The organism is Burkholderia sp. Bp8991 (assembly GCF_003853795.1).
Lineage (GTDB): Bacteria > Pseudomonadota > Gammaproteobacteria > Burkholderiales > Burkholderiaceae > Burkholderia.
Genome location: NZ_QTQJ01000003.1, coordinates 288,358 through 345,340, shown reverse-complemented (window position 1 = coordinate 345,340; position 56,983 = coordinate 288,358). Strand labels below are relative to the sequence as shown.

General features: G+C 69.5%; 49 protein-coding genes and 2 pseudogenes (1 of these 51 cut by a window edge). 30 read left to right on the top strand and 21 right to left on the bottom strand.

From position 1 onward, the window contains the following. Positions 1-131 precede the first annotated feature (131 nt). Positions 132-572, top strand: a complete 441-nt coding sequence (locus DIE02_RS05280) for a MarR family winged helix-turn-helix transcriptional regulator (protein WP_124485029.1) — start codon at positions 132-134, stop codon at positions 570-572. A gap of 133 nt (positions 573-705) precedes the next feature. Further along, positions 706-1,131 carry a helix-turn-helix domain-containing protein gene (locus DIE02_RS05275; protein WP_044843992.1) on the top strand — a complete coding sequence of 142 codons (426 nt, stop codon included), beginning with the start codon at positions 706-708 and terminating at the stop codon, positions 1,129-1,131. 74 nt (positions 1,132-1,205) lie between these two features. Here the strand turns inward: DIE02_RS05275 and DIE02_RS05270 are convergent, their stop codons facing one another. Together DIE02_RS05270 and DIE02_RS05265 are read right to left on the bottom strand one after the other, a co-directional pair. Beyond that, positions 1,206-2,084 (bottom strand): helix-hairpin-helix domain-containing protein, encoded by an 879-nt coding sequence (locus DIE02_RS05270; RefSeq protein ID WP_124485028.1) that lies wholly within the window; start codon positions 2,082-2,084, stop codon positions 1,206-1,208. Positions 2,085-2,273: 189 nt separating this feature from the next. After that, the gene (locus tag DIE02_RS05265; RefSeq protein WP_124485027.1) at positions 2,274-3,836 is read right to left on the bottom strand and encodes a sigma-70 family RNA polymerase sigma factor; all 1,563 of its coding nucleotides are present in this window, start codon (positions 3,834-3,836) and stop codon (positions 2,274-2,276) included. A gap of 307 nt (positions 3,837-4,143) precedes the next feature. Between DIE02_RS05265 and DIE02_RS05260 the strand changes: the two genes are divergently transcribed. After that, positions 4,144-4,578 (top strand): hypothetical protein, encoded by a 435-nt coding sequence (locus DIE02_RS05260; RefSeq protein WP_124485026.1) that lies wholly within the window; start codon positions 4,144-4,146, stop codon positions 4,576-4,578. 33 nt (positions 4,579-4,611) lie between these two features. After that, positions 4,612-5,412, top strand: coding sequence for an SH3 domain-containing protein (locus DIE02_RS05255; protein ID WP_124485025.1), 801 nt, complete (start codon positions 4,612-4,614; stop codon positions 5,410-5,412). A 211-nt stretch (positions 5,413-5,623) separates the two neighbouring features. Here DIE02_RS05255 and ilvD read toward each other — a convergent pair whose 3' ends face one another. The 4 genes from ilvD to DIE02_RS05235 form a co-directional block, all read right to left on the bottom strand. After that, positions 5,624-7,483, bottom strand: coding sequence for a dihydroxy-acid dehydratase (gene ilvD, locus DIE02_RS05250; RefSeq protein ID WP_124485024.1), 1,860 nt, complete (start codon positions 7,481-7,483; stop codon positions 5,624-5,626). A gap of 319 nt (positions 7,484-7,802) precedes the next feature. After that, positions 7,803-8,825: an Ldh family oxidoreductase gene (locus DIE02_RS05245; protein WP_124485023.1), complete on the bottom strand. Its 1,023-nt coding sequence runs from the start codon at positions 8,823-8,825 to the stop codon at positions 7,803-7,805. Next, positions 8,818-10,410: an aldehyde dehydrogenase (NADP(+)) gene (locus DIE02_RS05240; protein WP_044842882.1), complete on the bottom strand. Its 1,593-nt coding sequence runs from the start codon at positions 10,408-10,410 to the stop codon at positions 8,818-8,820. Before DIE02_RS05240 ends, DIE02_RS05245 begins: the two co-directional genes overlap by 8 nt. Before the next feature lie 71 nt (positions 10,411-10,481). Beyond that, entirely contained in the window at positions 10,482-12,107 is a 1,626-nt protein-coding gene (locus tag DIE02_RS05235; RefSeq protein ID WP_044842883.1) for an APC family permease, read from the bottom strand. 613 nt (positions 12,108-12,720) lie between these two features. On the opposite strand from DIE02_RS05235, the gene DIE02_RS05230 reads away from it, so the two are divergent. The 4 genes from DIE02_RS05230 to DIE02_RS05215 all read left to right on the top strand — a co-directional run bounded on the left by DIE02_RS05230 (position 12,721) and on the right by DIE02_RS05215 (position 16,406). Further along, entirely contained in the window at positions 12,721-13,653 is a 933-nt protein-coding gene (locus DIE02_RS05230; protein ID WP_124485087.1) for a 4-hydroxyproline epimerase, read from the top strand. Then, on the top strand, positions 13,650-14,777 hold the full coding sequence (locus DIE02_RS05225) for an FAD-binding oxidoreductase (protein WP_124485022.1): 1,128 nt from the start codon (positions 13,650-13,652) through the stop codon (positions 14,775-14,777). The genes DIE02_RS05230 and DIE02_RS05225 overlap by 4 nt, the downstream gene beginning before the upstream one ends. 109 nt (positions 14,778-14,886) lie before the next feature. Continuing rightward, on the top strand, positions 14,887-15,120 hold the full coding sequence (locus DIE02_RS05220) for a 2Fe-2S iron-sulfur cluster-binding protein (RefSeq protein ID WP_011658575.1): 234 nt from the start codon (positions 14,887-14,889) through the stop codon (positions 15,118-15,120). Then, positions 15,117-16,406, top strand: coding sequence for an FAD/NAD(P)-binding oxidoreductase (locus DIE02_RS05215; RefSeq protein ID WP_124485021.1), 1,290 nt, complete (start codon positions 15,117-15,119; stop codon positions 16,404-16,406). The genes DIE02_RS05220 and DIE02_RS05215 overlap by 4 nt, the downstream gene beginning before the upstream one ends. A 45-nt stretch (positions 16,407-16,451) precedes the next feature. On the opposite strand, the gene DIE02_RS05210 is transcribed toward DIE02_RS05215, so the two are convergent. Further along, entirely contained in the window at positions 16,452-17,396 is a 945-nt protein-coding gene (locus DIE02_RS05210; protein ID WP_124485020.1) for a LysR family transcriptional regulator, read from the bottom strand. Between the two features lie 164 nt (positions 17,397-17,560). Between DIE02_RS05210 and gtdA the strand changes: the two genes are divergently transcribed. From gtdA to DIE02_RS05170, 8 genes are all read left to right on the top strand, one after another. Then, a complete protein-coding gene (gtdA, locus tag DIE02_RS05205) occupies positions 17,561-18,607 on the top strand; it encodes a gentisate 1,2-dioxygenase (RefSeq protein WP_124485019.1) in 1,047 nt (348 codons plus the stop codon). A gap of 79 nt (positions 18,608-18,686) precedes the next feature. After that, positions 18,687-19,385 (top strand): fumarylacetoacetate hydrolase family protein, encoded by a 699-nt coding sequence (locus tag DIE02_RS05200; protein WP_124485018.1) that lies wholly within the window; start codon positions 18,687-18,689, stop codon positions 19,383-19,385. 32 nt (positions 19,386-19,417) lie between these two features. Further along, positions 19,418-20,059: a maleylacetoacetate isomerase gene (maiA, locus tag DIE02_RS05195; RefSeq protein ID WP_124485017.1), complete on the top strand. Its 642-nt coding sequence runs from the start codon at positions 19,418-19,420 to the stop codon at positions 20,057-20,059. Between the two features lie 19 nt (positions 20,060-20,078). Beyond that, positions 20,079-21,287, top strand: coding sequence for a 3-hydroxybenzoate 6-monooxygenase (locus DIE02_RS05190; protein WP_124485016.1), 1,209 nt, complete (start codon positions 20,079-20,081; stop codon positions 21,285-21,287). A gap of 76 nt (positions 21,288-21,363) precedes the next feature. Then, positions 21,364-22,725: an aromatic acid/H+ symport family MFS transporter gene (locus DIE02_RS05185; protein WP_124485015.1), complete on the top strand. Its 1,362-nt coding sequence runs from the start codon at positions 21,364-21,366 to the stop codon at positions 22,723-22,725. 126 nt (positions 22,726-22,851) lie between these two features. After that, a complete protein-coding gene (locus DIE02_RS05180; RefSeq protein ID WP_044842893.1) occupies positions 22,852-23,202 on the top strand; it encodes a helix-turn-helix transcriptional regulator in 351 nt (116 codons plus the stop codon). Beyond that, positions 23,192-23,626, top strand: coding sequence for a YeeE/YedE family protein (locus tag DIE02_RS05175; protein ID WP_124485014.1), 435 nt, complete (start codon positions 23,192-23,194; stop codon positions 23,624-23,626). Before DIE02_RS05180 ends, DIE02_RS05175 begins: the two co-directional genes overlap by 11 nt. Position 23,627: 1 nt before the next feature. Next, entirely contained in the window at positions 23,628-24,050 is a 423-nt protein-coding gene (locus tag DIE02_RS05170) for a DUF6691 family protein (RefSeq protein WP_124485013.1), read from the top strand. A 298-nt stretch (positions 24,051-24,348) separates the two neighbouring features. Here DIE02_RS05170 and DIE02_RS05165 read toward each other — a convergent pair whose 3' ends face one another. Then, positions 24,349-24,699: a hypothetical protein gene (locus tag DIE02_RS05165; RefSeq protein ID WP_124485012.1), complete on the bottom strand. Its 351-nt coding sequence runs from the start codon at positions 24,697-24,699 to the stop codon at positions 24,349-24,351. Between the two features lie 203 nt (positions 24,700-24,902). Here DIE02_RS05165 and DIE02_RS05160 point away from each other — a divergent pair, with 203 nt between their 5' ends. Next, the gene (locus DIE02_RS05160) at positions 24,903-26,387 is read left to right on the top strand and encodes a PLP-dependent aminotransferase family protein (RefSeq protein ID WP_185702587.1); all 1,485 of its coding nucleotides are present in this window, start codon (positions 24,903-24,905) and stop codon (positions 26,385-26,387) included. A 144-nt stretch (positions 26,388-26,531) separates the two neighbouring features. On the opposite strand, the gene DIE02_RS05155 is transcribed toward DIE02_RS05160, so the two are convergent. The 3 genes from DIE02_RS05155 to DIE02_RS05145 form a co-directional block, all read right to left on the bottom strand. Beyond that, positions 26,532-26,807, bottom strand: a complete 276-nt coding sequence (locus tag DIE02_RS05155; RefSeq protein WP_044842898.1) for a hypothetical protein — start codon at positions 26,805-26,807, stop codon at positions 26,532-26,534. 97 nt (positions 26,808-26,904) lie between these two features. After that, on the bottom strand, positions 26,905-28,209 hold the full coding sequence (locus DIE02_RS05150) for a cytochrome-c peroxidase (protein WP_124519664.1): 1,305 nt from the start codon (positions 28,207-28,209) through the stop codon (positions 26,905-26,907). Between the two features lie 266 nt (positions 28,210-28,475). Beyond that, complete coding sequence (locus DIE02_RS05145; RefSeq protein WP_124485010.1) at positions 28,476-29,939, bottom strand: metallophosphoesterase; 1,464 nt, start codon at positions 29,937-29,939, stop codon at positions 28,476-28,478. 143 nt (positions 29,940-30,082) lie between these two features. Here DIE02_RS05145 and DIE02_RS05140 point away from each other — a divergent pair, with 143 nt between their 5' ends. Continuing rightward, positions 30,083-30,970, top strand: coding sequence for a class I SAM-dependent methyltransferase (locus tag DIE02_RS05140; RefSeq protein ID WP_124485009.1), 888 nt, complete (start codon positions 30,083-30,085; stop codon positions 30,968-30,970). Positions 30,971-31,063: 93 nt separating this feature from the next. Here DIE02_RS05140 and DIE02_RS05135 read toward each other — a convergent pair whose 3' ends face one another. The 5 genes and pseudogenes from DIE02_RS05135 to DIE02_RS05115 all read right to left on the bottom strand — a co-directional run bounded on the left by DIE02_RS05135 (position 31,064) and on the right by DIE02_RS05115 (position 36,997). Continuing rightward, entirely contained in the window at positions 31,064-31,375 is a 312-nt protein-coding gene (locus tag DIE02_RS05135) for a hypothetical protein (RefSeq protein WP_044843140.1), read from the bottom strand. Between the two features lie 5 nt (positions 31,376-31,380). Continuing rightward, positions 31,381-31,644 (bottom strand): annotated as a pseudogene (locus tag DIE02_RS05130) (BCCT family transporter); the annotation flags it as partial. A 326-nt stretch (positions 31,645-31,970) separates the two neighbouring features. After that, positions 31,971-33,158 carry a porin gene (locus DIE02_RS05125; RefSeq protein WP_124485008.1) on the bottom strand — a complete coding sequence of 396 codons (1,188 nt, stop codon included), beginning with the start codon at positions 33,156-33,158 and terminating at the stop codon, positions 31,971-31,973. Positions 33,159-33,277: 119 nt separating this feature from the next. Beyond that, entirely contained in the window at positions 33,278-35,698 is a 2,421-nt protein-coding gene (locus tag DIE02_RS05120; protein ID WP_124485007.1) for a glycoside hydrolase family 31 protein, read from the bottom strand. Positions 35,699-35,725: 27 nt separating this feature from the next. Continuing rightward, on the bottom strand, positions 35,726-36,997 hold the full coding sequence (locus tag DIE02_RS05115) for an MFS transporter (protein ID WP_124485006.1): 1,272 nt from the start codon (positions 36,995-36,997) through the stop codon (positions 35,726-35,728). A gap of 449 nt (positions 36,998-37,446) precedes the next feature. Here DIE02_RS05115 and DIE02_RS05110 point away from each other — a divergent pair, with 449 nt between their 5' ends. The 8 genes from DIE02_RS05110 (at position 37,447) to DIE02_RS05075 (ending at position 46,868) form a co-directional block, all read left to right on the top strand. Next, complete coding sequence (locus DIE02_RS05110; protein WP_124485005.1) at positions 37,447-38,397, top strand: MurR/RpiR family transcriptional regulator; 951 nt, start codon at positions 37,447-37,449, stop codon at positions 38,395-38,397. Beyond that, positions 38,394-39,380: an isoaspartyl peptidase/L-asparaginase family protein gene (locus DIE02_RS05105; protein ID WP_124485004.1), complete on the top strand. Its 987-nt coding sequence runs from the start codon at positions 38,394-38,396 to the stop codon at positions 39,378-39,380. The genes DIE02_RS05110 and DIE02_RS05105 overlap by 4 nt, the downstream gene beginning before the upstream one ends. Positions 39,381-39,407: 27 nt before the next feature. Continuing rightward, positions 39,408-41,366 carry a dipeptide ABC transporter ATP-binding protein gene (locus tag DIE02_RS05100; protein ID WP_124485003.1) on the top strand — a complete coding sequence of 653 codons (1,959 nt, stop codon included), beginning with the start codon at positions 39,408-39,410 and terminating at the stop codon, positions 41,364-41,366. 129 nt (positions 41,367-41,495) lie between these two features. After that, a complete protein-coding gene (gene gsiB, locus DIE02_RS05095; RefSeq protein ID WP_124485002.1) occupies positions 41,496-43,058 on the top strand; it encodes a glutathione ABC transporter substrate-binding protein GsiB in 1,563 nt (520 codons plus the stop codon). Between the two features lie 67 nt (positions 43,059-43,125). Further along, the gene (gsiC, locus tag DIE02_RS05090; protein ID WP_124485001.1) at positions 43,126-44,046 is read left to right on the top strand and encodes a glutathione ABC transporter permease GsiC; all 921 of its coding nucleotides are present in this window, start codon (positions 43,126-43,128) and stop codon (positions 44,044-44,046) included. A 13-nt stretch (positions 44,047-44,059) separates the two neighbouring features. Beyond that, positions 44,060-44,953, top strand: a complete 894-nt coding sequence (gene gsiD, locus DIE02_RS05085) for a glutathione ABC transporter permease GsiD (protein WP_124485000.1) — start codon at positions 44,060-44,062, stop codon at positions 44,951-44,953. Then, positions 44,953-46,044: a P1 family peptidase gene (locus DIE02_RS05080; RefSeq protein WP_124484999.1), complete on the top strand. Its 1,092-nt coding sequence runs from the start codon at positions 44,953-44,955 to the stop codon at positions 46,042-46,044. Before gsiD ends, DIE02_RS05080 begins: the two co-directional genes overlap by 1 nt. Beyond that, positions 46,041-46,868: a M55 family metallopeptidase gene (locus DIE02_RS05075; RefSeq protein WP_124484998.1), complete on the top strand. Its 828-nt coding sequence runs from the start codon at positions 46,041-46,043 to the stop codon at positions 46,866-46,868. Before DIE02_RS05080 ends, DIE02_RS05075 begins: the two co-directional genes overlap by 4 nt. A 35-nt stretch (positions 46,869-46,903) precedes the next feature. On the opposite strand, the gene DIE02_RS05070 is transcribed toward DIE02_RS05075, so the two are convergent. After that, positions 46,904-47,683 (bottom strand): alpha/beta fold hydrolase, encoded by a 780-nt coding sequence (locus tag DIE02_RS05070; protein ID WP_124484997.1) that lies wholly within the window; start codon positions 47,681-47,683, stop codon positions 46,904-46,906. A 142-nt stretch (positions 47,684-47,825) separates the two neighbouring features. On the opposite strand from DIE02_RS05070, the gene DIE02_RS05065 reads away from it, so the two are divergent. After that, positions 47,826-48,605, top strand: a complete 780-nt coding sequence (locus DIE02_RS05065; RefSeq protein ID WP_044842914.1) for a helix-turn-helix domain-containing protein — start codon at positions 47,826-47,828, stop codon at positions 48,603-48,605. Positions 48,606-49,065: 460 nt separating this feature from the next. On the opposite strand, the gene pcaG is transcribed toward DIE02_RS05065, so the two are convergent. Together pcaG and pcaH are read right to left on the bottom strand one after the other, a co-directional pair. Further along, positions 49,066-49,659, bottom strand: coding sequence for a protocatechuate 3,4-dioxygenase subunit alpha (pcaG, locus tag DIE02_RS05060; RefSeq protein WP_124484996.1), 594 nt, complete (start codon positions 49,657-49,659; stop codon positions 49,066-49,068). 3 nt (positions 49,660-49,662) lie between these two features. Next, complete coding sequence (pcaH, locus tag DIE02_RS05055; protein WP_124484995.1) at positions 49,663-50,370, bottom strand: protocatechuate 3,4-dioxygenase subunit beta; 708 nt, start codon at positions 50,368-50,370, stop codon at positions 49,663-49,665. Positions 50,371-50,647: 277 nt separating this feature from the next. Here pcaH and pcaQ point away from each other — a divergent pair, with 277 nt between their 5' ends. The 3 genes and pseudogenes from pcaQ (at position 50,648) to DIE02_RS05040 (ending at position 52,493) form a co-directional block, all read left to right on the top strand. Continuing rightward, positions 50,648-51,661 (top strand): pca operon transcription factor PcaQ, encoded by a 1,014-nt coding sequence (pcaQ, locus tag DIE02_RS05050; RefSeq protein ID WP_124484994.1) that lies wholly within the window; start codon positions 50,648-50,650, stop codon positions 51,659-51,661. A 107-nt stretch (positions 51,662-51,768) separates the two neighbouring features. Continuing rightward, positions 51,769-52,126 (top strand): annotated as a pseudogene (locus tag DIE02_RS05045) (type II toxin-antitoxin system RelE/ParE family toxin). 70 nt (positions 52,127-52,196) lie between these two features. Further along, positions 52,197-52,493 (top strand): XRE family transcriptional regulator, encoded by a 297-nt coding sequence (locus DIE02_RS05040; protein ID WP_044842919.1) that lies wholly within the window; start codon positions 52,197-52,199, stop codon positions 52,491-52,493. Positions 52,494-52,589: 96 nt separating this feature from the next. Here DIE02_RS05040 and DIE02_RS05035 read toward each other — a convergent pair whose 3' ends face one another. Continuing rightward, positions 52,590-53,864 carry an APC family permease gene (locus DIE02_RS05035; RefSeq protein WP_124484993.1) on the bottom strand — a complete coding sequence of 425 codons (1,275 nt, stop codon included), beginning with the start codon at positions 53,862-53,864 and terminating at the stop codon, positions 52,590-52,592. Between the two features lie 138 nt (positions 53,865-54,002). Next, positions 54,003-56,983: the 3' portion of a DEAD/DEAH box helicase gene (locus DIE02_RS05030; protein ID WP_124484992.1), read on the bottom strand. 1,525 nt of this gene lie beyond the right edge of the window; the window shows 2,981 of its 4,506 coding nt (coding positions 1,526-4,506); its start codon lies off the right edge, out of view; the stop codon is at positions 54,003-54,005.

Genomic DNA, 56,983 nt, shown 5'->3' with positions numbered 1-56,983 from the left:
GGTGTCTCCGTGGGGCGGTCGCCGTGGGCGGCGATCCGGTACGGCTCGAATTATAAGCATGCTTATTATGTTTGTGCTCATCGCTTGGTCGGGGCCGCGGGTCATTCGCGGCCTGCCCCTATAATCGCCGCATGGACAAGACCTACGAGAACCGGATCGGTTACCTGATTTCCGACGTGGCCCGCCTGCAAGGACGCCTGTTCGACCGGCGCGCGAAGCGCATCGGGCTGACGCGCGCGCAAAGCCGCGTGCTCGCGTACCTGACATGGAAGGGCGAGATGAATCAGGCGCGGCTCGCGGAATGGCTCGAGATCACGCCGATCTCGTTGACGCGGCTGCTCGACCGGATGGAAAGCTGCGGGTGGATCGAACGCATCGCGAACGACGACGATCGCCGCGCGTTCGTGATCCGGCTGACCGACAAGTCGCGCGAGATCTTTCCGCAGATGCTGGAAGTGGGCGACACCGTCACCGACGACGGGCTGCGCGGCTTCACGCGCGACGAGCGCGACACGCTCGTGCGCCTGCTCGGGCGCGTGCGTCACAACCTGATCGACAGCGGCGGCGAATGACGCGGGCGCGGGCGCGGCGCAGTTGAATCGGCCGGCAACGGCGGGGCGGCTGCGGCAACGGCGGGGCGGTCCGGGCTTGTGTCGGAGGAGTCGGGCCGCTATCTTGCAACCTCAAGTTCACTTGAGATCAAGCATGAGCCGTCTGGACATCGCCGATGTCGCGCGCCGCTCGGGATTGCCCGCGTCGACGCTGCGCTACTACGAGGAAAAGGGATTGATCGTGCCGACCGGCCGTCACGGGCTGCGGCGCCAGTATGACGAATCGGTGCTGGAGCGCCTGGCGCTGATCGCGCTCGGCCGCGAGGCCGGTTTTTCGCTGGACGACATCGTCGCGATGTTCGGCGCGGACGGCCGGCTCGCGCTCGATCGCGCGAAACTCGACGACAAGGCCGACGAGCTCGACCGCACGATCCGCCGTCTCGGCGCGGTGCGCGATGCGTTGCGACATGCGGCCGTGTGCCCGGCGCCGAGTCATCTCGAGTGTCCGTCGTTCCGCAAGCTGCTGCGCATCGCCGCGCATCGTCATCCGGTGCGCCGCACGAAGACGGACGGCACGTAAGCGGTCAAGCGGTCCGGTTTGCCGGAACGGCGCGCGCGGGCGGGCGGCGGGGGCGGCCGGCGCCCCCGAGCGGATCATCCCGCGTAATACACACGACACTCCATCTCGCGTCCGCGCACGATGCGCTTGCCGACGAGCGAGCCGAGCGTTTCGGTGACGACCGTCCTCTGGTACTCGCATTGCAGCGCGTCGTAGAAGTAGAGCGCGACCCAGTCGGCGGTGCGGGTGGACTCCTGCGGGCGAACGGGATACGGGCACAGCGCGGTGAAATGCCAGCCGCCTTTCGTCATGTGCATCACGGGCGGCTGAACGCTCAGGTCCGCGTTCAGCCGACGCGACACGAGCGTGGGCAGGATGCCGGCGGCGGCCTTGTTGCGGTACAGGCGGTCGATATACAGCAGCAGCTCGACCGGCGGCTCCGTGCCGAGATCGGCGTTGCGCGCGTGGCCTTGCCAGCGCCGGCGCCGGGTCAGCACGTCGTCGAGCGCAGCGCGGATGCCGGACGCGCGACGCGGGCCGACGCCCGCGATCGCTTCGAGCTGGCCGCTGCGGGCCGCGCGTTCGAGATCCTCGAGCGTATCGATGTGCAACTGGTCGTGAATCCGCAGCGCGAGCGCGTGGCCGATGCCCGGCACGGCTTCGAATGCGGACGCGCGCTCCGCGTCGCCGCGCAGCCGGTCGAGCAGGCGCCAGCGTCCGGTCACCAGCAGTTCGGCGATCGCCTGGGCGACGCCCGTGCCGATCTCCGGCAGTGCGGCGAGCGAATCGACGCCGCCCGCGTCGAAGCGGGTGCGGATGCCGTCTTCGAGCGAGGCGATCGTGTCGGCCGACGCGCGGTAGGCGGCAACCCGATAAGGATTCGCCCCCTGTTCGGCAAGCAACTGCGCGGCTTCGCGCAGGCAGGCCGCGATTTGCCGGTTTTCCTCGTGTGTCTGGCCGATGGTCGTTTGCATGTGCGGAGCCCGGGGATGTGCAAACGGAATGGACACGGCGGATAACGCGCCGGTCGCATTTTTTTTTATTTCAACACATTGTCAGGGCCGGCGACGAACAAAACTTGATGTGCATCAATAGCAAACGTTGCACAGGCGGAAGCGGGCCGCGCACGTTCGTGCCGGGTCGCGGCACGAACGTGCGATGCGTCACGCTTCGAGGAACGTCTGCGCGCCTTCCGCCTCCGCGGCCGTGCGCAGCGCGGCGAGCGCGCGCTTCTCGATCTGCCGCACGCGTTCGCGCGACATGCCCGCGTCCTGCGCGATCGCATCGTAGGTGTCGGGCTCGGCGCCGCCGAGGCCGAACCGGCGGCGCAGCACGTCGGCCTCGGCCGGCGTGACCGAGCGCAGCAGCGACGTCACGCATTCGCGCATCCGCGTGTCGGCCAGCTGCTCGAACGGGCTCGCCGATGCCTGGTCCTCGATCAGGTCGACGAGGCCGGCGTCCGCGTCGGGCAGCGGCGTGTCGAGCGACACCGGCTCGGCAGGGAGCGCGAGCACCGCGCGCAGCTTGTCCTCGGCGAGCCCGGTTTCGGCCGCGAGTTCGGCCGGCGTCGCGCGCCGGCCGGTGCGCTGGCGGAAGCGCAGTGCGTGCCGATGCACGCGCTGGTACTGGTCGCCGACGTGCACCGGTACGCGGATCGTGCGCGCGCGATCGGCCACCGCGCGCGCGACCGCCTGCCGGATCCACCAGGTCGCGTAGGTCGAGAACTTGAAGCCGCGCCGGTATTCGAACTTCTCGATCGCGCGCATCAGGCCGAGGCAGCCGTCCTGCACGAGGTCGGGCAGGTCGACGCCGCGGTTCATGTACTTGCGCGCGATCGACAGCACGAGCCGCAGGTTCGCCTCGAGCATCGCGCGCGTACCGTCGCGCACCTTCTGCTGGCCGTCGCTCAGCGCGGCGCCGAGCGCACGCCGCGCGACCGTGTCGAAGCACGCGGCGTCGGTGCCCGCGGCGGCGTCCGTCGCGGCGTCGACCGGCGCGGCGGCCAGTGCGCGCACGACGCGGCTTGCGTCGTCGACGGCCGGTGCCACCCACGCGAGCGAACCGAGCAGCGCGGCCAGGCGGTTGCGCGCGTCGCGGTATTCGGCCGAGCGGCAACCCTGTGCGTGCAATGCGCGGCGCACGGCCGTCACCGCGTCCTGCAGCGTGTCGTAGCGTGCAGGCACCGGTGCGTTGCCGTCGCCGTCGCGGACTTCATCGCCTTCGTTGACGGCCGCGCCGGTGGCGCTCGTCGCGCCGTGGCGCGCGAGCAGCGCCTCGACGGCCGCCGGACAGCCGGCGAGCGCGTGCAGGATCTGATGGCGGCCCGTTTCGATTTCGCGGGCCAGCACGATTTCGTCCTCGCGCTTGAGCAGGGGCACCGCATGGATGCGCCGCATGTAGAGCGCGAGCGGATCGGTCGATGCGCTCGTGCCGCGGGCCAGATCGCCGAGCAGCGCACGGCCCTCGTCGAGCGCGTCGCGATCGACGTCGACCGGCGCCGCGCCCGCGAACGGCACCGGCGCGGCCGGCTCGTCGAGCACGGCGATGCCGATGTCTGCCAGCGCGGCGCGCACGACGTCCAGCGCGTCGGGGCTGTCGCTTTCCGGCGGCAGCGCGTCGACGAGGTCGGCGTGCGTCAGATAACCCTGTTCGCCGGCAAGCGCCAGCAGCTGGATGATCGGATCGAGGGGCGTGTCCGCCCGAAGCGTGGGGCGTGGCGTAGTCATGTCGATGGCGGCGTGAGCCGCGTTCCTGTCTGGGCGGGCCGAAGTCCGCGGGTTTCAGGCTCCCGGAGGCCGCGAACGCCCGTCCGCGCCGGCCAGCCTGACTCGATATTCAAGTTGAGGGCATTTGCGTCAACTTCAACGTCGGCGCGGCTGACGCGCGAGCATGCGGCATGCCCGCCCGGTTGCGACCTGGATTCGACCGTGGAAACAAAAAGTAACGGATCGAACCCGCAGAAATATGCGGGGGACGTAAGCTAGAGTCAGGCGCGCGCCACGCAGCGACGCGCGGATTCCTGCGGAGCATGAAATGAACCCGATTTCCGCCGCGAGGCCTGCCGTCATGGCGCTGGCCATGCTCGCGCTGAGCGGTTGTTATTACACGAGCCCGTACGGCTATGCGCCGTATTACGCACCCGTGCCTGCCACGGTTTCGCAGCGCGAACTCCCGGCAGGGCCGGCAAATGCCGGGCCGGTTGCCCCGTCGACACCCGCGGTGCCGGCCGTGCCGCCGCCGGCGGACGATTACGCCGACGCGCCGGCTCCGGTATATGCCGCGCCGGTCTATGTGCCTTACCCGGCCTACTATCCCGCGTATTACCCGGGCTGGTACGGGCCGCCCGTCACGATCGGCCTCGGCTTCTGGGGGCATTGGGGCGGCGGCTACCGCGGCGGGTACTGGCGCCGTCCCTGGGGCGGCGGCCACTGGGGAGGCGGGCATTGGGGCGGGGGCCATCGACATTGACCGACGCGCGGCGGCACCGCGCGGGAGAGCAACATGAGCAACACGATCATCCGAAGTCTGTGCGTCGTCCTGTTCGGTCTCGCCGCGATACCGGGCCTCGCCGACGCGCAAAGCAGCGCCTATACGAATTCCGGGGCCGAAATCTATGCGGGGCCGGCGCCCGATTATCCGGTCGTCGCGCAGGTCCCGCCCGGCACCGCGCTGGACGTGTTCGGCTGCCTGAGCGATTACTCATGGTGCGACGTCGCGCTGCCGGGCGTGCGCGGCTGGATCGACGCGGAGCAGCTCGACTATCCGTATCAGGGCAATTACGTGCCGTTGCTCGAATACGGCGCGATCATCGGCGTGCCGGTGACCGGGTTCGCGATCGGCGCGTACTGGGATCGCTACTACCGCCACCGGCCGTGGTTTCACGATCGCGACCGCTGGGAGCATCGTGCCGAGCCGCGCATCGGCCCCGGCGGGATGCCGCCGGCCTACGGGCGCCCGCAGCCGGGCGGGCCGGTTCAGCGCGCGCCGGGCGGCGAGCCGTCCGAGCGGCATGATGCACGGCCGTCGGCCACGCGCGGCGGCTGGAACGGCCCGAACCGCGCGCCGGCGCCGCAGGCCGCGCCCGCGCCCGCGCAGATGCCTGGCGCGGCTGCCCGTCAGCCGGCGCCACCGCCGCAATCGTCACCGCCCGCACCGAGCGGTGGCGCGGCCCGGATGATGGTGCCGCCGACGCATCAGGGTGGTGGAGGTTACGGCGGCGCACGGCCGCAGGGCGGCGGAAACGGCGGCGGGAACCACGGCGGTGGCGGGGGTGGAGGCAGCAGCGACGAGTTTCGCCGTTGACCGGCCGACGGCAGCGGGGGCGCGGCCCTTGGCCTGCGCCGGACGAAAAACGGATCGGTCGGCTCGCTCATCGCGCCCCTGCAAGCCTGTTCCTGGAAAAACGAAACCCCACGCTCCGAAAAACGTGGGGTTCGTCAGCAGTCCGATGCCGCTCCGGAGAGCGGCTCCCGATCGAGGCGGGCGGGCCCGTCGTGGGGCCCGCCGCCGCGCGTCAGTCGTCGAGCAGCGACAGGTCGCGCACGGCGCCCTTGTCGGCCGACATCACCAGCTTCGCATAGGCCTTCAGCGCGGCGGACACCTTGCGCGGGCGCGGTTGCGCCGGTTTCCAGCCCTTCGCGTTCTGCTCCTCGCGGCGCCGTGCGAGCTCCTCGTCCGAAACGAGCACGTCGATCGTGCGGTTCGGGATGTCGATGCGGATCTTGTCGCCGTCGCGCACGAGGCCGATCGCGCCGCCCGCCGCCGCTTCCGGCGAGCAGTGACCGATCGACAGGCCCGACGTGCCGCCCGAGAAGCGGCCGTCGGTCAGCAGCGCGCATGCCTTGCCGAGGCCCTTCGACTTGATGTAGCTCGTCGGGTACAGCATTTCCTGCATGCCGGGGCCGCCCTTCGGGCCTTCGTAGCGGACGATCACGACGTCGCCGGCCTTGACCTTGTCGTTCAGGATGTTCTCGACCGCTTCGTCCTGCGACTCGGTCACGTGGGCCGAGCCCTCGAACACGAGGATGCTTTCATCGACGCCGGCCGTCTTCACCACGCAGCCGTCGAGCGCGATGTTGCCGGTCAGCACGGCGAGGCCGCCTTCCTTCGAGAACGCATGCTCGTACGAGCGGATGCAGCCTTCGGCGCGGTCGAGGTCGAGGCTCGGCCAGCGCGTGTCCTGGCTGAACGCGACCTGCGTCGGGATCCCGGCCGGGCCGGCCAGGTAGAACGTGCGGACCGCTTCGTCTTCGGTGCGGACGATGTCCCACTGGTCGAGCGCGTCCTTCAGCGTCGGCGCGTGCACGGTCGGCACGTCGGTGTGCAGCTTGCCGGCGCGGTCGAGCTCGCCGAGGATCGCCATGATGCCGCCGGCGCGGTGCACGTCCTCGATGTGGTACTTGTTCGTGTTCGGTGCGACCTTGCACAGCTGCGGCACGCTGCGCGACAGGCGATCGATGTCCTTCATCGTGAAGTCGATGCCGGCTTCCTGCGCGATCGCCAGCAGGTGCAGGATCGTGTTGGTCGAACCGCCCATCGCGATGTCGAGCGTCATCGCGTTCTCGAACGCCTTGAAGCCGACCGAGCGCGGCAGCACGCGCAGGTCGTCCTGCTCGTAGTGCTGGCGGGTCAGCTCGACGATGCGGCGGCCGGCGCGCTTGAACAGCTGCTCGCGATCGGCGTGCGTCGCGACGACCGTGCCGTTGCCGGGCAGCGACAGGCCGAGCGCTTCGGTCAGGCAGTTCATCGAGTTCGCGGTGAACATGCCCGAGCACGAACCGCAGGTCGGGCACGCCGAGCGTTCGACTTCGGCGACGTCGGCATCCGAATACGACTGGTCGGCCGCGATCACCATCGCGTCGACGAGGTCGAGCTTCTTCAGTTCGATGGCCTTGGTGACCGGGTTCGCGAGTCGCGTCTTGCCGGCTTCCATCGGGCCGCCCGACACGAAGATCACCGGGATGTTCAGGCGCATCGCGGCCATCAGCATCCCTGGCGTGATCTTGTCGCAGTTCGAGATACAGACCATCGCGTCCGCGCAGTGCGCGTTCACCATGTACTCGACCGAGTCGGCGATGATGTCGCGGCTCGGCAGCGAGTAGAGCATGCCGTCATGGCCCATCGCGATGCCGTCGTCGACCGCGATCGTGTTGAATTCCTTCGCGACGCCGCCGGCGGCCTCGATCTCGCGCGCGACGAGCTGGCCGAGATCCTTCAGGTGCACGTGCCCGGGCACGAACTGCGTGAACGAGTTGACGACCGCGATGATCGGCTTCGAGAAATCGTCGTCTTTCATGCCGGTGGCGCGCCACAGCGAGCGCGCACCTGCCATGTTGCGGCCGGCGGTGGAGGTTTTGGAACGGTATGTGGGCATGGTGATGGCTGAAGAAATATCGCGGAAAAGGGTGGAGGCACGGGAATAAAGGCCTCTCTCGCGCCCGTGCGAACAACCTCTTGAGCTGCGCCCTGGGCAAACTCGACGATTATCCCACAGCCGCCGGGCGCGCGGCGCCCGCGGGCGCGGGCGCGGGTGGAGTGGTGCGCCGGACAGCGCCTCGGTGTGCCGAGCGTGAAGGCGAACCGGGCGCACCAGGCACGAAGGCGGACGCCGGCCATCGCCGGCGGAGCCGGCAGCGGCTTCATCGCCCGTTCCGCCGACGATGAAGCCGTGCGCCGTACCCGTCGATCGCGCGTCAGTCGAGCAGCGTCAGGATTTCGTCGTACAGCGCCTGCGGAATCCGCACGCCGTGCGCGATGCTGCGCGCGCGGGCATCGAAGCGCCGTTGCGACGGCAGCCGCGCGCCTTGCCCGGTGATCGACGCGAACATCCGCTCTCCGCGCGCGAGGCCCGCGTCGAGATCGTCGCCGAGGAACACCTTCGGGTCGAACGCGATCACGAGTTCGCCGTGGCACGGCGTCGCGCCGACGCCTGCGTCGAAATCCATCGACTCCTGGCTCGTCATGTCGCCGATCAGCGCGCCGCCGAGCAGTTCGACCATCGCCGCGAGCGCCGAACCCTTGTGCCCGCCGAAGGTGCGCATCGCACCCTGCAGCGCGGCCTTCGGGTCGGTGGTCGGCTGGCCATCGGCGTCGATCGCCCAGTGCGGCGGGATCGCCTTCCCCTGTTTCGCATGCAGCTCGATGTCGCCGCGCGCGATCGCGCTGGTCGCGAAATCGAACACGAACGGCACGCCGTCCGGGCGCGGCCACGCGAATGCGATCGGGTTGGTGCCGAACACCGGTTCGCGGCCGCCTTCCGGCGCGACCCAGCTGTGGCTCGGGTTCATCGCGATGCCGGCCAGCCCCTCGGCGGCGATCGCCTCGACCTCGGGCCACAGCGCCGAGAAGTGGTAGCAGCGGTTGATCGTCATCGCGGCGATCCCGTGCTGCTTCGCCATCTCGACGAGCACCGGCAGGCCGGTCTCGAAGCTCAGCAGCGAGAAGCCGCGATGCGCGTCGACGGAGACGATCGACGACGACAGCCGGCGCAGCGTCGGCACCGCCTGCGGATCGACCTTGCCTTTCTTCAGCGAGCGCACGCACACGAGCAGCCGGTACACGCCGTGCGAGTGGCACTCGTCGCGCTGGCCCTGCGTGATCACGCTGGCGATAGCCTGCGCGTGCGCAGCGGACATCCCGTGGTGCGTCAGCACCCGCAGCGCGAGTGCGTGCACCTCGTCGAGCGACAGGACGACTTCGGCGAGCGGCTCAGACATCGCGCGCTTCCCGCGGCGCGGGCACGCCGTCGATGCGTTGCGGCACGTTCAGCGGGTTACCGTTGCGGATGGCGTCCGGCAGCAGCGCGTCCGGCACGTCCTGGTACGACACGGGGCGCAGGAACCGCTCGATCGCGCGTGCGCCGACCGATGTCGTGCGCGTGTCGGACGTGGCCGGGAACGGGCCGCCGTGCACCATCGCATGACCGACCTCGACGCCCGTGCCGAAGCCGTTGACGAGAATGCGGCCGGCCTTGCGCTCGAGCGTCGGGCGCAGCGCGGCGAACAGCGCGGCGTCGCCGTCGGCGAGATGCGCGGCGATGGTCAGCTGGCCTTCGAGCGACTTCAGCACGCGATGCAGCGTGTCGGCATCCGGGCAGCGCACGATCAGCGACGCGGGGCCGAACACTTCGTCGCGCAGTTCGGGGTGGGCGATGAACGCGTCCGCCGACGTCGCGAACAGCGCCGCGCGCGCCTGGTAGCGGCCGCCTTCCACGCCTTCCGCGAGCAACTCGACCGCGTCGTGCGCGCGCAGGGTGGCCACGCCTTGCGCATAGCTCGCGTGGATGTGCGGCGTCAGCATCGTCTGCGCGGCGGTCGCCTGCACGGCGGTGGCCGCCGCGGCTTCGAACGCGCGCAGCGCGGGGCCGTCGACCGCGAGCACGAGGCCCGGGTTCGTGCAGAACTGGCCGGCGCCGAGGGCGAGCGACGCGACGAACTGCGGCGCGATCGTGTCGTGGCGCGCGTCGAGCGCGGCCGGGAACAGCAGCACCGGGTTGATCGAGCTCATTTCCGCATAGACCGGAATCGGCTCGTGGCGCGCGGCCGCGATGTTCATCAGCGCGACGCCGCCGCGGCGCGAGCCGGTGAAACCGACGGCCTTGATGCGCGGATCGGCGACGAGCGCCTGGCCGATTTCACGCGACGCATCGAACAGCAGCGAGAACACGCCGGCCGGCAGCCCGCATTCGCGCACGGCCTGCTGGATCGCACGGCCGACGAGCTCGGACGTGCCCGGGTGCGCGGAGTGCGCCTTGACGATCACCGGGCAGCCGGCCGCGAGTGCCGATGCCGTATCGCCGCCCGCGACCGAGAACGCGAGCGGGAAGTTCGACGCGCCGAACACGGCGACCGGCCCGATCGCGACGTTGCGCAGGCGCAGGTCGACGCGCGGCAGCGGCTTGCGGTCGGGGCGGGCCGGGTCGATGCGCGCATCGACGTAGCCGCCGTCGCGCACGAGCGACGCGAACAGCGCGAGCTGGCCAACCGTGCGGCCGCGTTCGCCTTCGATGCGTGCGCGCGGCAGCCCCGTTTCGGTGACGCAGCGCTCGATCAGGTCGTCGCCGAGCGCCATGATGTTGCGGCCGATCGCGTCGAGAAACGCGGCGCGTTGCTCGGGGCCCGTTTCGCGATACGTGTCGAAGGCTTCGTCGGCGAGCGCGCAGGCCGTCTCCAGGTCGTGCAGGCTCGCGCCGCCGAACGCGGGTTCGAGCGGTTCGCCGGTCGCGGCGGCGATCGCGTGAAGGGTGCCGTTCTGTCCGGCGACGGCCGACTGGCCGATCAGGAGCTGACCTGTGAGTTGCATGGTTCTTCCTCGGAAAATGCGGGGCCGGGCGTGATGCGCCCGGCCGGAGTGGAAAGGGGAAAGCGGGTGCGTCAGTCTTCGTCGTCTTCGAGCTGCAGCTTGTCGGAACGGATGCCGGTGTTGGCGCCCCAGTAGAAGATCACGAGCGCGACGGCCGCGACGACGACCGTGTCGTACGGATGCGCGAGCTGGCCCGTGCCGCCGAAGCCGCCGAAGTACGACAGCACGATCATGGCCGCGTAGAACGCGATCAGCCACGCGGACGAGCGCACCTGTTCGGCGATGCTCAGGTGCGCGGTCGGCACCCAGCGGCGGCACGCGAGATAGATCACGAACATCACGATCTGCAGGCCGAGCAGCCAGGACACCGTGCTCCAGCCCGACCAGTAGACGATCAGCGCGGCGATCACGAACGACGCGGGGCCGGTGATGCCGAACGCCACCGCGCGGAACGGCCGCGGCAGGCCGGGCGCGGTGCGGCGCAGCGCGGCGACCGACACGGGCGCGACCGCGTAGCTCAGCACGAGCGCGGCCGACACGATGTTGATCAGCGCTTCCCACGACGGGAACGGCATGGTCCAGAAGATCGCGAGGCCGAATGTGAGCCACAGGCCCGCGCGCGGGATGCCCGATGCCTCGTCGACACGCGTGAACACCTTGAAGAACGTGCCCGTCTTCGCCCAGCCGTAGACGACGCGCGGCGTCGCGTTCATGTAGATGTTGCCGCAGCCGCTCGGCGAGATCATCGCGTCGGCCACCACCATCACCGCGAGCCAGCCCACGCCGAGTGCGAGCGCGATGTCGCGGTACGGCAGCGAGAAGGCCTTGCTCACGTCGTGCCAGCCGGCGGCCAGCATGTCGGTCGGGATGCTGCCGATGAAGGCGAGCTGCAGCAGCACGTAGATCAGCGTGGACAGCAGGATCGACAGAATCAGCGCGATCGGGATCGTGCGCTGCGGATTGCGCACTTCGCTCGCGACCGACACGATCGGCGTGAGGCCGAGGTACGCGAAGATGATGCCGCCGGCCGACACGGCCATCTCGATGCCCGGCATGCCGAACGGCGCGAAGCCGTGCATGGTCAGGTTGGCGGGCTTGAAGAACGTGAACAGCACCGCGATCACCGACAGCGGCACGATGAACTTGAAGATGCTGATGATGTTGTTCGCCTTCGCGAACGTCTTCACGCTCGAATAGTTCAGGTAAAAGAACAAGCACAGCAGCGCGGCCTGCACGAGCCAGCCGAGCGTGGTCGGGTCGCTCGAGCCGGCCTTGGTGAGACCGGGAAACCACGCGGCCGCATATTGGCGTGCGGCGACCACTTCGATCGCGATCAGGCTCGAGAACGCGATCAGCGTGATGAAGCCCATCAGGTAGCCGAGCAGCGGGCCGTGCGAGAACACCGGGTAGCGGACCACGCCGCCCGCGCGCGGCAGCGCGGCGCCGAGCTCGCAGTAGACGATGCCGAGCAGCAGCACCGCGAAGCCGCCGAGCAGCCACGAGAAGATGCCGGCCGGGCCGGCGATCGTCGACACGTGACTCGCGGCGAACAGCCACCCCGAACCGAAAATCGCGCCGAGGCCGATGAACGTCAGGTCGGTCAGCGACAACTGCTTCTTGAACTTGCCGTGACCGCCGTCGGCGGGCACGGAACGGGAAAGCGGGACGGACGGGTGTGTGTTGCCTTGGCCTGGCATGGGTTTGTCTCCTGGGAAATATCGGTGCAGGTGTGGCTTGCGCCGGGCTCCGACGGAGCTGCGGCGCAACACCTGCCGGCCGGCGTGCGACCGGTTCGAGCGACCGGCGCGAGCCGGGGGCCGTTCATGCGCGGCGCGGGTTGGCGCCGCAGCGAACGGCCCGCGCGAGCCATGCCGGACCGGAAGCGGCGATGCGACGGGGGATGCCGTTGCACCGCCGGGGGGGAAATCGGTCGGCGCGGTCAGCGGTTCGCCCGATTCCGATCGGCGCGGCGCGCGGCGTCGAAAGCGATGGAAGCGCCCGGTGCGAACCGGTTGCTGAGGGCGGGGAAAACTCCGGTCCGCTGGATGGCGTTTCGGCTCACTGCAATCTCCTGCTTCGTATCGGTCGACGACAGGCGTGTCGACGTGCAACCAGTATCGCCGTGCAAACACCCATCACGCTTGAGCCGGATCGCGGAGCAAAATGACGAAATCGGCATAGTGGCCGGAAGGGCCGCGAAGGGTGCTTCGCACTATGCCGATTTCGTCGCCGTCCTTATCGAAAAGCCACAAGCGGACGGACGCGCGACGGAGGAAGCTATGCTCTTTTCCCCACATCGGACGGCTCATGATGAAGCGCATCCAGATCATCGATTCGCACACGGGCGGCGAACCCACGCGGCTCGTCGTGTCCGGTTTCCCCTCGCTCGGCAACGGCACGATGGCCGAGCGCCGCGACGTGCTCGCGCGCGAGCATGATCGCTATCGCACCGCGTGCATTCTCGAGCCGCGCGGCAGCGACGTGCTGGTCGGCGCGCTGCTGTGCGAGCCCGTGTCGCCGGAGGCGGCGGCCGGCGTGATCTTCTTCAACAACAGCGGCTATCTCGGAATGTGCGGGCACGGCACGATCGGCGTCGTGCGCACGCTGCATCACATGGGCCGCATCGAGCCGGGCGTGCACCGGATCGAAACGCCGGTCGGCACCGTCGAGGCGACGCTGCACGACGACCTGTCGGTCAGCGTGCGCAACGTGCTCGCGTATCGCCACGCGAAGGCCGTCGATGTCGACGTGCCGGGCTACGGCCCCGTGAAGGGCGACATCGCGTGGGGCGGCAACTGGTTCTTCCTGATCAGCGATCACGGCCAGCGCGTGGCCGGCGACAACGTCGCGGCGCTTACCGCCTATTCGTCCGCGGTGCGCGCGGGGCTCGAGCGCGCGGGCATCACCGGCGCGAACGGCGGCGAGATCGACCATATCGAACTGTTCGCTGACGATCCCGAGCACGACAGCCGCAGCTTCGTGCTGTGCCCGGGCCACGCGTACGACCGTTCGCCGTGCGGCACCGGCACGAGCGCGAAGCTCGCGTGCCTCGCGGCCGACGGCAAGCTCGAGCCGGGCGTCGTGTGGCGGCAGGCGAGCGTGATCGGCAGCGTGTTCCAGGCGAGCTATGCGCAGGCCGACGGCGGCATCGTGCCGACGATCCGCGGCAGCGCGCACCTCAGCGCGGAAGCGACGCTGCTGATCGAGGAAGACGATCCGTTCGGCTGGGGCATCGTGTCGTGAGCGAAATCAGGACCGACGTCGTCGTGATCGGCGCCGGCATCGTCGGCGCGGCGTGTGCGCACGAACTCGCGCAGCGCGGGCTGCGCGTGCTCGTCGTCGATGACGCGAGCGGCGGCGCAACCGGCGCCGGCATGGGGCACCTCGTCGCGATGGACGACAACGCGGCGGAGCTCGCGCTGAGCCATTACTCGATCGAGCTGTGGCGCGCGCTCGCCGGCGAGATGCCGGAAGGCTGCGCGTACCGCAACTGCGGCACGCTGTGGCTCGCGGCCGATTCCAGCGAGATGGACCTCGCGCGCACCAAGCAGGCGACGCTCGCCGCACATGGCGTCGCGGGCGAACTGATCGATGCGGCGACGCTCGCGCAACTCGAGCCGATGCTGCGCGCGGGCCTCGGCGGCGCGCTGAAGATCCCCGGCGACGCGATTCTCTATGCGCCCGTCGCCGCGAGCTGGCTGCTGCAGCGCGCGCCGGGCATCACGTTGCGGCGCGAGCGCGCGGTGGCGGTCGATGGTCCGAGCGTGACGCTCGCGAGCGGCGACACGCTGCGCGCGGAACGCGTGGTCGTCGCGAACGGCGTCGCCGCGCGCACGCTGTTGCCCGAGCTGCCGCTGCGCCCGAAGAAGGGGCATCTGCTGATCACCGATCGTTACCCGGGCCAGGTGTCGCACCAGCTCGTCGAACTCGGCTATGCGGCGAGCGCGCACGCGAGCGACGGCACGTCGGTCGCGTTCAACGTGCAGCCGCGACCGACCGGCCAGCTGCTGATCGGCTCGTCGCGCCAGTTCGATACCGACGACGCGCGCATCGAGCCGCCGGTCCTCGCGCGCATGCTGCGCCGCGCTGTCGGCTACTTGCCCGACCTGGCCGACCTGAACGGGATTCGCGCATGGACGGGTTTCCGTTCGGCGAGCCCCGACGGCCTGCCGCTGCTCGGCGAACATCCGGCGCGGCCGGGCGTATGGCTCGCGGTCGGGCACGAAGGGCTGGGCGTGACGACCGCGCCGGGCAGTGCGCGGCTCGTCGCCGCATTGATGACCGGCGAGCGGCCGCCCATCGACATCGAACCGTATTTGCCGGGACGTTTCCTGACGACGTCCCCCGTAGCTGGAGCGCTGACATGAAACGACCCCCACGCACACTTCGTTCGCCATCGACCGGAGTTGGCGCTTCAGCGCTTGCCCCGGTCCCATGCAAGGCGCCCCCCGCGGGGGCGGCCCGCCGGAGGCTCACATGATCATTCATCTGGACGGCCGCGCGCTGACGGTGGCCGACGGTGCGACCGTCGCGGCCGCCGTCGCGGCGAGCGGTGACGACACGACGCGCGTGTCGTGCACGGGTGCGGCGCGCGCGCCGTTTTGCGGTATGGGCATCTGCCAGGAGTGCAGGATGACGATCGACGGCCGCCGCCGCCTGGCCTGCCAGACGTTGTGCCGCGACGGGATGCGGGTGGAGCGCACGCGATGAGCACGGCGAAACAGGAAAGACTGAGCGTCGACGTCGCGATCGTCGGCGCGGGCCCGGCCGGGCTGTCGGCGGCGCGGGCCGCCGCACGAAGCGGTGCGACGGTCGCGATCGTCGACGACAATCCGCGCGCGGGCGGGCAGATCTGGCGCCAGGCGGCGGCCGCGACGCCGGTGCCGGACGCGGCGGAACGCCTGGCCGTGCTGCGTCAGCCGAACGTCACGCATCTCGCTGCCACGCGCATCGTGGCCGAAACGCAGCCGGGCACGCTGCTGCTCGAGGACGACGAGCGCGGCTTCCTGCTCGAATTCCACACGCTGATCGTGTGTTGCGGTGCGCGCGAGCTGCTGCTGCCGTTCCCGGGCTGGACGCTGCCGGGCGTGACCGGCGCGGGCGGGCTGCAGGCCCTGATCAAGTACGGCCTCGACGTGCGCGGGCAGCGCACGGTGATCGCCGGCAGCGGCCCGCTGCTGCTCGCGAGCGCGGCGACGGCCCGTCAGGCCGGCGCGCAGGTGTCGCACGTGCTCGAACAGGCGGCGTGGAGCGACGTGGCCGGCTTCGGCGCGGGGCTTTGGCGCTGGCCGTCGAAACTCTCGCAGGCGGCGAAGCTCGTCACGGCAGCCTACCGGCCCAATGCCCACGTCGTCGAGGCGTTCGGCGACAAGCGGCTCGAACGCGTGCGGATCCGGCAGGGCGAGCGAGAGTTCGAGGTCGACTGCGACAGGCTCGCGTGCGGCTTCGGCCTCGTGCCGAACACCGTGCTGCCGAGCCACCTCGGCTGCCGGATAGAAAACGGCGCGGTGGTGGTCGACGCGCATCAGCGCACGAGCCGCGACGGCTGTTTCGCGGCGGGCGAGTGCACGGGTGTCGGCGGCAGCGAACTGGCGATGGTCGAAGGCGAAATCGCCGGCTACGCGGCCACCGGGCAGACGGCGCCGCTCGTCGAGCGGATTGCGCAGCGCGCGCACTGGCAGGCGTTCGCGGATGCGGTGCGCGAGCGCTTCGCGATACGCGAGCCGATCCGCAAGCTCGCGCGGCCCGACACGCTGCTGTGCCGTTGCGAGGACGTGCGCTTCGACGCGGTCGCAGACGCGGCCGCGCCTGCGCCGGGCTGGACGGCCGCGAAGCTGCAGACGCGCTGCGGGATGGGCGCATGCCAGGGCCGCGTGTGCGGCGCGGCCGCGCAGGCGCTGTTCGGCTGGACGCCGCCGGTGCCGCGCACGCCGCTCGTGCCCGCGCGAGTCGGCACGCTGATGCTGGACGACATCGCGTCCTGCGACGGCGGCTGATGCGCCACGGCGCAGCGCCCGGTTCGCGCCGGGTCGCTGCGTCGCTCACTCCGCCTTCACTTTCTCCCATCCACCCACCTGCGGCGCCGCACAGGCACGCAGGCACTCGATCGCGGCGGCCACGGCCGCTCGCTTCGCGCTGTCCGGATGCCAGTAGATCGACACCGCGCCCTGGCCCTCGAGCCGCATCGGCAGGATGCGGATCGCGTTCAATTGCTCGAAGCGCCGCGCGGCACGATGCGATGCGACGCCGAGCAGGTCGGTGTTGTTCAGCAGCGTGAGGTTAAGGATCGACGAATTCGATTCGACGCAATGCGGCGGCTGCACGCGCCCGGCGGCCGTCAGCGCGACCTGTAGCGCGTTGTGCACGGGGGTGCCGGGCGGCCAGACGATCCACGAGCAGGCCAGCACCTCGTCCCAGCCGACGGATGCCGTGCCGACGAGCGGGTGATCGGGCCGCGCGACGAACACCACCGGATCGACGTACAGCGCTTCTGCGTGCAGGTGCGGATCGACGGACGCGGACCCGGAACGGCCGACGACGATGTCCAGCTCGCCGCGCGCGAGCTGCGGCATCAGCTGGTTCATCGTGCTCTCCGCGAGCCGAACCTGCGCGCGCGGCATCCGCTTCAGCAACTGCGATACCGCGAGCGGCACCGTATCGGCGGCCGCGACGCCCGACGTGCCGATCGTGACCAGGCCGCTGCCGCCTTCGCGCAGCGCGGCCATGTCGTCGCGCGCGACGTCGAGCTGCGCCTCCACGCGGCGCGCATGCTCGATCAGCGCGTCGCCGTAGGCCGTCGGCCGCAAGCCGCGCGCATGCCGCTCGAACAGCGGCAGGCCGACATCCTCCTCGAGTTCCTTCAGCCATTTCGACAGCGCCGGCTGGGTGGTCGCGAGCGCAGCCGCCGACTGGCTCAGGTTGCCCGTGCTGGCCAGGCTCAGCAGGACCTGCAGGTGCCGCAAGCGCAGCCGGTGGGTCCAGTCCATCGCACGCTCCGTATCGGAAGATATATCCGAATCAATATGGATTAGATGATTTCACCATTTTACCGGGTATGTCTGCGTCTAATATAAATGCGCTAACGGACTGCGGCACGCGGTCCCCGACCCGACACAGCGCCGACCGCGATCGGCCGCCCCAAGGAGACATCATGACCAGCCGACACCCGGATACGTCGCGCGCCGATTACTACGCCCGGATCGCCGAGCAGCGCCTCGCCCCGTTGTGGGAATCGCTGCACAACCTCGTGCCGAAGACGCCGCAGCCGGCCGCGCAGGCCGCGATCTGGAAGTACGCGCGGGTGCGGGACCTGGTGATGCAGGCCGGCAGCGTGATCAGCGCGGAAGAAGCCGTGCGCCGCGTGCTGGTGCTGGAGAACCCGGGCCTGCCCGGCAAGTCGAGCATGACGCCGACCCTGTACGCAGGCCTGCAGCTGATCCTGCCCGGCGAGATCGCGCCGAGTCACCGCCATACGCAGTCGGCGCTGCGCTTCATCGTCGAAGGCAAGGGCGCATGGACCGCGGTGAACGGCGAGCGCACGACGATGCATCCGGGCGACTTCATCATCACGCCGTCTTGGGCGTGGCACGACCACGGCAACCCGTCGGTGGAAGACGGCGGCGAGCCGGTCGTGTGGCTCGACGGGCTCGACATTCCGCTCGTCGCGAACCTCGACGCGGGTTTCGCCGAAAACCATCCGACGGCCGAGCAGCCGGTGAGCCGCGCGGAAGGCGACAGCTTCGCGCGCTTCGGCCACAACATGGCGCCGGTGCGGCATCGCGCGAGCGATCCGACGTCGCCGGTGTTCAGCTATCCGTATGCGCGCACCCGCGACGCGCTCGACGCGCTGTACCGCAACGGCGAACTCGACGCGTGGGACGGCGTGAAGCTGCGCTACGTGAACCCAGCGACGGGCGGCTGGCCGATGCCGACGATCGCGACCTTCATGCAGTTCCTGCCGGCCGGCTTCGACGGCCGCACGTATCGCAGCACCGACGCGACGATCTACTGCGTCGTCGACGGCAGCGGCACCGCGCACATCGGCGGCGACGCGTTCGCGTTCGAGCCGCACGACATCTTCGTCGCGCCGTCGTGGGCGCCGGTGCGGCTGTCGGCGTCGTCCGACAGCGTGCTGTTCAGCTATTCCGACCGGCCGGTGCTGTCCGCGCTGAACCTGCTGCGCGAAGCGCGCGACTGACGCCCGTTTTCCCCGCTTCGTTGCGTGCGTCGCCGACGCGGCGCGCGTTCCTTCCTTCATGCCTACGCTGGAGCCGTTCATGACTTATGTTTTCCCGCCCGAAGCGCCGGTCGCGCTTCCCGTCGCCGGCAGCGACGCCCGCTTCGCGGTGCGCCGCGTGTACTGCGTCGGCCGCAACTACGCGGCGCATGCGCGCGAAATGGGCTTCGATCCCGATCGCGAACCGCCGTTCTTCTTCTGCAAGCCGGCCGATTCGGTCGTGCCGGTCGCCTACGGCGAAACGCTCGATCTCGCGTATCCGTCGCAGACGCAGAACTATCACTACGAAGCCGAGCTCGTCGCGGTGATCGGCAAGGGCGGCGCCGACATTCCGCTCGAGCGTGCGCTCGAGCACGTGTGGGGTTATGCGGTCGGCCTCGACATGACGCGCCGCGACCTGCAGATGAAGATGCGCGAGATGGGCCGGCCGTGGGAAATCGGCAAGGCGTTCGACCGTTCCGCGCCGATCGGCCCCGTGCATCCGGCGAGCGAGGTCGGTCATTTCGAGCAGGCCGGCCTGTGGCTGACGGTCAACGGCGCGACGAAGCAGAAGAGCGACGTGTCGCACCTGATCTGGTCGGTCGCGGAAACGGTCGCCGACCTGTCGAAGTTCTTCCGCCTCGAACCGGGCGACGTGATCTTCACCGGCACGCCGGAAGGCGTCGGCGCGGTGGTCAAGGGCGACGTGATGCAGGTCGGCGTCGAGCGGCTCGGCGAACTGGCCGTGCACGTGGTCTGACGCGCGCCTCGCTTTCCTCGAAAGGTCACATCGTGCAACTGCATAGCTTCTTCAACAGTTCGACGTCCTATCGGGTGCGCATCGCGCTCGCGCTGAAAGGACTGTCGTACGACACGCTGCCCGTCAACATCCGCACGGGCGAGCACCGCGAGGCCGGCTACGTCGCGCATGTGAATCCGTCGGCGTCGGTGCCGGCGCTCGTCGACGGCGATTTCCGTCTCGGCCAGTCGCTCGCGATCATCGACTACCTCGACCGGATTCATCCGGCGCCGCGGCTGATTCCGCTCGAACCGCGGCAGCGCGCACGCGTGCTGGAACTCGCGACGCTGATCGCATGCGACATCCACCCGGTCAACAACCTGCGGGTGCTGCGCTACCTCGACAGCGAACTGCAGGTCACGCCGCAGCAGAAGAGCGCGTGGTACCGGCACTGGGTCGCGGAAGGGATGGCCGGCGTCGAGCGTCTGCTCGCGCGTGCGGACACGGGTCCGTGGTGTTTCGGCGAGGCGCCGACACTCGCCGACGTATGCCTCGTGCCGCAGGTCGCGAACGCGCTGCGGATGGATTGCGACCTGGGCGCGTATCCGCGCAGCCTGGCGATTCACGAACACGCGCTGCGCGAGCCGGCATTCGACGCAGCGCAGCCGCAGCGGCAACCGGACTACATCGCGTAACACGAAGCAGGAGACAGACATGGGCGAGACACACAACACAGGCCGACGCGTACTCGTGATCGGCGGCGGCATCGGCGGGCTCGCGACGGCGCTGGCGCTCGCGCGCCAGGGCATTCGCGTGACGCTGCTCGAGCAGGCCGCGCAAATCGGCGAGATCGGCGCGGGCATCCAGCTCGCCGCGAACGCGTTCAACGCGCTCGACGCGCTGGGCGTCGGCGAGGCCGCGCGCGGCCGGGCGGTGTTTACCGACCGGCTGCAACTGATGGATGCGGTCGATGCGCGGGAAGTCGCGTGCGTCGATACGGGCGCCGCGTATCGCGAGCGCTTCGGTAACCCGTATGCGGTTATCCATCGCGCGGACATCCACCTGTCGATCTACGAGGCGGTCAAGGATCATCCGCTGATCGAGTTCCGGACCAGCACGCAGGTGTGCGGGTTCGAGCAGGACGGCCACGGCGTGACCGTGATCGACCAGCACGGCGAGCGTTATCGCGCCGATGCGGTGATCGGCTGCGACGGCGTGAAGTCCGCGATCCGTCACGCGTTGATCGGCGACGCGCATCGTGTGACGGGGCACGTCGTGTATCGCGCGGTCGTCGACGTCGACAACATGCCGAAGGATCTGCAGATCAATGCGCCGGTCGTCTGGGCCGGCCCGCATTGCCATCTCGTCCACTATCCGCTGCGCGGCGGCCGGCAGTACAACCTCGTCGTCACGTTCCACAGCCGCGAGCAGGAAACCTGGGGCGTGCGCGACGGCAGCAAGGAGGAAGTGCTGTCGTACTTCGACGGCATCCATCCGCTGCCGAAGCAGATGCTCGACCGGCCGACGTCGTGGAAGCGCTGGGCGACCGCCGACCGCGACCCGGTCGAGCGCTGGAGTGCGGGCCGCGCGACGGTGCTCGGCGACGCTGCCCATCCGATGACGCAATACCTCGCGCAGGGCGCGTGCCAGGCGCTCGAGGATGCGGTGACGCTCGGCGCGGCCGTCGCGCAGGCCGACGGCGACTTCGAGGCCGCGTTTGCGCTGTACGAGCGCGTGCGGATTCCGCGCACCGCACGCGTGCTGTATTCGGCGCGCGAGATGGGGCGGATCTATCACGCGAAGGGCGTCGAGCGGCAGGTGCGCAACGCGCTGTGGGTCGGACGCACGCAGGCGCAGTTCTACGACGCGCTCGACTGGCTGCACGGCTGGCGCGCGGAGAACTGCCTGAAGTCCGTTGCCTGACGCCTTTCGGTTTGCATCCGGCGGCGCGCATTTCAACGACATCGCGCGCGACCGCCTTCATGGAGGAGACATCATCATGGCCGATACGCTGTCCATCGACGTCAGCGAATGGATCGACCGACATCGCGTTGCGCCGTTTCAGGCCGCGATCGTCGTGTTGTGCTTCCTGATCGTCGCGATCGACGGTTTCGATACGGCATCGATCGGGTTCATCGCCCCCGTCATTCGTGCGGAATGGGGCCTGTCGCCCGCGCAGCTCGCGCCGGTGTTCGGCGCCGGGCTCGCCGGGCTGATGGCCGGTGCGCTCGTGTTCGGGCCGTTCGGCGACCGGTTCGGCCGCAAGCGCCTGCTGCTCGCCTGTGTCGCGTGTTTCGGCATCGCGAGTGCGGCGTCGGCGAGCGCGGGCGGTCTGACCGAACTGATCGCGTGGCGCTTCGTGACGGGCCTCGGGCTCGGCGGCGCGATGCCGAACGCGATCACGCTGACGTCCGAGTATTGCCCCGCGCGGCGGCGCTCGCTGCTCGTGACGACGATGTTCTGCGGCTTCACGATCGGCTCCGCGCTCGGCGGACTCGCGGCCGCGTCGCTGATCGAACGCGACGGCTGGCGCGCGGTGCTCGTCGTCGGCGGTGCCGCGCCGCTGCTGCTTCTGCCGGTGCTCGCATGGCGCTTGCCCGAATCGGTGCGCTACCTCGTCAACACCGGCGCGGCGCGTGAACGGATCGCGGCGATGCTCGCACGCATCGCACCGGACCCGCATCTCGCGCACGCGTCGTTCATCGCACCGCGCGGCAAGCCGGCCGCTTCGCCGCTCGGCCGCCTGTTCGGCGCCGACCTGCTGCGCGGCACGCTGCTGCTGTGGCTCACGTTCTTCATGAGCCTGCTCGTCATCTACCTGTTGTCGAGCTGGCTGCCGACGCTGTTGCGCACGACCGGTGCGACGTTGCAGACGGCCGCGCGCGTGACCGCGATGTTCCAGGTCGGCGGCACGCTCGGCGCGATCGTGCTCGGCGGGCTGATGGACCGCTTCGATCCGCATCGCGTGTTGGCATGCAGCTATGCGGCGGCCGGCGTGTTCGTCGCGGCGATCGGCGTGCTGGCCGCGTCGCCGGCGGGCGCCGCGCTGGTCGTGTTCGCCGCGGGCTTCTGCGTGTCGGGCTCGCAGGTCGGCGCGAACGCGCTGTCGGCCGCGTTCTACCCGACCGAGTGCCGGACCACGGGCGTGAGCTGGGCGAACGGAATCGGCCGCGGCGGGTCGGTCGTCGGTTCGATGGCGGGCGGGGCGATGCTCGCAACGGGGCTGCCGTTGCCGATCGCCTTCGCATTCGTCGCGGTGCCGTGCGTGATCGCCGGGATCGCGGTGCTGGTGCTGGGCGCGGTACGGGCCGGCGAGAAGCGCGCGGCGGCAGCCGATGCGCTTGCCGGCGAGCAGGCGTAGCGGAGGCAGGGGTGGGCGTCGCAGACGGCGCTTTCCTTTTTCTTCCGATGGCGCCGACCGAAAGTACGAATCAACGATATATAAATATATATAATATTGATTCGTTAATCGAATGCGATCGCTCTCATGAACGCCGACCCTTCCACCGGGCTGCCCGAGCCCGATCAGATGCGCGCCGCCGCCGAATCGGCGTGCGCGCTGCTCAAGGTGCTGTCCAATCCCGATCGCTTGCTGCTGCTGTGCGAACTGTCGCAGGGCGAACGCTGCGTGAGCGATCTCGAGGCGCGGCTGGATATTCGCCAGCCGACGCTGTCGCAGCAGCTCGGCGTGTTGCGGGACAACGCGCTCGTCCGCACGCGCCGCGAAGGCAAGAACATCCACTACTCGCTCGACAGCCCGGCTGCGATCGCGGTGATGGGCGTGCTGTACGAACAGTTCTGCGGCCCGGCCGCGAAGGGGACGCGCGATGCAGCTTGATGCGCTTCATTTCACGCCGTGGCTGTCGCTTGCCGGCGGCGTGCTGATCGGGCTTGCGGCCGCGTGGCTCATGGCGTTCAACGGGCGGATCGCCGGAATCAGCGGCATCGTCGGCAGCCTGTTTACGGCCGGCGCGGCGGAGCGCGGCTGGCGTGCCGCGTTCGTCGCCGGGCTGATCGCCGCGCCGCTGCTGATGCGTGTCGCCGGTGCCGCCGTGACGCCGCAGGTCGATGCAGGCTGGGGCGAGTTGCTGGCGGCCGGCCTGCTGGTCGGGATCGGCACGCGCTATGCGGGCGGATGCACGAGCGGTCACGGCGTCTGCGGGCTGTCGCGCGGCGCGACGCGCTCGATCGTCGCGACGGCGGTCTTCATGGTCGCGGGCTTCGCGACCGTATTCGTGCGACGGCACGTGCTCGGGGGCTGACATGCAGGCAGGATTCGCGTTTCTGGCGGGGCTGATGTTCGGCGTCGGCCTCATCGTGTCGGGGATGGCCAACCCGCAGAAGGTGCTCGGTTTTCTCGACCTGGCCGGCCGCTGGGATCCGTCGCTCGCATTCGTGATGGCCGGCGCGATCGGCGTCGCCGTGTTCGCGTTCGCATGGGCGAAGCACCGGTCGCGGTCGTTGCTCGGCCTGCCGATCCAGTGGCCGGCCGTGCGGACGATTACCGTGCGCCTCGTCGCCGGCAGCGCCGTGTTCGGCATCGGCTGGGGGCTTGCCGGGTTCTGCCCGGGGCCGGCGATCGTGTCGATCGGGCTCGGGTCGGTGAAGGGCATCGCGTTCGTCGGCGCGATGCTGGCCGGGATGGCATTGTTCGAATGGATCGAGCGCGCGCGGAAGGTGCGGTAGCAACGCGCGGCTGCTGCGGCCGAGGTTGTCGGCGTGGCCGAAGCGGCCCGGCGAGGGCGCCGGCAGGGCTGGAATTCGTCGCCGGGGAGCGACACGGTGATCGTGCGGCGACAACGGCGACGGCGTGTAGGCGTCGCGCGGCCGGGCTCGAATTCGTCGCCGGGGGAGCGACACGGTGATCGTGCGGCGACAACGGCGACGGTGTGTAGGCGTCGCGCGGCCGGGTTCGAATTCGTCGCCGGGTGGAGCGACACGGTGATCGCGTGGCGACACCGGCGACGGTGTTGTAGCCGTCGCGTCAGGACTGCTCGCGCACATGCCGCTCGCCGAGCAGCCGCGCGGACGCCCGCTGCAGCCACGCACGCCACACCGCGAATACGCCGGGCCTGGCCACGGGCGCCGCGACGGTCGCGGCAACCGGCCCGGCGCCGCCGGCGGACAATGCCACGTGACCGGCCGTCTCGATCGTCAGGCATTCGCCTTCGTCGAGCACGCGGCGAACGTATTGCGGCGCATCGGGCAGCCAGTCGAGCCCGCCGTGACGTAACGTGACCGCGAGCGCGCCGTCGAGCACGATGACGCGGCTGCCCTTGTCGAACCACGCAAAGTGGCTTTGCCCGGCGTCGAGCCGGATGTCGTGCGTCCGCATGGCGTGTCCTTTTCCCGGTTGCGCGGCCCGGCGATGGCAGGGCGACAGCGTGCAATCAGGTTAAGGAAACGCGTGCGGACAGGACAGATTCAGGGGACGGGTATCTGTTACGGTGCAGACGGCGATTTCATGTTGCTGTATCGGTGAGTTTCCCCGGAATCTGTATCTGGCGTGCGCCCGGGCGCGCGGGCAGGATGACCCGCATGACGCCCATCACCGATCCATCCCGCATGACTTTGCCGATGGCCGGCGAGCCGCTTTACGAACGGCTCGCCGAGCATTACCGCCGCATCATCGCGGCCGGCACGCTGTCGCCCGGCGACCGGATGCCGTCCGTGCGTGCGTTCATGGCGCAGCACGGCGTGAGCCTGTCTACCGCGACCCAGGCCTTCCGGCGGCTCGAGGATACGGGCTGGTGCGAAGCCAGGCCGCGCTCGGGCTACTTCGTGCGCCGGCGCGCGGCGGCCGCGCTCGACACGCTGCCGGAAAGCGACGGGCAGCCGCTGAGCGTCGAGCCGCCGTTCGCGGGGCTGCACGAACGCGTGTCGCGCGTGATCGATCGTGCGAACGCGAGGCCCGACGCGCTGAATCTCGGTGGCGCATCCGCGCTGGCGACGCTGTACCCGGCCGAGCGCCTGCAGGCGCTGGCGATCCGGCTGCTACGGCGCAAGCCGACGCTGCTGACCGACGCGGGGCCGGTTGGCGGCTCGGCCGAATTCCGGCAGACGATGGCCAAACGCGCGCTGTCGTACGGCGTGACCGTGTCGCCGGACGACGTGATGTCGACGAGCGGCGGCGTCGATGCCGTGAATCTCGCGTTGCGCGCGGTGGCGCGCCCCGGCGACACGATCGCGATCGAATCGCCGGCCTTTTTCGGCTTGATCCAGCTGCTCGAAAGCCTCGGCCTGCGTGCACTCGAGATTCCGGCCAGCCCGACGACCGGGTTGTCGATCGAAGCGCTCGACGTGGCGCTGACCGCGTACCCGGATATTCGGGCCGTGGTCGTCGTGCCGAATCTGCAGAACCCGCTCGGCAGCGTGATGCCCGACGAACGCAAGGCTGCGCTGGTCGCGCTGTGCTCGCGTCGCGGCGTGGCCGTGATCGAGGACGAGCCGTATCGCGAACTCGTGGAAGCGCCGCACGCGGTGAAACCCGTGAAGGCATGGGACCGCGACGGCACGGTGATCTATTGCCCGTCGCTCAACAAGGTGCTGGCGCCCGGAATGCGGCTCGGCTGGATGAGCGCGGGCCGCTGGCACGCGCGCGTGAAGATGCTCAAGTTCGCGCAAAGCCGGCACAACGCCGCGTTGCTGCAGGCCGTCGCGGCCGAATTCGTCGGCTCGGGTGCGTTCGACCGCCACCTGCACCGGTTTCGCGAACAGCTTCGCGTGCAGCGCGATGTGACGATCGATGCGATCGCGCGCCATTTTCCCGCCGGCACGCGGATGAACCGGCCGCCCGGCGGCATGCTGCTGTGGATCGCGCTGCCCGACGGCGTGCGTTCCGAAGCCTTGTTCGATGCCGCGCTCGCACGCGGGGTAAGGATCGCGCCAGGCGCGATCTTCTCGAATTCCGACCGCTTTGACGCGTATATCCGGCTTGCCTGCACGCGGGTGTTCGACACGGCACATGAAGCGGCAATCGAAACGCTCGGCCAGTTGATACGCGACGCGGCGGCCGCTGCGTGAGCAGGGCGGGTGTCGGCCGGGCTGGCGCGTTGGCTACCGGGCTCGGCGGTCGTGACGAGAGCACGGGCCGGCCGATCCGGCTCGCCGCATTCTCCGCGGCCGGCCGCCGCGCGGCGACACGCCGACGATACGATTTCGGCGATTTCATCGGCTGACCGCATGCGCGGCGAGGTGCTGACGGATCAGCGACAGATAGCGATCTCCGACCGAGAAGTCGCGTGCGGCACGCGGCCGCTCCGCCGGGCGCAGCGTGGCCGGCGCGCTCATGCCCAGATACCGGCATACCGCCGACGGAAAGGGCTTTCGCGTATGCCCGAGCTGGCGCGCCGCACGCTCGACGCGGGCGTCGCCCACCTGCGCACGCAGCCATGCCAGCACTTGGCGATCGGTGTCGTTGACGATACGGACCAGATGTTCCATCGCGCACCTCACTGTTCATAAATACAGTACTGTAAATATAACCAGTGTTTGCGGCGACCGCAAGCGGATGCGCATGCGCCTGGCCGTTCGGCCAGGGTCAACGCGCCGGCGCGGCGGCGCGGGCGATGCGGGCGGCGGCCGGGACGGGATTCGCGTAGCGTGCGTCGGTCAGCGTGCCGAGGAACGCGACGATGTCGTCGATTTCCGCGTCGGTCAGCGCGGGCGGCGTGCCGGGCCGGCGGTTCATCGGCGTCGAATTGACGTTGATGTTGCCGCGATAGGCGGCCGGCACGTCGTCGAACGTCCGGGCGCCGTGATACCAGCGGCCAGGGTCGGTCGAGCGCGTGTTGTAGAACGCGACCGCGTCGCGCAGCGTCGTGAACACGCCGTTGTGCATGAACGTCTGCTTGACCGCGACGTTGCGCAGTCCCGGCGTGCGCAGGTAGCCGCACCATTGCGTCGGCTCGGGCCAGCGCAGCCGCGCAGCCGTATCGCACAGACCGTTGTCGAAATGGCGCGGATCGCGGTTCGCGGGCAGTGCGTGGTTGCGCGGCACCGCGATCGCGTCGTAGCCGAAATCGGTGAAGAGCGAGCGCTCCGGCCGGCTCGACGTTTCCGACAGCGTATGGCAGCTCATGCAATTGCCCTTGTCGGGATTGCGGAACAGCGCCAGGCCGCGCATCTCGGCCGGCGCGAGCGGCTTGCGCGTGCGCAGGAACGCGTCGAAGCGCGACGTGAACGGCGCCATCTCGTCGCTCTGCAGATAGGCCTCGACGGCCGAGCCGAGCGCCCGCACCAGTTGCTCGGGATCGCGCCGCGCCGACGTGCCGAAGCGCGCGGCGAGATCGCCCGCCAGTTCGGTGCCGTCGACCTTGCGCAGCAGCGCGGCCGGCGACCGGTTGTTCATCTCGTTCGGGTCGAACAGCGGCCCGCGGATCTGTTCGGCGAGCGTGTCCGCGCGGCCGTCGCTGAACAGGCCGCCGAACGGCGACGGCGCGGGCGCGTCGTCGTCCTGGTAGAAGTGGCGGCGCGGCACGTAGCGCACGTAGAGCAGCGATGGCGCGTTGCGCTGGCTGAAGCGCCCGTGGCGGCTGCCTTCCGGCACGCCCGGCCCCGCGAGCGAAGCGGCCGACAAGGTCGGCGCGAACGCGCGCCCCGGATCGTGGCAGCCCGCGCACGACATGCCGCGCGGCTCGGACAGCCGCGGATCGAAGAAGATCCGGCGGCCCAGCGCGACGAGCGTCGGGTCGGGCGCGAAACGGGCGGTGGCCGCGTCGACCTTGTCGGTCACCTGCGGCGTGCCGTTGCCGATCGTACCGACGACGCGCGCCGGCGGCGCGCCGGGGAGCAGGGTCGTTTCGGCAGGTGCGCCGTGGGCCGCGAGCGCCGCTCCGGCGAGCACGGCGGCGGCAAGGGCGCGTATCGCCCGTCCGCCGGCGGCCGGAACCGCGGCGGACGCCGGACGCCCGGCGAGGGCGACCGAAGGAATCGGCTGCCTTCGCGATCCAGCCATTCCTTCCCGGCAGCCGGCCGCATCCGCCGAACACGCCGAACACGCCGAACACGCCGAACACGCCGAACACGCCGAACACGCCGAACACGCCGAACACGCCGCATACGCCGCATCCGCAGAATCCATCAAGCCGCCGTGCAATCGAACTTCGTCACTCACGGCGCGATGAACCCCGTCTTGTCGCATGCGAGCGTGTTGCCCGACTGGTCGCACGACGCGAGCAGCTTGCCCGCCGCCGAATACGCATGGAACACCCAGCCCGTCGCCGGCGCCGCGCGTCGCTCCATGATCAGGAAACCGAAGCTGTTGTTGTGCGACAGCCGTTCGATCACGGCGCCCGGCGCTGGCGTCAGGCCGGCGGGGAACGGGTCGGGCAGCGCGACGTCGAGGTTGTCGCCGCCGTTGCCGGACACGATCGTCGCCGGATGCCCGGACGAGAAGTTGATCGCCTGGAAGTCGTGCACGTGCCCGTGCAGCGCGACGTGGATGCCGGGCGGGTAGTACGCCTGCGCGTTCAGGCTCGCCATCACCGACTGCAGCGCGAGGTTGCCCGGCGCGGGCGTGCTGCCGGCGATCGGCGCGAACGCGAGGATCGGATGGTGGTTCGTGAAGATCGTCGTCGACATGCCGGCCTTCGACGCGAGCGACGCGACCGTCTGGAACTGCTTCTGGTAGATGCGGAATTGCACGTCGGTCGTCTTCAGCGGATTGCGGCCGACCTTCGCGGTGTCGAACACGATCACCTGCGTGCCGCCGCCGAGCGACACCGCATAGGGATCCGAGTAGTTCGCGTCGTCGTCGTTGGCCGGATCGTCGCACGAACGGGCCGCCGAATACGGGCGCGGATCGAGGAAGCGGTACCAGCCCTGGCCGGCCCGTGCGCATTCCTCGTGGTTGCCGCGCACGACGACCCACGGCGCCTTCGCGAACAGCGGCGCGGCCGGGCGGAACAGGTCGGCCTGCCACGCATCCCAGCCATAGCCCCACGGGCTGTCCTTGCAGCCGGCGATGTCGGGCGGGCACGCGTTTTCGCGGTAGTGATAGTCGCCGACGTGCAGCACGAGGTCCGGCGACAGCTTCGCGACGCTCGCCGCGATCGTGTCGAACGGCCAGACCGTCGCGTCGTTGCACGCCTGCCATGCGTTGTCGGCCTTCTTCATCCGGCAGCCGGTGTCGGCGATGATCGCGATGCGCTGCGGCTGCGCTTTCGGCAGCGGCAGCGCGCGGCCCGCGACGCTCGCCGTTTGCGCATCGGCCGGCAGCGCCGCTTCGCAGACGGACACCGGGAAGCTCGACGGTTTCGAGTCGGCCGCGGCGCTCGCCGTCGGACGCTGCGCGACGGTCGCGGCGCCGGCGCGCAGCGTCATGCGCGACAGCTTGCCATCGACGGACAGTTGCGGGCACAGCGGATCGCTCGCGGATGCGGGGCTGTAGCTCGTGATCACGCGTGCGATCGCCTGGTTCGCGTCGCCGATCTCGACCCACGCGGCCTGGAGGTTGATCGCGGCACTGGCCGGATCGGCGGGCGTATCGATGTGATTCGAACACGCGGACAGCGCCGCGAGGGCAACAAGCGGAGCGCAGCGCGCGAGCAGTGCGCGCGGGAGGAGTCGTCGCATGAGAGGCACCGTAGGAAAGTCGTCAACGATACGCAGTGCGAGTGTAAGAAATGTGAAGGGCGGAGTCCGACGGCCGGCCGGCGCGCGAGTCGTGCCGCGGTCGCGGCCTTGACCTCAAGCCGGCTTGAAGCAGCATAGTCCGGATCACGGTCAACGATACGGACGAAAAAGGAGAATCGACGACGAAAGACAGCCGGGCAAACGAAGCGCAGTCTGCGCTGTGGAATGGTCCGTCGGGGCTGGCATGGGTCGACGCGCAGCGCTCGCTCGACCGGATGTTCGAGCCATTCGAGACGCTGCTCGCGGACGCGGCGGCCGCGGCATCCGCGCGCAGCGTGCTCGACGTCGGCTGCGGCACCGGCGCGGTGACGCTCGCGATCGCACGGCGGCTTGGCACGCACGCGCACTGTACCGGCGTCGATATTTCGGCGCGGATGATTGCCGCCGCACGGGCGCGTGCCGAACGCGCCGGCCTGGGCGCCGGCTTCGTGCATGCCGATGCGCAGACGCATGCATTCGCGCCGGGTCGGTTCGACCTGATCGTGTCGCGCTTCGGCGTGATGTTCTTCGACGATCCGGTGCGCGCCTTCGCGAACCTGCGGCAAGCGGCGCGCGCGAACGCGCAACTGCGATTCGTTGCATGGCGCGGCGCCGCCGACAATCCGTTCATGACGACGGCCGAACGTGTCGCGGCAACGTTGCTGCCGGACCTGCCGGCGCGGCAGCCGGGGGCGCCGGGGCAATTCGCGTTCGGCGACCGGCAGCGGATCGCGTCGGTGCTGTCGGACAGCGGCTGGGCCGACATCGCGATCGAGCCGATCGACCAGGCGTGCGCGTTGCCCGAGGCGGCGTTGAACGACTACATCGCGCGACTGGGCCCGGTCGGGCTCGCGCTTCAGGACGCGGACGACGCGACGCGGCGGCGCGTGGTCGAAACGGTGCGCGCTGCGTTCGAGCCTTACGTGCAGGGCGCTGACGTGCGGTTCGACGCGGCGTGCTGGCTCGTCACGGCGCGGGCGCCGTCTGCATGACGCGTCAGGCTACGAGGACGACCGACGTTCGGCATGCACGCTGCCGTTCGCGCATGACAAGGCAAGGCTGCGCCGCCGCGCAAGCGACAGATATCAGCCGCGCCTCGCACGCAACATCAGCCACGCGCAGCCCGCCGCGACGAGCGCGAGCCCGAGCAGCACCGCCTCGACGCCGAGCGCGAAACCGGGCGGCATCTCGCCGCTGTTCGGCACGGGCGACAGGTTGGCGGTGATCGCGATCGCACCGCCGGCCAGCAACGCGATGCAGACGATCCAGTAGACCTTGCCGCGCGGCGCGGCGGTGCGGATCCGCCACAGCGCGAGGCCGACGCCGCCGAGGTAAAGCACCGCGAGCGTCGCGAGCGCGATGAAGTCGCCGGTGCGATCGTGCAGCAGGCCGCTCATCGTGCGACTCCGTCGGAGGCCACGCGTCCGCACGATGCGATGAACGCGTCGACCGCGTGGCCGATCCGGCCGTTCACGCGCTCCCGCAGCATCGGATACAGCCCGGACCGCAGCGTCAGCGGCAGGTTGTAGCGGAAACCGAAGTACGCGAGCACGAGCCCCGTCAGCCCGTAGATCGCCCACGCATGGAAGCCCCAGTGGAAGAAGGGCATCAGCATGGCCTCGCGCGCGGTGGCGGACGTACTGGGGGCGACGGCCTGCGGCTCTAACGCCGTGCGGGTCGAGGGACGGGAACCTGGCATGGCTGGCATCCAGTTGTGGGCGCAACGAGGCGCGACGCCGCCCGGCGCGCGCGTCGCACGTCGGACCCTGATACGGCGTGCGTCGAGTGTAGCGCGGTGTCGGGACTGCAAGAAGGGGCAAGCAGCAGGGGTTAACCTGACGAATTGTAGGGTATCGGGCCGATCGCGAACACCCTCGCACTGAGCCGGCGAGTGCGACGGAGCCCAGACCGAGCGCAGACGAGGCGCGGAATCCGGCGCCCCGGATGATGCGGACCGTCCGGGGCGCCGGCGGGCGATGCGCTGCCGCGATTTCAGAACGTCACGGCGATCCCGGCCATGCCGACGAACTGGCCGTGCGTCGTCGACGGCGTGAGCTGCTGCGAGTCGCCGACGATCGGCGCCGCGTCGACGATATGGCCGGCACCTTGCGCGCCGAGCGTGCGCCCGCTCGAATGCGTGTACGCCTGCAGCGCATAGAGCGTCGTGCGCTTCGACAGGCTGTACGACTCCTTCAGCGAATACTGCTGGTAGCGGGCCGCGCTCGACACGCCGTTCGCCTTCGACGCGAGCGTGTACGCGAACGCGCCGGCCACCGAGAAGGTCGGCGTGAAGCGGTACGCGGCGAGCGCGCCGTAGGTGTTGAACACGGCCGTGTTCGCGAACGCGGAGCCGCTGCCGGGCAGGTACTTCACGTTCGAGTAGTTGAGGCCCATCGTCAGGTTGCCGAGCGTGTAGTTGCCGGCCGTCGCGACCTGCTCGACAGCCTTCGCGGTCAGGTAGCCCTGGTTCAGCACGGACACGGCGAAGCTGCCCGACGCCGCGGTCGCCGGATTCAGGAACCCCGCCGACGAACCCGAGCTGTTGATGCGCAGGTAGCCGGCCGCGATCCCGACCGGCCCGTTCGCATAGCGCAGCGCGGCGCTGAACGTATTGCCCTTGCCGGTCGCGCCGGCGATGCCGCCGAACGCGTACATCGCGCTCGCGGTCAGCCCGGACAAGGTCGGCGACGTATAGGTGACCGAGTTGTTCACGCGGATGGTCGTGTCGAGGCCGTCGATGTCGCCCGGATGCGCGCCGGTCGCACCGGTCAGCCAGCTGCTCGACGCGTAGGGGCCGACCAGCAGGAAGTACGGCGTGTACTGGCGGCCGGCCGTCACCGTGCCGTAATGGTCGTTGCGCAGCCCGACGAAGGCCTGGCGGTTGAAGATCGTGCCGGCGGCGGCTTGCGCGCCGGTGTTCAGGTTGAAGCCGGATTGCAGGTCGAAGATCGCGTGCGTGCCGCCGCCGAGATCCTCGTCGCCGCGCAGCCCGAACTTCGACGCATACAGGTTGCCGTCGCGCATGTACACGTTCGAGTGGCCTTGCTGGTTGTTCACGTACGCGAGCGAATCGTCGACCACGCCGTACAGCGTCACGCTGCTCTGCGCATGGGCGGCGGAAGCGCCGAGCGACGCGGTGGACAAAATCAGGATTGCATAATGATGATGCGGTGCCTTCATTGTCGATCTCCAGGTCTCTTCAGGGGGCGGGAGGCTGGACGGCCTCCTCTTGGATGGCGGGGCGGGCCGCGTGCGCGGTCCGCCCGAACATGGCTCGGCGCTTGCCCGAGCGTGCGCGGTCAGTCGTCGAGCGCCACGACGAGGCGACGCCACGCGCCGTCCCGCGCATCGTGCTCGACGCGCGCGCCGCGCACCGCAAGCGCGCCTTGCAGCGACGCCGGCAGCAGGATCTCGAGGCGCTCGGCGGGGCGATGCATGCGGCCGTCCCAGCGGACCGACACGCCGAGTTCGCCCGACGCCTGGCGGCCGGTCTCGATGCGCCACAGCCCGTATTCGCCGTCGCGCCACGCTTCCGTTTCGCCGTCGTCCTCGACGCATTCGCCGTATGCGACGCCGTCCTCGATGCGCGGCGCGACGAGGAAGCCGCGCGTGTCCGCGCGCGCGCCGAAGCGTTGCTCGGCGACGTTCAGCGGCAGCACACGGCCTTCGCGCAACAGCATCACCGGCGTGTCGAGCGGCGCGGGCAGCGTCACGCTCGCGCCGCCGTCGAACGATCGCGCGCTCGCGCAGCACAGCCAGCGCGCGCCCGACGGCAGGTAGACCGTGCGTTCCGTGCGGCCCGGGTCGACCACCGGCGCGACGAGCAGCGCGTCGCCGAGCATCATGTCGTCGCATTCGTCGTAGCAGCGCGGGTCGCGGGGGAAGTCGCCGAAGGTCGGCCGCAGCACGGGCTCGTAGCGCGTGGTCGACAGCCACAACAGGTGATAGAGATAAGGCAGCAGCCGGTAGCGCTGCTTGATCAGCGACGCGATCCGCGCGGTGATCTCCGGATACATCCACGGTTCGTTGACGGTGCCGTCGTCATTCCACGAATGGATGCTGAAGCGCGGCATGAAGATGCCGAACTGGACCCAGCGCAGCAGCAGCTCGGGCGACGGTGCGGGACCGGAGAAGCCGCCGATGTCGTGACCGATGTTCGACACGCCCGACAGCGCGAGCCCGAGGCCCATCTTCAGGTTGTAGCGCAGCGTTTCCCATGACGTGTAGTTGTCGCCGGACCAGGTCTGCACATAACGCTGCATGCCGGCGCCGCCGGAGCGTGACACGAGGAACGGCCGCTGCACCGGCGCATGCGCGCGCTGCGCGTCGCGCGACGCACGCATCATCAGCATCGTCTGCAGCACTTTCGCCTCGCGCGCGGGAAATGGCTGGCCGAAGCCGTGCGCGATCGCGTCGGGCGACCAGATCTCGTATTCGTTGTTGTCGTTCCAGGTCGACTCGATCCCGTAGTCGAGCAGCGCCGACGTGACCTGCTCGCGCCACCAGCGGCAAGCGTCCGGTTGCGTGAAGTCGATATATGCGCCGACCTCGTCCCAGAACTGCACCCACGCCGGCTCGCCGGACGCCGAGCGGATCAGCAGCCCGCGCCGTGCAGCGTCGTCGAACGCGGGATGGTCGCGCAGCAGGCACGGCTTGATGTTCGCGCACAGGCGGATGCCGTGGTCGCGGTAGTGCTTCACGAATCCCTTCGCGTCGGGAAACTTCTCGCGGTTCCAGTTGAACACGTAGCGCTTCGCGCCGATCGACGTATAGCCCGACGACAGGTGGAACGAATCGCACAGGATGTCGTGTGATTCACACTGCTCGACGAACTGGTTCATCTGGCGCTGCGCGTCCGGCGCGTCGGTGTAGCTCATCGTCGAGCCCGAATAGCCGAGCCCCCATTTCGGCGTGCGCGCCGGGCGCCCGGTGAGCCACGTGAAGCGCCGGGCGGCGGTGAGCGGCGTGTCGGGCGATGCGATGAAGTAGTAGTCGAGATCGCCGTGCTCGGCGACGAAGTAGCGGTACAGACCGTGGTAGTTGTCGAGCTCGCGGCCCATGTCGAACGCGCAATCCGACAGCGTGTCGTAGAACAGCCCGAAGCCCTGGCACGCGTCGGGCGACCAGGTGACGTAGAACGGGATGTGCTTGTAGAGCGGGTCCGTGTGCTTCGCGCTGTAGCCCATCGCGTCGATGTTGCGCATCTCGAAGCGCGCGCCGGTACGGTCGAGGTCGCCCGCGCGTTCGCCGAGGCCGAACACCTTGTCGCCGTGCTCGCGGGCGACGTAGTGATAGGCGCGGTCGTCCCACCAGCCGAAGTTGTACGCCTGCGTCGCGCGGTCGGCGAGCACGACGCGCCACGCGCCGTCGGCACCACGCATCGACCACGTGCAATGGCCGCCCTGCCGGCTTACCGTGAGACGGACCTGCGCGGTTTCGATGCGCACGCCGCCGTCGTCCTCGCCGAAGTCGTAGTCGGGCAGCGCGAACCCGCCGAGGTCGAGACGGTCGCGGCCCTCGAGCGGCACGTCGTCGAGGCCCGGTGCGATCGTCCAGGTGCGCGGGTTGCGCGGCGTCGCGCCGGGCAGCACGCGCACGCGCACGATGTCGTCCTCGAGCACGAAGATCTCGAGGGTCGCGCCCGCGTCGGACGCGAGCAGCACACGGTTCGCCTGCCGGGCGGCGACGCGGAACACGGGCGGATGAAGAAGCGAAGTCATGAAGGCGATTCCTGATGAAAACGAAGGTCAGGCGTGTTGCGCGAGCAGGCGTTCCTGCTTCGACTGCCCGCGGATCAGCACCGCGAGCAGCGTGACGCCGATGATGTCGAACAGGCCGAGGCACGCGAACAGCGGCGCGTAGCCGATCTTGTCGGCGAGCGCGCCGACCAGCAGCGAGAAGCCGAGCCCGCCGATCCACGCGGCCATGCCCGCGAAGCCGCTGGCGGTGCCGACTTCCTCGGGATCGAACACGTCGGCCGACAGCGTGTTGACGAGTGCGGAGATCATCTGGTGCGCGAAGCCGCCGACGCAGAACAGGGCAATGGCCGTATACGGCGACGACACGAGCCCGATCATCGCCGGCCCGAGCATCAGCACCGAACCGAGCGCGACGCCGGCGACGCGGGACCACACGAGCGGCAGTTTGAACCGGTTCGCGAGGTAGGGCGACAGGTAGCCGCCCGCGATGCCGCCGAGGTCGGCCGCGAGAAACGGCATCCACGCGAAGACGGCGATCTGCGTGAGCGCCATGTGGCGCTCGGTGGCGAGGTACAGCGGAATCCAGAAGCTGAAGGTCTGCCATGCGGGTTCCGCGAAGAAGCGCGGCAGCGCGATGGCCCAGAAGCGGCGCGCGGTGACGACGTCGCGAATCCGGCGCTTCGACACGGCCGGCATCGTGGCCTGGCCGTCGCGGATCAGCGTGCGCTCCTGCGACGTGAGGCGCGGATGATAGGCCGGCGAGCGGTACTGCGTGTACCAGAGCGCGGCCCACAGGAAGCCGAGGGCGCCGGTGACCATGAACGCGGATTGCCAGCCGAACCGCATCGACAGGAACACGACGAGCGGCGGCGCGATCGCGGCGCCGAGCGACGTGCCGGCGTTGAAGTAGCCGACCGCGACGGATTTCTCGCGATCGGGAAACCATTCGGCGACGGCCTTCATCCCCGACGGAATCGCGGCGGCCTCGAACAGCCCGAGCAAGCCGCGCAGGATGCCGAGCGACAGCCAGCCCGACGCGAAGCCGTGCGCGACGCCGACCACCGACCAAAGCATCGCGAACAGCGCGAACCCGAGCCGCAGCCCGATCAGGTCGACGATGAACCCGCACACCGGCTGCATGATCGTGTAGCCGATCTGGAATGCGCCGACGATATACGAGTACTGCTGCGTCGAGATCGCGAACACCTGCTTCAGTTCCGGTGCGAGCACCGCGAGGGAGTTTCGAGCGAGGTAGTTGAGGATCGTGCCGAGGCATACCAGCACGATGATCCACCAGCGCAACGCCTTGACCTTTTTCACTGCTGTCTCCTGATCCATGCAAGTCGCCCGGCTAGGGCGTCTCGTTCAGTCTTATTTGTACGATGTCCGATCTTGGTGGGCGCCGATTCGCCCGGTTTTTCTCAAAATGACCACATTCAATCGAACATTTCGATGTTATCGAAAGCTGATGTTATCGGACGACTGATCATTTTCGAGCATCCTATGTTCGAATTCGAATCAGGTCAACGTTAATCTGCATTCGAACGAACATGCTTGGGGTATTCCCGATAGGCGTGCAGATCGGGTGTCCGGCGCGTTGCGTGACGACCGAGCGCCGAACGCCCGCTTGCCGGGGCCGAGCGGCCGTCGACGGGCCGACTGCATCAGCCGGGCCCGGCAATGGGCGTGACAACCCTGATGAAAATTTATTTTTTTCCTGTCGGCAGATTGTGTAAATTGATTTTCATCCACCTTGCAAAACCATTCGCATGACGCCGCTCCTTCCGCACGATGTCAGTCACGAGGAATCCGCGATCGCGGAGCGCATCGCCTCGGCCATGCCGCGGATGACGCCGATCCACCGCCGGATGGGCGAGTTCGTGCTCGCGAATCCGTTCCGCGCGGCGACGATGCGGATCGACGAGCTGGCGCAGGCCGTGAACGCATCGATCGCGACCGCGAACCGCTTCGCGAAGGCGCTCGGCTTCGACGGTTATCCGGCGATGCGCGCGGCGCTCGTGCGCGGCTTCGAGGCGACGCTCGGCCCGGTCGAACGGCTGCGTTCCGCGCAGGAGCAAGAGCAGGAGCAGGGCGTGCGCGGCGCCGCGTGGATCGACGCGGTGTTCGACCAGGCCGTCACGAACATCGAGAACACGCGCGCGCAGCTGGATGCGGCCGACGTCGAAGCGGCCGTCGAGGCGATCGTCGGCGCGCGGCGCGTGCTGATCCTCGGCGCCGGTTCGAGCGCGTTTCTGACCGGGCTGATGGAACACGGCCTGTCGGTGTGTCACGACAACGTGCAGTCGCTCGCGCTGCTCGGCGGCCCGTCGCATGCGGCGCGGCGCCTGTACACGGCCGACTCGCGCGATCTCGTGATCGCGCTCGCGTTTCCCCGCTACGTGAAGGACACGATCGAGCTGGCCCGCCGCGCGGCGGCGCGCGGCGCGCGCGTGCTCGGCATTTCCGACGGGCCCGGTTCGCCGCTGGCACCGATCGCGTCGCTGAACCTGTACGTGAAGGCCGAGCGGCGTTTCGCGGCCACGTCGGAAGCGGCCGTGCTGACGATGATCGAGGCGCTGATCGACGCGGTCGCGCTGCGCACGCACCGCTCCGCGAAGTCCGCCGCCGAAATGACCGAATTCCTGTTGCCGTGGCTGGTCCAGCCGCAAGCGGCGCTGCCGGCCGCCAACCCTTCTTCTTCCGGTCCGAAAAAATCATGACTTCATCCGCGATCGTCGCGATTCATGGCGGTGCAGGCACGATCCTGCGCGAGGCGATGGACACCGACACCGAACGCCGTTACCGCGCCGAGCTCACCGCGATCCTGCAGGCCGCGCAGAAGGTGCTCGCCGACGGCGGCAGCGCGCTCGACGCCGTCACCGTCGCCGTGCGGATGCTCGAGGACTGTCCGTTGTTCAACGCCGGGCGCGGCGCCGTCTATACGGCCGAAGGCAAGCACGAGCTCGACGCAGCGGTGATGGACGGCACGACGCTCGCGGCCGGCGCGATCTGCTGCGCGACCCGCGTGCGCAATCCGGTCCTCGCCGCGCGGCGCGTGATGGAGGCGAGCGAGCACGTGCTGTTCGCGGGCGCGGGCGCCGATGCGTTCGCGGCCGCACAGGGCCTCGAACTCGCCGAGCCCGGCTACTTCGACACGGAAGCGCGTCGTGCGCAGTGGCTCAAGGCGCGCGAGGCGGCCGGCATGATGCTCGACCACGACGCGGCGACCTTCGCGTTCGGCGCCGGGCAGCCGGCCGAGCCGCTCGATCCCGACCGCAAGCACGGCACGGTCGGCGCGGTCGCGTGCGACCTGCGCGGCCATATCGCGGCGGCGACGTCGACCGGTGGCATCACCAACAAGCAGCCCGGACGCGTCGGCGATTCGCCGATCATCGGTGCCGGCTGCTACGCGGACGACGCGACCTGCGCGGTCTCCGCGACGGGCACCGGCGAGATGTTCATCCGGCTCGCGACCGCGCACGACGTGGCCGCGCAGATGGCCTATCGCGGCGCGTCGCTTGCCGACGCCGCGCACGACGTCGTGATGAACAAGCTGCCGCGCCTGGCCGGGCGCGGCGGGATCGTCGCGGTCGACGCGCACGGCAACGTCGCGATGCCGTTCAACACGGAAGGGATGTATCGCGGCTACGCGCGCGTCGGCGAGACGCCCGTGGTCGGCATCTATCGCGACGATGCGGCCTGATTCCGGATCGTACGAGGAGACCTTCGCATGACTTCGAGCCGAACCCCGTCCGCGCTGGTGCTGCCGGAACAGCGCGTGGTCGCCGTCGACGACCTGTCGGTGATGTTCCGACGAGAGAACGCGACGTTCGACGCGGTGCGCAACGTGTCGTTTCACGTCGATCGCGGCGAGACGCTCGCGATCGTCGGCGAATCGGGCTCCGGCAAGTCGGTCACGTCGCTCGCGCTGATGCGGCTCGTCGAGCACGGCGGCGGCGAGATCACGAGCGGCCGGATCGCGTTGCGGCGCCGCGGCGGCGCGCTCGTCGACCTCGCGCAGGCGAGTGCGGCGACGATGCGCGGGATCCGCGGCGCGGACATCGCGATGATCTTCCAGGAGCCGATGACGTCGCTGAACCCGGTGTTTACGGTCGGCGACCAGATCAGCGAGGCGATCGCGCTGCACCAGTCGAAGAGCGCGACCGAAGCGCGCGCGGAAGCGTTGCGGCTGCTCGATCTCGTGCGCATTCCGGAGGCGCGCCGCGTGTTCGCGCGCTATCCGCACCAGTTGTCCGGCGGGATGCGGCAGCGCGTGATGATCGCGATGGCGCTGTCGTGCCGGCCCGCGCTCCTGATCGCCGACGAACCGACGACCGCGCTCGACGTGACGATCCAGGCGCAGATCCTGCAACTGATCCGCGGCCTGCAGGACGAAATGAACATGGGCGTGATCTTCATCACGCACGACATGGGCGTGGTGGCCGAAGTGGCCGATCGTGTGCTGGTGATGTATCGCGGCGAGAAGGTCGAGGAGGGCGAGTCCGAGCGCATTTTCGCGACGCCCGCGCATCGCTACACGCGTGCGCTGCTCGCGGCCGTGCCGCGGCTCGGCTCGATGCACGGCACCGATATCCCCGAGAAATTTCCGCTGCTGAAGGTGGACGGCGCGAGCGCGGCCGCGCCGGCGTCTGCCGCGAACGACGCGAATGATGCGGCCGATGCGAACGATGCGGCCGATGCGAACGATGCCGCCGCGGTCCCCGCCGCCGGGCAGCCGCGCGTCGATCCGGCCGCGCCGCCGATCCTGCGCGTGCGCGATCTCGTCACACGGTTTCCGGTGAAGAGCGGCGTGTTCGGCCGCGTGTCGCAGTACGTGCATGCGGTCGAGCGCGTGAGCTTCGAGCTGCGCGCGGGCGAGACGCTGGCGCTCGTCGGCGAATCGGGCTGCGGCAAGTCGACCACCGGCCGCTCGCTGCTGCGCCTCGTCGAATCGCAGAGCGGCTCGATCGAATTCGACGGCCGCGACATCAGCGCGCTGAAGGGCCAGGACCTGCAGGCGCTGCGCCGGAACATCCAGTTCATCTTCCAGGATCCGTTCGCGTCGCTGAACCCGCGCCTGACGGTCGGTTTCTCGATCATGGAGCCGCTGCTCGTGCACGGTGTCGCGAGCGGCCGCGAAGCGCAGGCGCGCGTCGACTGGCTGCTCGACAAGGTCGGCCTGCCGCCGGAGGCCGCGCGCCGCTATCCGCACGAATTCTCGGGCGGCCAGCGCCAGCGGATCGCCATCGCGCGCGCGCTCGCGCTGAATCCGAAGGTCGTGATCGCCGACGAATCGGTTTCCGCGCTCGACGTGTCGGTGCAGGCGCAGATCGTGAACCTGATGCTCGACCTGCAGCGCGAGCTCGGCGTCGCGTATCTGTTCATCTCGCACGACATGGCCGTCGTCGAGCGCGTCAGCCATCGGGTCGCGGTGATGTATCTCGGCCAGATCGTCGAGATCGGCCCGCGCCGCGCGGTGTTCGAGGCGCCGCAGCATCCGTACACGAGGAAGCTGATGAGCGCGGTGCCGGTGGCCGACCCGGCACGCCGGCATGCGCCGCGCCAGCTCGCGGCGGACGAGATTCCGAGCCCGATCCGCGCGGTCGGCGACGAGCCGATCGTCGCACCGCTCGTCGCGGTCGGCCCCGATCACTACGTCGCGACGCATCGCGTCGGCGGCGCGTATTGATTGTGCGGCGAGGCGCATATGGACCGTAGCTGCGCACGCGCCAGGCAACGGCGTCACTTCCCGGAGCGGATGCAGTCGCGCCGCGATTTCCACCACGCGTTACCGAATCATCCACAGGAGCCAGACAAGATGAACAAGCCGCATTCGTTCCCGATGTTCCGCCCGCGCGCGCTGTTCGCCGCGGGGGCAGGCGCGCTCGCGCTGTCGGTCGCCGCGCCCGCGTTCGCGCAGCAGAACGTCGTGGTCGCCGTGTACTCGACGTTCACGACGATGGACCCGTACGACGCGAACGACACGGTGTCGCAGGCCGTCGTGAAGTCGTTCTACGAAGGGCTGTTCGGCTTCGACAAGGACATGAAGCTGGTGAACGTGCTCGCGACGAGCTACCAGGCGTCGCCCGATGCGAAGGTCTACACGGTCAAGCTGCGCCCGGGCGTGAAGTTTCACGACGGCACCGACTTCAACGCCGACGCGGTGAAGGCGAACTTCGACCGCGTGACCGATCCGGCGAACAAGCTGAAGCGCTACGGGCTGTTTCGCGTGATCGAGAAGACCGAGGTGGTCGATCCGATGACGGTGCGCTTCACGCTGCGCGAGCCGTTCTCCGCGTTCATCAACACGCTCGCGCACCCGTCGGCGGTGATGATCTCGCCGGCCGCGCTGAAGAAGTGGGGGCGCGACGTGTCGCTGCATCCGGTCGGCACGGGCCCGTTCGAGTTCGTCGAATGGAAGCAGACCGACGACATGAAGGTGAAGAAGTTTGCCGGCTACTGGAAGAAGGGCTATCCGAAGGTCGATTCGATCGACTGGAAGCCGGTGGTCGACAACAACACGCGCGCCGCGCTGCTCAAGACCGGCGAGGCGGATTTCGCGTTCACGATTCCGTTCGAGCAGGCGGCCGACCTGAAGAGCAATCCGAAGGTCGAGCTGATCGAGCGGCCGTCGATCATCCAGCGCTACATCTCGCTGAACATGCAGAAGAAGCCGTTCGACAATCCGAAGGTGCGTGAAGCGCTGAACTACGCGGTCAACAAGGAGGCGCTCGCGAAGGTCGTGTTCGCCGGCTACGCGACCCCGCAGACGGGCGTCGCCCCGGTCGGCGTCGAATACGCGACCAAGCTCGGGCCCTGGCCGTACGATCCGGCGAAGGCGCGCGCGCTGCTGAAGGAGGCCGGTTATCCGAACGGCTTCGAGTCGACGCTCTGGTCCGCGTACAACCATTCGACGGCGCAGAAGCTGATCCAGTTCGTCCAGCAGCAGCTCGCGCAGGTCGGTGTGAAGGTGCAGGTGCAGGCGCTCGAGGCCGGCGAGCGGGTCGCGAAGGTCGAGAGCGCGCAGGATCCGGCGGCGGCGCCGGTGCGGATGTACTACAGCGGCTGGTCGGCCTCGACGGGCGAGGCGAACTGGGCGCTGTCGCCGCTGCTCGCGTCCACGTCGGCGCCGCCGAAGCTCTACAACACCGCGTACTACAAGAACGGAGCCGTCGACGACGATCTCGCGAAGGCGCTCGAGACGACCGACAACGCGAAGAAGGCCGCCCTGTACGCCGACGCGCAGAAGCTGGTGTGGGCCGACGCGCCGTGGATCTTCCTGGTGCAGGAGAAGATCGTCTACGCGCGCAGCAAGCGCCTGCACGGCATGTACGTGATGCCGGACGGTTCGTTCAACTTCGACGAAATCTCGGTGAAATGACGGCAGCTCGCCTGCTGTCCGGCGCCGGCGGCGCAAGCTGCCGGCGCGCTGATTCGATCGGTGTCCCATGCTGAATTTTCTCGTCAAACGCCTGTTCGGCCTGCTGCCCACGCTCGCGATCGTCGCGGTGCTGGTGTTCCTGTTCGTGCACCTGCTGCCGGGCGATCCGGCGCGGCTCGCGGCCGGCCCGGAAGCCGACGACGCGACGGTCGCGCTGGTGCGCACCGATCTCGGGCTCGACCGGCCGCTGCCCGCGCAGTTCGCGAACTTCTTCGTGAAGATCGCGCACGGCGATTTCGGCACGTCGACGCGCAGCAAGCGGCCGGTGTCGACCGAGATCGGCGAGCGCTTCATGCCGACGCTGCTGCTCACGCTCGTCAGCATGGTGTGGGCGACGGCGTTCGGGATGGCGATCGGGATCGCGTCGGCGGTATGGCGCAACCGCTGGCCCGACCGCCTCGGGATGACGATCGCGGTGTCGGGCATCTCGTTTCCGGCGTTCGCGCTCGGCATGCTGCTGATGGAGATCTTCTCGGTGAAGCTCGGCTGGCTGCCGGTCGTGCCGGACGGCACGTGGAAGAGCTACGTGCTGCCGTCGCTGACGCTCGGCGCCGCGGTCGCGGCCGTGATGGCGCGCTTCACGCGCGCGTCGTTCGTCGAGGTGCTCAACGAGGACTACGTGCGCACCGCGCGCGCGAAGGGCGTGCACGAGCCGCTGGTGGTGCTCAAGCATTGCCTGCGCAACGCGATGATCCCGGTCGTCACGATGATGGGGCTGCAGTTCGGCTTCCTGCTCGGCGGCTCGATCGTCGTCGAGGCCGTGTTCAACTGGCCGGGGCTCGGGCGCTTGCTGGTCGATGCGGTCACGATGCGCGATTACCCGGTGATCCAGGCGATCGTGCTGCTGTTCTCGCTCGAATTCATCCTGATCAACCTGACCGTCGACGTGCTGTACGCGGTCATCAACCCGACCATCCGGTTCAAGTGAGCGTGAGGCCAGCATGAACGCGACTGTCCAGCCCGCGGCGCCGGCCGCATCGAACACGATCCGCACGCCGTGGCGTGAATTCTGGCGCAAGTTCCGCAAGCAGACCGTCGCGCTGGTCGCCGGCGGCTTCGTGCTCGCGCTCATCGTGCTGGCCTTCGTCGGCCCGCACATCGTGCCGTTCGATCCGGAGAACTACTTCGACTACGACGCGCTGAATGCGGGGCCGTCGGCCGTGCACTGGTTCGGCGTCGACTCGCTCGGCCGCGACATCTTCAGCCGGATCGTCACCGGCACGCGCATCTCGCTCGCGGCCGGCTTCTTCTCGGTCGCGCTCGGCGCGCTCATCGGCACGTTCTTCGGGCTGCTCGCCGGCTACTACGAAGGCTGGTGGGACCGCATCACGATGCGCGTGGCCGACGTGCTGTTCGCGTTCCCGGGGATCCTGCTCGCGATCGGCGTGGTCGCGATCCTCGGCAACGGGATGGTCAACGTGATCTGCGCGGTCGCGATCTTCAGCATTCCGGCGTTCGCGCGGCTCGTGCGCGGCAACACGCTGATGCTCAAGCACATGACCTACGTGGAAGCCGCGCGCAGCATCGGCGCGTCCGACTGGACGATCATCATGCGGCACATCCTGCCGGGCACCGTGTCGTCGGTCGTCGTCTACTTCACGATGCGGATCGGCACGTCGATCATCACGGCCGCGAGCCTGTCGTTCCTCGGGCTCGGCGCGCAGCCGCCGACGCCGGAGTGGGGCGCGATGCTCAACGAGGCGCGCGCGGACATGGTGACCGCGCCGCACGTCGCGATCTTCCCGAGCCTCGCGATCTTCCTGACCGTGCTCGCGTTCAACCTGCTCGGCGACGGGCTGCGCGACGCGCTCGACCCGAAGCTGGAGCGGCGCTGATGCGAGCCGTGCCCATGTGGGCCGCGACGCTGCCGGCCGGGCCGCGCGGCACGATCGCCGACGTGCCGGGCGTGACGGTCGGCCATGCGACGCTCGATGCGGGCGACGTGCAGACGGGCGTCACCGTCGTGAAGCCGCACCCGGGCGACCTGTACCGCAGCAAGGTGCCGGCCGGCGCGGCCGTGATCAACGGCTTCGGCAAGAGCGTCGGGCTCGTGCAGGTCGACGAACTGGGCACGCTCGATACGCCGATCGCGCTGACCAGCACGTTCGGCGTCGGCGCGGTGGCGCAGGCGCAGATTCGCGCGGCGGTCGCGGAGAACCCGCAAATCGGCCGCGACTGGCCGACCGTCAACCCGCTCGTGTTCGAGTGCAACGACGGCTATCTGAACGACATCCAGGCGTTCGCGGTGACGGCCGCGCATTACGACGAAGCCTGCAATACCGCGGCGCGAGATTTCGCACGTGGCGCGGCAGGCGCCGGGCGCGGGATGTCGTGTTTCGACCTGAAGGGCGGGATCGGCTCCGCGTCGCGCGTGGCCGTCGCGGCCGGCAGGCCGTATACGGTCGGCTCGCTCGTGCTCGCGAATTTCGGCCGGCTGCCGATGCTGATGCTCGGTGGCGTGCCGGTCGGACGGATCGTCGCGCAGCGGCGTGCCGCAGCGGACGCTCAGCCGACGCACGCGGCGCCGCCCGAGCAAGGCTCGATCATCCTGCTGCTCGCGACCGATGCGCCGCTCGACGCGCGGCAACTGGCGCGGCTCGCGCGCCGCGCGGGCGCGGGGCTCGCCCGCACCGGCTCGGTCTACGGGCATGGCAGCGGCGACATCGCGCTCGCCTTTTCCACCGCGTACACGATCGCGCACGATGCGTCGACCGTCGCGCTGCCGGCCCTCGTGGCCGATGCGGCGCTCGATCCGCTGTTCATGGCCGCGGCCGAAAGCGTCGAGCACGCGATCGCCGACGCGCTGCTGCAGGCCGTGACCGTGACCGGCCGCGACGGCCACGTACGGCAATCGCTGCGCGATGCGGTGCCGGATCTCGAACGGTTATTCAACGCAGGCAACGAAGGACGTCCGAGCCATTCATGAAGATTCTGATCTCGACCGACATCGAGGGTGTCGCCGGCGTGTTCGCCCTCGAGCAGACGCGTGCCGGCAATCCGGAATACGAACGCGCGCGCCGCTGGATGACCGCCGAGGCGAACGCGGCGATCGAAGGCGCGTTCGCCGGCGGCGCGCAGGCCGTCTGGGTCAACGATTCGCACGGCAGCTTCCGCAATCTGCTGCCCGACGGGCTCGATGCCCGCGCCCGCGTCGTGCTCGGCAAGCCGCGCACGCTGGGGATGATGGCAGGCCTCGAGCAGCAGCCCGACCTCGTGTTCATGATCGGCTTTCATGCGAAGTCGCAGACGCGCGGCGTGCTTGCGCACACCATCAACAGCTTCGCGTTCACGCAGGTGTGGCTGAACGGCGTCGAACTCGGCGAAGCCGGGCTGTATGGCGCGCTGGCGCGCGAATACGGCGCGCACGTCGCGCTGGCGTCGGGCGACGACGTATTCGCCGAGGAAACCCGGCCGCTGTTTCCGGACGCGCGTTTCGAAACGGTCAAGACGGCCGGCGGCGCATCGAGCGGCGACACGCTCACGCCGGCCGCGTCCTGCGCGCGCATCGCGACCGCCGCACGCGAAACGGTCGCGCATGCGCTGTCGTCCGGCTGGCGCGCGACCGCGCACCGGCCCGCGCCGGCCGCTTGCACGCTGCGCGTGCAGACGGCTGCGCTCGCCGATCTGTTCTGCGTGCTGCCGTCGCTCGAGCGGGTCGATGCGGTGACGCTGCGCTTCGACGGGCCGTCGGTCGAGCACGTGGTGCGCACGCTGAACAGCCTGTCGGCCATGTCGTTCATGCTGCGGTGATGCGTACCGACCGGATGGCGCCGATGCGCGGCGCGTCACGCACCGGGCGCGCGGTCTGCCGCCGTGTCGAGCAGGAACGCTTCCATCGCGGCGACCAGCGCGAGCGGGGTTTCGTTCATCGGGTAATGACCGGCATTGCGCAGCACGTCGACGGTCGCGCGCGGATAGCGCCGCAGATAGGTGCGCGCCATCAGCGCCGCGTCGAACGCCGGATCGTGTTCGCCGATCAGCACCTTCACCGGATGGCGGCCCGTGATCTCGTCGGTGAAATCCGTGTCGGCCCACGCGCGGAAGTACGCGCCGAACGCGTGCGGCGACGAACAGGATGCCGAATACGCGGCTTTCCACTCGACCCAGGCGGCGGGCAACCGGCCGCCGGTGCTGCGATCGATGATGGTGCGGCGATCGGCGAGCTGGTCGGCGGCGCGTTCGAATAGCGCGCGTCGCGCGGCGTCGAACGGCAGGCCGCCGCACGGCACCGGCGCGATCGGCACCAGCGCGCGTACCCGGTCGGGCGCCATGGCGGCGACCTTCTCGATCGCCATGCCGCCCATCGAGTGGCCGACGAGGCTGAACGTGCGCCAGCCGAGCGCGTCGGCGAGGGCGAGCGTGTCGGCGGCGATTTCGGCGATCGAGTACGCGCCGTGCGCGCCGCGCATGCCGCCGTAGCCGCGGTAGTCCATGAACACATAGGTGAAGCGTTCGTGCGACAGCCACGTCTCGACGGGCTCGAACGCACGCGCGTCGCCGAACCAGCCGTGCAGCACGAGAACAGGGTGGGGGCCGTCCCCCACGCGATGAAACGTATTGGGCATCTCCGCTCCGAAGAAGTCGCTATCCGGCCGATTCGGCCGTCAGGTCTTGCGGCCATCCGGTCGCGCAAGCGTGGAGCGGATCGTAGACCGATCGAAGGTGACCCGCCTTCGATATCGGGTCATTCATGATGGAATTCGGGCCTTGAGAAATACGCTGCTGGATCCCTACGAAGACATTCCCCGTAGCGTCGTGGTGACCGCCAACGACTACGCGGCGGGCACGACGTTTCCGGAGCACGCGCACCGGCGCGGGCAGTTCGCGTTCGCGTCGCGCGGCACGATCAGCGTGTCGACGCCGCACGGCCGCTGGCTGGTGCCGCCGCAACGCGCGTGCTGGGTGCCGGCCGGCGTGCGGCACGAAATGACGATGACCGGGCCGGTCACGATGCTCAACACGTTCGTGTCGGACGACACGGCCGAGGCCGCGGGGCTGCCGGACCAGTGCGGCGTGTACGGCGTGTCGCCGCTCCTGCGGCAACTGATCGACGATGCGATCGACCTGCCGGCGATGTACGACGTCGACGGCCGGGCGGGCAAGCTGATGGCGCTGCTGGTCGCGGAAATCGCGACGATGCCGCGGCTGTCGCTGCACGCGCCGCTGCCGGCCGACGCGCGCCTCGCGAAGATCTGCCGGCATCTGTTCGCGTCGCCGTCGATCGCGGCCGATCTCGACCAGGTGGCGACCGACGCGGGCGTGAGCCGGCGCACGTTTACGCGGCTGTTCCGCGCGCAGACCGGCGTGAGTTTCGCCGCCTGGCGTCAGCAGGTCTGCATGCTGGCGGCGATTACCCGCCTGAGCGACGGGCAGCCGGTGACGCGGGTCGCGTTCGATCTGGGCTATGCGAGCGCGAGCGCCTTTACGTCGGCGTTTCGCCGCATCCTCGGCGAAACGCCGAGCCGGTATCTGGAGGTTCGCCGCTAGCCGGAGCGGAGGCGGCGGCGAGTGCGGCGGCGTGCTCCGGTCGCGGACGAAAAAAACGCGTCTGCCAGGTTTCGGTCAGACGCGCTTGAAGGCACTCGGTCAGAAAAATACGCGCTCAGGCAGCGGGGCAGTATTCGCGCATTGCGGGTGAAATTGTTGCCTGTTCCGATTCAATCCCGTCGGTGTCGGGCGGATAGCAAAGCATACGCCGTGTAACGCGCAAACGATATCGTGCGGGCCCGACGATTCATGTGCTGTCGCAGCATGCGTTTCAATCGCGCGTTTGATGCCGGAGGCGGGAGCAGTCAACCAAGGGCGTCGGCCGTCCCGATCGGGCGTGCTGCGGCACGGCATCGAATGTGGGGGCCCGAAAGCGAAAACCGCCGCACGACGCGATGCCTGTCGGTATCGCGCCACACGGCGGTTCGGTGCGGGCAGCCGGCGTGCGCCGGCTCGCGGGTCACACGTCGAAGAACACGGTCTCGTCCGGCCCCTGCATGCGGATATCGAAGCGGTACACGACGGGCCGGCCCGGTTGCGCGTCGCGCTTCGCGACGAGCGTCGCGCGGCGTTCGGCCGGCACGAGGTTCAGCACCGGATCGGCCGCGTTCGCCGCGGCTTCGTCGTCGAAATACAGACGGGTGAACGCGTGGGTCAGGATCCCGCGCATCATCACGGTCACGTTGATGTGCGGCGCTTCGTCGGCGGCGGCGCGGCCCGGCTTGACCGTCTGGACCACGAAGCGGTGCTGCGCATCGGTGCCCGTGCCGACGCGTGCGAAGCCCGTGAAGCCGGACTTCGCGATGTCGTCGCGCGACGCGGGATAGCGGCCCGCGCCGTCCACCTGCGTGAATTCGAGCACCGCGTCGCTGACGACGTTGCCGTCGCCGTCGAACACCTGTCCGACCAGCAGCACGTGCTCGCCTTCGGCGTCCGGCGTGGCGATCGCCGGCGTGAACAGGCTCTTCAGGTCGTAGTCGTATTGCTGCGGGCACAGGCCGTACGCGAAGTACGGGCCGACCGTCTGCGAAGGGGTTTGCTTCAGCGTCGTCATGGTTCAGCGCTCCATCGGGGTGGCGTCGCGGCCGCGCAGCACGATGTCGAATTCGTAGCCGAGCGCATAGCCTTCTTCGGTGATGTCCATCGAGAAGCGCGAGATCAGGCGGTCACGCGCCGCTTCCGGCGTGCCCTGGAAGATCGGGTCGTACGCGAGCAGCGGATCGCCGGGGAAGTACATCTGCGTGACGAGGCGCGAGCCGAAGTAGTCGCCGAACAGCGAGAAGTGGATGTGATTCGGGCGCCATGCGTTCGGATGGTTGCCCCACGGATACGCGCCGGGCTTGATCGTCAGGAAGCGGTAGCGGCCTTCGGCGTCGGTCATGCAGCGGCCTGCGCCGAGGAAGTTCGGGTCGAGCGGCGCGTCGTGCTGGTCGACCTTGTGCACGTAGCGGCCGGCCGCGTTCGCCTGCCATACCTCGACGAGCGTGTTGCGCACGGGCTTGCCGCCTTCGTCGAGCACGCGGCCGGTGACGACGATGCGCTCGCCGAGCGGTTCGCCGTTCTTCACGGCGTTCTTCGTCAGGTCGTGGTCGAGCGCGCCGAGATCGTCGGTGCCGTAGACGGGCACGTACTGGTCGCGCAGCTTTTCCTTCAACGGGATCAGCGGGCGGGTCGGGCCGCGCTTTACCGACGAACGGTACTCGGGGTGGATATACGCGGGATGCGACGGCCAGTCGCGCGGCGTGAGAATCGTGGGGGAATCCATCGGGCGTCTCCTGTCAGGTATTTCGCGAAGTGGATGGCAAGACTTTAGCCAATCCGGAAAGTTATGCAAAATGACCTTTTTTCGCGAATCGCATAACCGTTCGTTATGTTCGGAGGCGCCCATGGAAATCCGCCGGACAGGCGGCGTGATCGCGTTGCTGCCCGGCGACCGGAGTCCATGCGCGGCGGCGTCATGCGTGACGCCGCGCCGAATGCTTGGGTGTTTCCGGAAAGTTATGCAAAATGGCGTGATATCACCGTTCGTATAACCCCCCGTTATGAATAACCGTATCGCCGACGGACGCGTCAAATTCCGGCACCTGCAGTGTTTTCTCGCGGTCGCGCAGTTGGGCGGCGTGCAGAAGGCGGCCGAAAGCCTGTCGATCACGCAGCCGGCCGTGTCGAAGACGATCGCCGAACTGGAGTCGATCCTCGGCGTGAAGTTGTTCGAACGCGGGCGGCACGGCGCGCAGCCGACCCGCGAAGCCCAACTGTTCATCCCGCACGCGAACGCGTGCGTGCTGGCGCTGCGGCAGGGTGTCGGGCTGCTCGCGCGCGAAGGCGGCGCGGCCGCGGCGACGCTCGAAATCGGCATGCTGCCGACAGTCGCGGCATCGCTCGCGCCCGCGCTGATGAAGGCGCTGACCGCACGCTGGCCGCGCATCGTGGTGCGGATCGCGACGGCTGCGAATACCGAGCTGCTGGAGCGCCTGAAGGCGGGGGCGATCGAATGCGCGATCGGGCGCCTGTCGGAGCCGGAACGGATGATCGGGCTCGCGTTCGAGCAGCTGTACAACGAACCGCTCGTCGCGGTCGTGCGCGCCGGCCATCCGCTGCTGGCGAGTGCCGCGCCGGCCGCCGAGCTCGCGCGCTATCCGGTCGTGCTGCCGCCGTTCGGCACGCTGATCCGCCAGTCGGCCGAGCAGCTGCTCGGCGCGTGCGGCGCGCCGCCGCTGGATTCGTTCATCGAGGTGCTGTCGGTGTCGGTCGCGCGTGCGCTCACGCTCGAGAACGACGCGGTCTGGTTCGTGCCGCTCTATGCGGCCGAATACGACTTGTCGGCCGGCGCGCTCGCGCGGCTGCCGCTGCCGTCCGCGGGCACCGACGAGCCGGTCGGGCTCGTGCTGCGCACCGATGCGCAACCGTCTCCCGTCGCCCGGACGCTGATCGACGCCGTGCGCGACATCGCGCAGGCGCGGTTCGGCGATGCGCACACCCATCGCGCCCCCCGTGGCGCGCGCAAGCCGGCTCGCCGCCAGCGTCGAGACGCCGGGCAGGGCGTGGACGGATGACGTCCGGCTGCCGCTCTTTCACCGTCATTCGTTAGCCATTCGGTCAGTAGCGGGTGTCGTCGTGCTTGGCGTATCGTACCGTTTTTGATACACTCGATGACACGACGATGGCGAGACAGCAGATTCAGATCACGCTCGACGTACGGTTCTTCCGCACCGCGCGTGGCAACGAGCCGGTGCGCGAATGGCTCAAGGCGCTCGGGCAGGTCGAGCGCAGGGTGATCGGCGAAGAGATCAAGACCGTTCAACTCGGCTGGCCGCTTGGCATGCCGCTGGTCCGGAAGATATCTCAGGATCTGTGGGAAATCCGCGTGATGTTGCCGCAGCGAAGCGCGCGCGCTGTTCACGGTCGTCGGCGACACGATGGTGCTGCTGCACGCGTTCTTCAAGCAGTCGCAGGCCACGCCGTCCGACGATCTCGACGTGACCGTCGCGCGGCTGAAAGCGCTGACGCGCGCCATCTGAATTCCTCCGGCTGCGCCGGCACATGCGATCGGCGATGTGCCGGCCGGCCACGCCATGCACTGGAGTACCCATGACGACCACGAACAACCCGCATATCGGCAGCGATTTCGACAGCTTCCTCGAGGACGAAGGCCATCTCGAAGCGGCCACCGCCACCGCGATCAAGCGCGTGATCGCGTGGCAGATCGGCCAGGAAATGAAGGCGCAGCACATCACGAAGACCGCGATGGCCGCGCGGATGAAGACCAGCCGCGCCGCGCTCAACCGGCTGCTCGACGAAACCGACACGAGCCTCACGCTCGCGACGCTCGCGAGCGCGGCCACCGCACTCGGCAAGCGGCTCAGCTTCGAACTGGTGCCGGCCTGACACCCGCGGCGCAGCGGTGCGCGGCCGGTTCGCGGTGTGCCGGCGCAGCGCGGCGAGCGCCCGTTTGCTCGTCCGCACACGGGCGCCGGCACGCGATCACGTGCGTCGCCCGGCCATCCGCAGATAAAGCAGCGCACCGCCCGCAAGCAGCAGCGGGCACAAGATGAACCACCCCGTCGTCAGGAACAGCCCGGCGACGGCGACCAGCGAAATCCACGCGCAGCGATATGCGATGCCGCCGCGCGGCAGCAGTTTCAGCGCGGCCGCCGCGCCGAGTCCGTACACCATCACGAAGCATCCGGACGTGACGAGCACGAGCGGCTTCGGCCCGACGTCCGAGAGCGTCGTCGCGGCCAGTGCGACGACGGCCAGCACCGCGATCACGCCAAGACTTCGGCGCGGCACGCCGCCGACCTGGCTGCCTTGTGCGAGCCACGCAGGCAGTGCGCCGTCGCGCCCGAGCGCTGCGCCGAGCTTCGCCGCGCCCGCGAAATACGCATTCATCGTGCCGAGCGTGAGCAGCAGCGCGGCCGCTGCCGCCAGCACCTGCGCGTGACCGCCGATGCCGCCCGCGATCAGTTCCGCGAGCGGCGCACCCGACGCGCCGGCCGACGGCCCGAGCACCGTGACGCTCGCGGCCGCGACCGACAGATACAGAAAGCCGACGACCACGACCGCGATCCCGGCCGAGCGCGGCATGTCGTGCGCGGGCCGGCGGAACTCTGCCGCGAGGTGCGTGATCGCTTCCCAGCCCGCGAAGCTCCACACGAGCAGTGCGGCAGCCTGGCCGACCGCGAGCCAGCCATGCGGCGCGAACGGATGCAGGTTCACCGTGCTTGCATGCGGCGCGGACGCGAGCACGGCGGCCAGCAGCAGCGTGACGAGCAGCGCCGACAGCACGAGCTGCATGCGGCCCGACACCGTGACGCCGAACGCATTCGCGGCCGACACCGTGGCGATCAGCGCGGCAGCCGTGACGATCACCGTGACGTGTCCGCCGCCCGTGACGGCGGCGACGTACGCGCCGCCGAACATCGCGGCGGCCGGCGCGCCGGCCGGCACCGCGAAATAGAAACACCAGCCGACGATTGCCGCGGCCTTCGGCCCGAATGCGCGTCGCGCGTAGGTCGATACGCCGCCCGCGTCCGGATAGCGCGCGCCGAGTGCGGCGAAGGTGGCGGCAAGCGGCCCCGACAGCACGACGAGCGCGGCCCACGCCAGCAGCGATGCAGGGCCTGCAACCTCGGCCGCGAGCGCGGGCAACGCAATCACGCCGGTGCCGAGCACCGCGCCGATATACAGCGCGGCGCCCTGGAAAATCGTCAGCGAGCCCGCGTGGTGAACGGCGGGCGAATCGGCATGCGAGGGCATGAAAGGCAGTCTCCTGAAGGCTCGTTATGGGCACGCTCGGGCGCGCAATGAATCGTTCGATGCTACCCGAACGTACGCGGTGCTGCCGCGCGGCGTTTAGTAGTCCGCGATGTGCCGTGTGTCAGCCGATGTCAGGAGTCAGTGGCGGCGTGCGAGCCGCAGGCGCGCATCCTCGCGCGCGGCAGGCGGCAGCTCGGGCGCGTAATGGAACGTGCCCGCCACGAGCGACGCGACCGGCACGCCGTCGCGGAACAGCACGCGATTGCCGGCCAGCGCGGGCACCTTGTCGCCGGGCAACAGCGTGCCGGCAAGGTTCAGCGGATCGGCGCCCGTCACGCACACGTACTGGCCGTCGCCCGGTTGGCGACGCAGCTCGCGCAGGACCGGGATCGCTTCCGGCAGCGCGAACTGCTCGCCCGCGAGCCCCGCGACGAAGCGGCCGCCGCGAATCTCGCCGCGCGCTTCGAGACGTTGCAGCACGCGCACGAGCTCGCGCCAGCTCGGCAGCCAGTCGGCTTCGCGTTCGAGCAGCCGCCAGAACACCACGCCATAGCGGCGCAGCAGCGTCCACGCGATGTGTTCGAGCGCATCGGGATCGGTCGCGGGCGCACCGCGCTTCGGTGCCGGGGTTGGCGCATCGTCCGGCGCCGACATGCGTTGCACGAGCGCCCAGCGGCCGGCGTCGTCCATCCCGCCGATCAGCGCGCCACCGCGCCGCGTGCGCGGCGCATAGGTCGCGCTGCGCTTGACCGCGGGCTTCAACAGCGCGCGCAACCCGGCGAAGCTGTCCGCATTCACGAGGCCGGCCGACACGAGTTCGCCGAGCGCCTGCTCGAGTTCGACCGGCAGCATGTGCAGTTCGTCGAGCAGCGCGTCGAAGAACATCGCGCCGTGTGCGGCAAGTGCATCGCGCACCTGCGTCGCACGCGCGGATAGCGCCGGCTGCGCGTCCGGGTCGCGCAGCGCCTGCCATGCGCCGAGGTGGCGGCGCGGCAGCAGCACGATCGGCGTCGTTTTCACGGGCGTGCCGGCCGCGCGCGCCGGCGCGCCGATGCGGGTCCACACGAGTTTGCCCGAGCGGCACAGCTCGTCGAGGCCGCCGGCCGTGTAGTCGGTCAGGCGCGCGGGCAGCAGCGCGTCTTCCCATGCGCTCGCCGCGGCTTCGTAGCCTTCGAGCTGCTCGACGACGGCCGCGAGCGCGTCGCGGCCCGTGCCGCGCGTGTCGGGCGTCAGGTGCTGCCAGTGGAACAGGAAGCGCATGAAATCGGCGCGCTCGACCGGCTCGATCTCGCGGCGCAGCCGCTTGACCGTGTAGCGATGAATGCGCGCGAGCAGGTGGCGTTCGCACCATTCGTCGGTCGTGGCGCCCGGCGTGAAGCGGCCATGCATCACGTAGCCTTCGCGCTCCAGTGCGGCGAGCGCGGTCGCGATCGCCGCGGACGGCAGGCCGAGCGGCTGCGCGATGGCGTCGAGCGTCGATGGCCCGAAGCCGGTGAGCCGCGCGCGGATCACGTCGACGAGCGCGGCATCGGCTTCCCAGGGTTGCGCGCAAGCGGCCGGCACCTTCAGCGCGGGCACGACGCGTGCATTGGGATGCAGCGCGCGCATGCAGACCAGCCGTTCGACCGGCACCCACAGCACGGCGCCGTCCGGCGTGACGAGTTGCGTCGCACGACGGCGCTCGGCCAGTTCCGCGAGCCGTTCGGGCCAGCCTTCGTGCGCGTGCGCTTCGCCGTCGGCGATGCATGCGAGCGTGAGCAGGGCGTCGTGCATTTCGTCGGCATCGCGTACGAGCGGCCACGCTTCGTCGCGCACCGCATCGATGGCGTCGGCGTCGAGCGCGCCGAGATCGTCGGCCGATTCGGGATCGCTCCAGCGGCGCGACTGCACGGCCTGCGTGCGGCGCTCCTCGAGCGGCGCGTCGTCGAGGAACGCATAGGGCTTCGCGTTCAGGATCTCGGCCGCGAGCGGCGACGGCGCGGGCAGGTCGCGCGCGATCAGTTCGATCGCGCCGCTTTCGATCCGGCGCAGCAGCGCGAGCCAGCCGTCGGTATCCATCGCGTCGTGCAGGCAATCGTCGAGCGTCTGGTCGACGAGTGGATGGTGCGGGATCTCGCGTTCCCCGACGACGTTCTCCACGCACGCGACCTGCTCGGGGAACACGGTCGCGAGCAGGTCGTCGCTCTTCATCCGCTGCAGTTGCGGCGCGGTGCGCCGGCCGCCGGTGAAGCGCGGCAGCGCGAGCGAGGTCGTCGCGTTCCAGCGCCAGCGCACGCCGAACATCGGTGCGTCGAGCAGCGCCTGCACCAGCACGTGCTCGGCGCTCGCCGAGCGCAGGTAGCGCCACACTTCGTCGAGCGCGAAGCTGTGCGCGAGCGACAGCGAAAGAATGATCGCGTCGTCGGTCGCGGCGGCCTGCAGCTCGAAGTTGAACGTGCGGCAGAAGCGCTTGCGCAGCGCGAGCCCCCACGCGCGGTTGATACGGCTGCCGAACGGCGAATGGATCACCAGCTGCGTGCCGCCCGATTCGTCGAAGAAGCGCTCCATCACGAGCGTGTCCTGCGTCGGCAGGGCGCCGAGCGCCGCGCGCGTGCGCGCGAGGTAGTCGGCGATCTGGCGGGCCGCATCGGGCGACAGGCGGAGATCGTCGACGAGCCAGCGCAGTGCCGGCGCGAGGCGGCTTGCGGGCGGGGCGATCGCGGTGCCGCCGTTATCGCTGCGCGAGTCGGCCAACGCGTCGGCTTCGGCGGCCGCCTTGCCGGTTTTGCCGCGCGTGCCCGTCTTGCCCGCTGCGTCGTCGCTCGCGCGTTTGCGTGCTCCGGCCTCGGAGTGCCGATCGCCTTCGGCGAACAGCCCGTCGAGCCGCGCCCGCAGCCGGCCGACCGCCGCCGACAGCTCGTCGCTGCGCCCGAGCCCCTCGCCGAGCCAGAACGGAATGCCCGGCGCTTGACCTTGCGCGTCCTCGACGCGCACACGGCCGGTTTCCACGCGAATGATCCGGTAAGACTGGTTGCCGAGCTGGAACACGTCGCCCGCGAGGCTCTCGACCGCGAAATCCTCGTTGACGGTGCCGACCTGGATACCCTGCGGTTCGAGCAGCACCGCGTAGTCGGCCATGT

Excerpts from the sequence above, each read along its gene's own strand:
- DIE02_RS05170 (WP_124485013.1), top strand. The coding sequence starts at position 23,628 with ATGCAGGCAGGATTCGCGTTTCTGGCGGGGCTGATGTTCGGCGTCGGC.
- ilvD (WP_124485024.1), bottom strand. The coding sequence starts at position 7,483 with ATGCCCACATACCGTTCCAAAACCTCCACCGCCGGCCGCAACATGGCA.
- DIE02_RS05245 (WP_124485023.1), bottom strand. The coding sequence starts at position 8,825 with ATGTCTGAGCCGCTCGCCGAAGTCGTCCTGTCGCTCGACGAGGTGCAC.
- DIE02_RS05160 (WP_185702587.1), top strand. The coding sequence starts at position 24,903 with ATGACGCCCATCACCGATCCATCCCGCATGACTTTGCCGATGGCCGGC.
- pcaH (WP_124484995.1), bottom strand. The coding sequence starts at position 50,370 with ATGGATTCCCCCACGATTCTCACGCCGCGCGACTGGCCGTCGCATCCC.
- DIE02_RS05165 (WP_124485012.1), bottom strand. The coding sequence starts at position 24,699 with ATGCGGACGCACGACATCCGGCTCGACGCCGGGCAAAGCCACTTTGCG.
- DIE02_RS05215 (WP_124485021.1), top strand. The coding sequence starts at position 15,117 with ATGAGCACGGCGAAACAGGAAAGACTGAGCGTCGACGTCGCGATCGTC.
- DIE02_RS05220 (WP_011658575.1), top strand. The coding sequence starts at position 14,887 with ATGATCATTCATCTGGACGGCCGCGCGCTGACGGTGGCCGACGGTGCG.
- DIE02_RS05125 (WP_124485008.1), bottom strand. The coding sequence starts at position 33,158 with ATGAAGGCACCGCATCATCATTATGCAATCCTGATTTTGTCCACCGCG.
- DIE02_RS05235 (WP_044842883.1), bottom strand. The coding sequence starts at position 12,107 with ATGCCAGGCCAAGGCAACACACACCCGTCCGTCCCGCTTTCCCGTTCC.
- DIE02_RS05240 (WP_044842882.1), bottom strand. The coding sequence starts at position 10,410 with ATGCAACTCACAGGTCAGCTCCTGATCGGCCAGTCGGCCGTCGCCGGA.
- DIE02_RS05230 (WP_124485087.1), top strand. The coding sequence starts at position 12,721 with ATGAAGCGCATCCAGATCATCGATTCGCACACGGGCGGCGAACCCACG.
- gsiD (WP_124485000.1), top strand. The coding sequence starts at position 44,060 with ATGAACGCGACTGTCCAGCCCGCGGCGCCGGCCGCATCGAACACGATC.
- DIE02_RS05035 (WP_124484993.1), bottom strand. The coding sequence starts at position 53,864 with ATGCCCTCGCATGCCGATTCGCCCGCCGTTCACCACGCGGGCTCGCTG.
- DIE02_RS05180 (WP_044842893.1), top strand. The coding sequence starts at position 22,852 with ATGAACGCCGACCCTTCCACCGGGCTGCCCGAGCCCGATCAGATGCGC.
- DIE02_RS05120 (WP_124485007.1), bottom strand. The coding sequence starts at position 35,698 with ATGACTTCGCTTCTTCATCCGCCCGTGTTCCGCGTCGCCGCCCGGCAG.
- DIE02_RS05075 (WP_124484998.1), top strand. The coding sequence starts at position 46,041 with ATGAAGATTCTGATCTCGACCGACATCGAGGGTGTCGCCGGCGTGTTC.
- DIE02_RS05155 (WP_044842898.1), bottom strand. The coding sequence starts at position 26,807 with ATGGAACATCTGGTCCGTATCGTCAACGACACCGATCGCCAAGTGCTG.
- DIE02_RS05105 (WP_124485004.1), top strand. The coding sequence starts at position 38,394 with ATGACTTCATCCGCGATCGTCGCGATTCATGGCGGTGCAGGCACGATC.
- DIE02_RS05080 (WP_124484999.1), top strand. The coding sequence starts at position 44,953 with ATGCGAGCCGTGCCCATGTGGGCCGCGACGCTGCCGGCCGGGCCGCGC.
- DIE02_RS05260 (WP_124485026.1), top strand. The coding sequence starts at position 4,144 with ATGAACCCGATTTCCGCCGCGAGGCCTGCCGTCATGGCGCTGGCCATG.
- pcaQ (WP_124484994.1), top strand. The coding sequence starts at position 50,648 with ATGAATAACCGTATCGCCGACGGACGCGTCAAATTCCGGCACCTGCAG.
- DIE02_RS05070 (WP_124484997.1), bottom strand. The coding sequence starts at position 47,683 with ATGCCCAATACGTTTCATCGCGTGGGGGACGGCCCCCACCCTGTTCTC.
- DIE02_RS05265 (WP_124485027.1), bottom strand. The coding sequence starts at position 3,836 with ATGACTACGCCACGCCCCACGCTTCGGGCGGACACGCCCCTCGATCCG.
- DIE02_RS05275 (WP_044843992.1), top strand. The coding sequence starts at position 706 with ATGAGCCGTCTGGACATCGCCGATGTCGCGCGCCGCTCGGGATTGCCC.
- DIE02_RS05280 (WP_124485029.1), top strand. The coding sequence starts at position 132 with ATGGACAAGACCTACGAGAACCGGATCGGTTACCTGATTTCCGACGTG.
- DIE02_RS05175 (WP_124485014.1), top strand. The coding sequence starts at position 23,192 with ATGCAGCTTGATGCGCTTCATTTCACGCCGTGGCTGTCGCTTGCCGGC.
- DIE02_RS05145 (WP_124485010.1), bottom strand. The coding sequence starts at position 29,939 with ATGCGACGACTCCTCCCGCGCGCACTGCTCGCGCGCTGCGCTCCGCTT.
- gtdA (WP_124485019.1), top strand. The coding sequence starts at position 17,561 with ATGACCAGCCGACACCCGGATACGTCGCGCGCCGATTACTACGCCCGG.
- DIE02_RS05190 (WP_124485016.1), top strand. The coding sequence starts at position 20,079 with ATGGGCGAGACACACAACACAGGCCGACGCGTACTCGTGATCGGCGGC.
- DIE02_RS05110 (WP_124485005.1), top strand. The coding sequence starts at position 37,447 with ATGACGCCGCTCCTTCCGCACGATGTCAGTCACGAGGAATCCGCGATC.
- DIE02_RS05185 (WP_124485015.1), top strand. The coding sequence starts at position 21,364 with ATGGCCGATACGCTGTCCATCGACGTCAGCGAATGGATCGACCGACAT.
- DIE02_RS05040 (WP_044842919.1), top strand. The coding sequence starts at position 52,197 with ATGACGACCACGAACAACCCGCATATCGGCAGCGATTTCGACAGCTTC.
- DIE02_RS05200 (WP_124485018.1), top strand. The coding sequence starts at position 18,687 with ATGACTTATGTTTTCCCGCCCGAAGCGCCGGTCGCGCTTCCCGTCGCC.
- gsiC (WP_124485001.1), top strand. The coding sequence starts at position 43,126 with ATGCTGAATTTTCTCGTCAAACGCCTGTTCGGCCTGCTGCCCACGCTC.
- DIE02_RS05100 (WP_124485003.1), top strand. The coding sequence starts at position 39,408 with ATGACTTCGAGCCGAACCCCGTCCGCGCTGGTGCTGCCGGAACAGCGC.
- DIE02_RS05270 (WP_124485028.1), bottom strand. The coding sequence starts at position 2,084 with ATGCAAACGACCATCGGCCAGACACACGAGGAAAACCGGCAAATCGCG.
- gsiB (WP_124485002.1), top strand. The coding sequence starts at position 41,496 with ATGAACAAGCCGCATTCGTTCCCGATGTTCCGCCCGCGCGCGCTGTTC.
- DIE02_RS05135 (WP_044843140.1), bottom strand. The coding sequence starts at position 31,375 with ATGAGCGGCCTGCTGCACGATCGCACCGGCGACTTCATCGCGCTCGCG.
- DIE02_RS05255 (WP_124485025.1), top strand. The coding sequence starts at position 4,612 with ATGAGCAACACGATCATCCGAAGTCTGTGCGTCGTCCTGTTCGGTCTC.
- pcaG (WP_124484996.1), bottom strand. The coding sequence starts at position 49,659 with ATGACGACGCTGAAGCAAACCCCTTCGCAGACGGTCGGCCCGTACTTC.
- DIE02_RS05210 (WP_124485020.1), bottom strand. The coding sequence starts at position 17,396 with ATGGACTGGACCCACCGGCTGCGCTTGCGGCACCTGCAGGTCCTGCTG.